Source organism: Rhodococcus erythropolis NBRC 15567 (assembly GCF_001552595.1).
Taxonomy (GTDB): domain Bacteria; phylum Actinomycetota; class Actinomycetes; order Mycobacteriales; family Mycobacteriaceae; genus Rhodococcus_F; species Rhodococcus_F erythropolis.
The window spans coordinates 1-57,671 of record NZ_BCRM01000016.1 but is presented as its reverse complement, the minus strand read 5'-3'; the positions used below and the strand labels follow the sequence as shown (position 1 = coordinate 57,671).

The following is a 57,671-nucleotide window of genomic DNA, read 5'->3' as shown; positions in this document are numbered from 1 at the left end:
CACTTCGAAACCGAAGCGGTTGTAGTACGGGATGTTCGATTCCTTGCTGCTCTCGAGGTAAGCGTCGACGTGTTCACGATCGCAACGCTCCAACCGGGAGTTCAGTAGTGCTTTGCCGTATCCCCCACCGCGCGCCGCGCTGCCGGTCCCGACCGTCGCGAGATACCAGTGCGGCGAATTCGGATGTGCTCCTTCGAGAACGGAGCTGACCTCGGCCGCGTGTCGTAGCCCCCTGCCGAAGACACGCACCATTGCGGGCAGGCTCACGAGCCCGGAAATCCACGACTGCTTCCACCGCCCCGGCGGATCCCACAGAGTTGCCCCGCCGATCACGCCGTTGTCATCGGTGGCCACCTCGACACCGCCACCGGCGAAGTGGTGGTAACGAGCTTCTGCGGCAAACAGTTTCGTCAGGCGCTCAGCCCTGGAGTCCTCGTCCGGCAACATCCAGGCCATCAAAGGATCATCTTCGAACGCCTCGGCCAACACCGCCGACAGCGCCGGAATATCGGATCGGACAGCCGGCCGCACGTGTACACCCATGAGGCGAGAGTACCGCCGACTGTCCGAATCCCTGGACTTTGAACAGCGCTGTCCTTGAACCGATCAGACGAGCAAGCCCGCAATCCGCGGCGGAATCTGTTCGAGCGCATACGGCAAGCTCAGTACGGTGCTCCACGTCATGGCTTCGGCAGCAGCGTCTTCCAGAATGATCGCGCGGCCGTCCTTCACGACGTCGAGTTCCTGGTAGATCGGGGTCTTGTCCAATTCCGCCCGAAGCTTGTCGCCGTAGCCACCACCGGCGTACCAGACGAGTACGTCGACGTCCGCAAGCGAGAGTTGCTCGGTGCTGATCTCGGCGAAGTTACCCGTGATCTGATCGGTGACAGGCGGATTCACGAATCCGAGTTCAGTGAAGAACCTCACCTTGGGGTCTTCCGGTCCGTAGACCCCGAATTGCCCCGGCCCCTTCAACGCGCCGACCAGAACGGTCTTGCCGGCAAACGCCGGATTGGCCGTCTTCACGTCGGCGAACTTCTTGTCGACGCCGGCGATCAGCTCGGTGGCCTTTCCTTGCTGCCCCAGCGCTTCGCCGATGATGGTCGTCTGGTTCTGCCAGGGGATTCCGTAATCCGCGAACTCCTTCGGCTGCGCCACCGTCGGCGCAATGGCACTGAGTTTGTCGTACTGCGCCTGAGTGAGCCCGGAGTAGGTGCCGACAATCAGGTCGGGTGTCGTGGCAGCGACCTTCTCCATCTGAATGGTGGTGCCCGCGGTTCCGATGATCTCGGGAGTCGCCCCGTTCAACAACGGCTGCGCCCATGGCCACACACCGTAGGGGTAATCGCCGTACCAGTCGAAGGTTCCGACCAAAGTCCCACCGAGGGCGAGGATCGCATCTTGATCGTTGTATCCGACACTGACGATCCGCTGCGGATCCTTGGGCAGCTCGGTAGCCCCAAATTTGTGGGTGATCGATCCCGCAGAGTCACCGCTGGGGGGCGTGTCCTCGTCGTTCGAACTGGAGCAGGCTGCGGCGAATGCCAGCAACGCTCCCGACGTGCCGATCAGAAATCCGCGCCGGGTCAGCCGACCTGCGTCCGTTCGATCCATGCTCTTACCCCTTAAGTCCGCTCGTTCGGTAGGTAAGGCTAGCCGATGAATGTCGCATTCCGGTGAGTTCGACCGTCCCATTCGATGGCAGTACCGCGCCGTTCGGGCCAGTATGGAGACATGACGCGCCAGGGCCCCTCGAAAGACATCGACGAATCGGATCTCGAAGTCACGCACCCCAAGGACTACGCCGCCGGAGTGCCGGCCGTTCTGGTGTCGCTGCAACGAGGAATCGAGCAGATGGGAGCCTTGCGGACCGCCCGAACGCTCACCAGGCTCAACCAGCGTCACGGCTTCGACTGCCCGGGGTGTGCGTGGCCGGAGACTCCCGGACATCGCAAGCCCGCCGAGTTCTGCGAGAACGGAGCGAAGGCCGTTGCCGAGGAAGCAACGCTTCGCACGGTCACGCCTGAATTCTTCGCGGAGCACTCGATCGCCGACCTCGAAGGCAAGACCGATTACTGGCTCGGCCAACAGGGCCGACTGACGCACCCGATGGTCCTGACCCCGGGAGCAACCCATTACCAGCCGATCGACTGGGATGGCGCGTACGCACTGATCGCCGAACATCTGAACGGCCTCGCGTCGCCGGACGAAGCAGTGTTCTACACCTCCGGTCGCACGTCCAACGAAGCAGCGTTTCTCTACCAGTTGATGATTCGTAGCTACGGCACCAACAACATGCCCGACTGTTCCAACATGTGTCACGAGTCGTCCGGAAGCGCACTGACCGAATCCATCGGCATCGGCAAAGGCTCGGTGACGGTTCCCGACCTCGAGAACGCCGATCTCATCCTCATCGCCGGACAGAATCCCGGCACCAACCACCCACGAATGCTCTCGACACTCGAGAAGGCAAAGGGCAACGGCGCCAAGATCATTGCCATCAATCCCCTCCCCGAGGCGGGATTGCGGCGGTTCAAGGATCCGCAGAAAGTCTCCGGCGTGATCGGGCACGGAGTCGACATCGCGGACGAGTTCCTGCAGATCCGGCTGGGCGGCGACATGGCGCTGTTCCAAGGCTTGGGGAAGCTGCTGCTCGAGCAGGAAGATCGCGCTCCCGGCACGGTGGTCGATCGCGCATTCGTCGACCGCTACTGCGCCAGTTGGGACGAATACGAGAAGCACATCCGCGCGGTCGATCTCGACACGGTACTCGAGGCGACGGGCCTGTCGATGGCGCAGCTCGAGGAAACGGCTGCCGCGCTTGCCCGATCCGAGCGAACCGTCACCTGCTGGGCCATGGGCATCACTCAGCACACACACGGAGTCGCCACCATCGAAGAAGCGGTCAACCTGCTGCTCATGCGTGGAATGATGGGCAAACCCGGTGCCGGGGTCTGTCCGGTGCGAGGACACTCCAATGTCCAGGGTGACCGCACGATGGGCATCTGGGAGAAGATGCCGGAAGAGTTCCTGTCCGCGCTCGACACCGAGTTCTCGATCTCGAGCCCTCGCAAGCACGGGTGGGACACCGTGGACGCGATCCGCGCGATGAATGCCGGCAAGGCAAGCTTCTTCATGGCGATGGGCGGCAACTTCATCCAGGCCAGCCCGGACACCGCAGCCACCGAAACCGCGCTGCGCCAATGCGAACTCACCGTTCAGGTTTCCACCAAACTGAACCGAAGCCACGTCGTTCACGGGCAGACCGCAATCATCCTCCCCACCCTCGGACGCACCGACCTCGACGTCCAGGCCGGCGGAAAGCAGCTTGTCTCCGTGGAAGATTCGATGTCCATGGTGCACCTGTCGCGCGGACGCCTCACGCCGGTCAGCCCCTACCTACGTAGCGAAGTCGCCATCATCTGCCAACTCGCCCGCGAACTACTCGGCAGCGATCACTCCGTCCGCTGGTCGGCCTTCGAGGGCAACTACGACCTGATTCGCGACTCCATCTCACGAGTGGTGCCCGGATGCGAAAACTACAACACCCGGGTTCGCCAGCCGGATGGATTCCAGCTCCCACACCCACCGCGTGACTCGCGTGAGTTCCGCACGCACACCGGCAAAGCCAACTTCGGCGTGAACGAACTGCACTGGATACCCACTCCGAGCGGGCGCCTGATTCTGCAGACCATGCGCAGCCACGACCAGTACAACACCACGATCTACGGCCTCGACGACAGATACCGCGGTATCAAGGGCGGACGCAAGGTCATCCTCGTCAATGCCGAAGACATCACTGCACTCGGATTCCGCGACGGCGATCTCGTCGACATCGTGTCCGAGTGGACAACACCAGACGGAACACTCGAAGAGCGTCGGGTCACGGAATTCCGCATCGTCTCCTACGACACCCCCCGCGGCAATGCGGCGGCGTACTACCCCGAGACAAATCCGCTCGTTCCCCTCGAACACGTTGCAGCCAAGTCGAACACGCCGGTCTCGAAGGCCGTCACTGTTCGACTCGAAGCATCAGGCGCCTGAGATGGGACGGGTCACCGCACGAACACCGGTCGTTCGAATCTCGGGTGATCGGGTCGTCACGCGCCCCGACACGCTGGCCGTCGAAGAACCACTCGAAATGAGGGTTGGCGGTCAGGTGCTGGCCGTGACGATGCGAACACCAGGCAACGACGTCGACCTCGTCCACGGATTCCTTCTCAGCGAAGGCGTCATCGGTACCCGCGACGACGTGAGCGTCGTCCGGTACTGCGACGGCGTCGACGAAACCGGCGCGAACACCTACAACGTCCTCGACATCGCGCTCGCTCCCGGAGTGCCGTTGCCCGATCACACCACCGATCGCAACACCGTCGTCAGTTCCGCGTGCGGCGTGTGCGGCAAGACGTCACTCGATGCCGTCCGAACCACCACGCGGCATCCCCTGGTCGGTGACACGACTTCCGTCACCGCCACCGTCCTGTCGGCCATGCCGGTCACGCTTCGGGAGAGCCAACGGATCTTCGAGCGCACCGGAGGCCTGCACGCAGCCGGATTGTTCACCGCCACCGGCGAACTCCTGGCGCTGCGCGAGGACGTCGGCCGGCACAACGCAGTCGACAAGGTGATCGGTTGGGCAATCACCGACGGCCGAGTGCCGCTCTACGACACGATCCTGATCGTCAGTGGGCGGGCGTCGTTCGAACTCGTCCAGAAGGCCGTCATGGCGGGCATTCCGATTCTGGGCGCAGTCTCCGCGCCGTCGTCATTGGCCGTGGAGTTGGCACAGGAATCGGGGTTGACCCTCGCCGGTTTCATCCGCGGCGATTCGATGAATATCTACTCGCACCCGCACCGAGTCGAGGTCACGTCTGATTCGCGCGCAACTGAGCCGACAGTCGCACAGCGGAGTTGACCTCCCCGTAGCCCTCGTATCCACCCACTCGCTGCACGACCTCGAAGAACAGGTCTCCCCCGACCGTCGGGGTGAACAGGTGGAAGAACTCACCGCGGGCGTCAGCGTCGTAAAGGATTCCGGCGCTGCGCATCCGGTCGAGCAGTTCTGAATTCAGGCCGAAACGTGCGTCCAGATCGTCGTAGTAGTTCGGGGAAATGGGTAGCGGAGCGAAGCCCCAGTCCTGCATGGACGCAGCGGCACCGAAGATGTTCTCACACGCGAAAGCGACGTGGCTGACGCCGCCGCGACGGACCGTCGGCAGCCCGCTTCGACTGCCCTCCACCATGTTCAGTGAGATCCGCAGGGTATGTCCGTCACCGTCCTGAACGAGCGTAAGTGCCTGGCTCCGCATGAGTCCGACCGAATCGGTGACGTCCTGCCCCTCGTGCGGTTGCATCTCGAACACGGACCGCAGGAGCAGCATGATGCCGTCCCAACTCTCGGCCGGAACTGCCAGTGCCACGTGGTCGATCCCGGTGAACACTGCGCCCTGTTCACGATTGCGCTCGGCGGGCAGCGGGTAGATCTCGAATGCCGATTCCCACGCTGCAGCGCTGCCGGGGCCACGAAGGTCGATCGATGTCGCATCGGTGACCTTCAAGCGTACGACGTCCGGTACCTCGGAGTTCTCGTCGCTCGAACCGGGCAACTGCACGCGCGTCGCCGGTACTTCGAGAGCCAGAGCGCGCTCTCCCCACACTTCGGGTTCGGTTGCCCTGATGCCGATCTGAGTGAGAACCGGCAGATCCGCGGGCAGCCCGGGCGCCGTCCACACCGTGCCCGCTGTCGCGTCGACGGCAACGGTGAGCGGTCCGTGCCGCCACAACTGCAAGTCGTGATCGTGGTGCCGTCCGACCAGATGAAAACCGACGCGAGAGAGCATCGAGTGCACCTGGTCCTGTTTAGCCGGACCCGCAGCGATTCGCAGAGACACGATCCCTTCGAGCGGGGTGCGCTCCGGGGCGGTGAACAGCGTGGGTCCACCGGCGGCAGGGTTCGCGGCGGCGACCTGTTCTTCCAGATGGAGGAGCGACCGATGAGCGTCGATTGCCGTCCGCTGGGTGTCCGCGCGGCGGAATACGTCGTTGAAGATCTCGAGCGACCACGGTCCGTCGTAACCGGTGGCGTAGACATGCTGAGCGAACGCACTGAGATCGAAGCTGCCCTGCCCCGGAAAGTTTCGGTGATGCCGGCTCCACTGGAGGATGTCCATCGCCAAGAACGGAGCGTCCGCCAACTGGAGGAAGAAGATCTTCTCGCCGGGAATCTCGCGAATTCCGGCGGGATCGTCACCGCGCGAGAGGATGTGAAAGCTGTCCAGACAGGTACCGAGCGAAGGATGGTCGACGCCCTCGACGATCTGCCACGCATGGCCGTACGTATTGACGTGGGCACCCCATGCGAGCGCCTCGTAGGCAACCTTCTTGCCGTGCTCGGACGCCAGTTCGGCGAGAGCTCCGAATTGCTCTGTCAACTGACCGTCATCGTGACTTGCGGTCGGCAGGGGCGAGGAGCACACCAGGAGCGTCTCGCACCCCAGTTGATCCATGAGCTCGAATTTGCGTTCCACTCGAACAAGATTCCGAGCAAATTGGGCCTCGTCCACCGTGTCGAAGTCACGGAATGGCTGATACAGATCGAGGGTCAAGCCCAGATCCGCAGCCCGCGTTCGCAATTCCTTCGGGGACCACGGCGAAGCAACAAAATCCGGCTCGAACACCTCGAAGCCGTCGAAGCCGGCAGCAGCGATGGCGTCGAGCTTCTCCTCGAGAGTCCCACTGAGCGATACCGTCGCGATCGACGTCCGGACCGGGGCACTCACAGCGCTGCCGCAGTCTGTTCGCCGTGCACGAGTTCCGTCATGTGCGCGAGCATCCGCTTACTGTCGGGCTCGATGCCCGTGAAGATCCGGAACGCGTCGACGGCCTGAAAGACAGTCATTCCGCCTCCGCTGAGCGTCGGGGCTCCGATCAACCTCGCTTGACGCAACAGCTCGGTCTCGAGCGGGCGGTAGACGATTTCCGCTACCCACAGATCTGGACGGAGCAGATCTGGCGAGAATGCCATTCCGGGATGAGCCGCCATTCCCATCGGAGTCGCGTGGATCAATCCGTTTGCGTTGCCGAGCACTTCGGCGAGGTCGCTCGTGTGCCGCGCCTCGACAACCTGCGCCGGAAACTGCTGCGCGAAGGTTTGTGCAAGTTCCTCCGCGCGAGGCAGGCTCGAATCGACCAACGTCAGTGTCCCGACACCGCGGGTGAGCGCTGCATAGGCAACCGCCGCACCGGCTCCGCCGGCACCGAGCTGCACGACGCGATCGAGCTGTGCTCCGGGAAGTCCGTCGTCGAAGTTGCGGCCGAAGCCCGACCAATCAGTGTTGTGTCCGATCGCCTTGCCGGAGTCGAAGAGGACCGTGTTCACCGCTCCGAGCCGGCTCGCATCCGGCGAGAGCTCGTCGAGGTGTTCGATCACCAACTGCTTGCACGGGTGAGTGATGTTGAGGCCGCGGAAGCCGAAACGTCTTGCATAGGTGAGAAGTTCACCGATGTCCGACGGCGCCATTCCCATCACGTCGAGATCGAGGATGCGGTAGACGTAAGGCAGGCCCTGTCTGCGCCCTTCTTCCTCGTGCATGATCGGAGTCAAGGAGGCTCCGATTCCGGTGCCGATCAGACCGCAGAGGATCGAATCACTCATCAGTTCTTCCCTTCTCGGATGCAGACGAATTCGACTGCGGCGCTGTATCCGTCGATTCCCAATCCACAGATGACGGCGTCGGCGATGCCGGAGACATACGAGTGGTGACGGAATTCTTCGCGACTGTGGATGTTGCTGATGTGCACCTCCACGACGGGGGCATCGAGTGTGACCAGAGCGTCGCGCAACGCAACGGAGGTGTGCGAGTACCCACCCGGATTGATGACGATGCCCGCGACATTTCCCCTGGCCTCGTGGACCCAATCGATCAGTTGGCCCTCGTGGTTCGACTGCTTTGCCTCGACCACCACTCCGAACTTCTCGGCCGCCGCTTCACAGCGGGAAACGACGTCGTCCAGGGTGTCTCTCCCGTAGAACTCCGGTTGGCGCTGGCCCAACAAATTCAAGTTGGGTCCGTTGAGGACCAGAACCGGTAGAGATGGAGTCATCAGGGGCACCTCGGGGTTGACGCTCGAAACTAATGTACGAACTAGTGAGTTAGTTCACTGGACGTTACTCCCCCGACGTGAACTCGACAAGCAAAGTCGACAAACTGCTGGCAGATAGAGTGAGCACATGGTTTCCGAGCAGTCAGTGAACTCTGTGGTGTCGAAGCCGGAGAAACGACGCCGAAACAGCGATCTGACCAGGGTGAACATCATCGCCGTCGCGACCGAGGAGTTTGCCGACAAAGGCTTCGCCGGCGCCCGGGTCGACGAGATCGCAACCAAGACGCATACCACCAAGCGCATGATCTACTACTACTTCACCGACAAGGAAGGGCTGTACAAGTCGGTACTCGAGCATGCGTACAGCGTCATTCGTGCGCAGGAACGTGAACTCGACCTCGAGGGATTGAACCCCACGGCAGCAGTCCGCGCTTTGGCCGAACTCACCTTCGACCACCACGAACAGCACCCGAATTTCATTCGGCTCGTGGCCAACGAGAACATGCTCCGCGGCGAGCACATCGAGAAATCCGAGTTACTCAGCGGCCTCGGCGCCCCTGCCGCCGACCTGGTCTCGCAGATCCTGCACGACGGGCAGCAGTCTGGGGCATTCCGCTCCGACGTCGATGCTCTCGATATTCACATGTTGATCAGCAGTTACTGCGTCTTTCGTATCGCCAATCGGTACACCTTCAAAGCGCTCTTCGACCGCGATCTGACCGACTCGACGCATCGTGAGCATCTTCGAACAATGCTCGGCGACATGGTTGTTGCGTTCCTGACCTCGAAGGCGCCGTCCTGACCTACCCCGAAGTCCGAAAAATCCCCCTACGGTGGTGAGTGGAACTCACAGCTGCCACCGGGAGGAATGACGTGACCGAGAATTACGTAGACGGGCTTTCACTCGAGGAGAAGGCGTCGTTGACGTCCGGCTCGGATTTCTGGCACAGCCAGTCCGTTGCCGGAATCGAATCGATACTCCTGACCGACGGTCCGCACGGAGTCCGGAAACAACCCGAGGGCGGCGACGCACTCGGACTCGGCCACAGCATTCCAGCGACATGTTTCCCACCGGCGGTCGGGGTGGGCTCGTCGTGGAACCTCGACCTCATCCGCCAGGTCGGTGAGGCTCTGGGCGACGAAGCCAAAGCCGAACAGGTCTCGGTCCTCCTCGGCCCAGGCATCAACATCAAACGGTCACCCTTGTGTGGCAGGAATTTCGAATACGTCTCCGAGGACCCATTCCTCTCCGGCCGCGTCGCGGCAGCGCTGATCACCGGCATCCAGTCTCGCGGCGTCGGAACCTCGCTCAAGCACTTCGCTGCCAACAACCAAGAACACGACCGGATGAGAGTCAGTGCCGACGTCGACGAACGGACGCTGCGCGAGATCTATCTGGCCGGCTTCGAATACGCCGTCAAGACCGCGGCCCCGACGACGGTCATGTGCTCGTACAACAAGATCAACGGTGTGTACTCGAGCCAGAACCATTGGCTGCTCACCGAGGTACTCCGCGAACAGTGGGGCTTCGACGGCCTCGTCGTTTCGGACTGGGGAGCGGTCAACGACCGCGTGGCGGCACTCGCCGCGGGCCTCGACCTGGAAATGCCGCCGACCGGAACCGATACCCAGATCGTCGACGCCGTGCGCGGCGGCGACCTGGACGAATCAGTGCTCACCACTGCCGCCGAGCGCCTGTCTACGCTGGTGAAACGCACCGCCGCCGCGCGCACCGAGGGCCACACGTACGACGTCGAGCGTCACCACGAACTGGCACGGACCGCTGCAGCGGAGTCCGCTGTCTTGCTGGCCAACGACGGAGAACTACTGCCGCTGACCCCCGGCGGGCAAACTGTCGCGGTGATCGGCGAATTCGCGTGCAGCCCGCGGTACCAGGGGGCCGGCAGTTCACAGGTGGTTCCCACCAAGCTCGACAATGCCTTGGACGCGATCCTCGACCTAGAAGGCGCCGACCGCGTCACTTTCGCACCGGGCTTCACCTTCGACGGCACTCCGAACGACGACATGGTCACCGAGGCTGTCGACGCCGCACGCCGCGCTGACGTCGCGGTGCTGTTCCTCGGACTACCGTCCGCCACAGAATCCGAAGGATTCGACCGAACCGACATCGAACTGCCGGCTGACCAGATCGCCCTGCTGGAAGCGGTCCACGGCGCGAACCCGAACACGGTCGTCGTGCTCGCCAACGGCGGTGTGGTTTCGACCGAGCCTTGGAAGGATCATGCCGCCGCAATCCTCGAGGGTTGGCTACTCGGCCAGGCGGGCGGCTCGGCGATTGCCGATCTTCTGTTCGGCATCACGAATCCGTCCGGCCGCCTCACGGAGACCATTCCGCTTCGCCTCCAAGACAATCCGTCGTATCTGCATTTCCCGGGATCACAGCAGCACGTCCGCTACGGCGAAGGCCTGTACGTGGGATACCGCTACTACGACTCCGCGCTGCGCGAAGTGGCGTACCCGTTCGGGTTCGGGCTGAGCTACACCACCTTCGACATCACCGATACCTCCGTCGAGGCCGGTGAGAACTCCGCCGAAGTGACCGTCACCGTGCGCAACAGCGGCGACCGATCGGGCAGCACCGTCGTTCAGGTCTACGTCCACGACGCCTCGGCAAGCATCGATCGACCCGCGCAGGAATTGAAGGGCTTTGCCAAGGTCCACCTCGACCCCGACGAATCCGCGACTGTGACCATCACGCTCGACACCAGGGCATTCGCCTATTGGTCCGTCGCGGCGCAGGACTGGGCGATCGAACCTGGCGACTACGAGATCCGCGTCGGCTTCTCGTCTCGGGACATCGCAACCACCGACACGATCACCCTGGCCGGGAACGTCGGCGTCGGCACGCTCGACGCCATGTCGACCATCGGCGAATGGCTCGCCCATCCCGTCGGCAGCGCAGTTCTCGGCGCCGCCATGGCTGCCGCAGCGGGCGACGGCGCACAGGCGGTCAGCCCCGAGATGATGGCACTCGCAGGCTCGATGCCGCTCGGGAAACTCGCCACCTTCGGCCTCGGCATCACCGAGGAACAGGTGGCGCAGTTGGTGGCGGCCGCCGCGCAGCCAGGCTCCTGACCGCCTGAACTGCGGTTTCGACGTGCGAAGAGTCCGCCGGTAGATTTTTATGAACTATTTGGTTAATAATCTTGTGTAGTCGCTGTGGCGTCGGTTACATTCCTTGTATCGCTCTCCGCACAGACGTTCTCGATACGAACACCCTCGACGAACATCATCGGCGGATGTAGAGCCTCCACGACGCTTCCACCCAGGAGATGAGCATGTCAGCTAGCACGGTTACACCGTCCGGCCCCGAGGCGGGATCCTTGGCCAGGCCGGACACGACCAAGGTCAAGCGCGCCGCAACGTCGTCGTTTCTCGGCAGCATGCTCGAGTACTACGACTTCTACATCTACGCATCCGCCGCTGCACTCATCTTCCCCACCGTGTTCTTCCCGGACAGCGGACATGCGGCACTGCTTTCGCTGGCCACCTTCGGTGTCGCGTACGTCGCGCGTCCCCTCGGCGCTGTAGTCCTCGGCCATTTCGGTGACCGCGTCGGCCGCAAGAAGATCATGCTGCTCACGCTCATCATGATGGGCGCAGCAACATTCCTCATCGGATGTATTCCCAGCGCGGATTCGATCGGAGTTCTTGCACCGATACTGCTGGTCCTGATGAGAATCGCTCAGGGCATCTCCGCCGCTGGTGAACAGAGTGGCGCCAGCTCACTGACTCTCGAACATGCTCCCGAAGGTCGACGGGCATTCTTCTGCAGCTGGACCCTCAACGGCACCCAGGCCGGCTTCATCCTCGCCAGCCTCGTCTTCCTGCCCATCGCCGCACTCCCCGACGACATCCTCTACACGTGGGGCTGGCGAATCCCGTTCTGGGGCAGCCTGATCGTTCTCGTGGCTGCATACATCATGCGTCTCAAGCTCGAAGAGCCGGAAGAGTTCACCGAGCAGCAGGAGTCGAAGGCCGTCGCCAAATTGCCTGTTGCCGATCTCCTTCGCACCCACAGCGCAAATCTGATTCGCGTGATCTGCTGCGCTTTCATCGCCGTCGTCTCGACCATCTTCTCCGTCTTCGGACTCGCCTTCGCGACCACCGAGGAAGTGGGGATCCCGAAGTCGACCATGCTCTGGGTGGCTATCGCAGCCAACGCCGTGGCCTTGCTCAGCCAGCCCGCCTGGGCGATTCTCTCCGACCGGATCGGTCGCAGGCCGCTGTTCATCGGTGGCGCCCTCGGTAGCGCGGTGTTCATCTACGTGTACTTCGGCGCAATCGCCAGCGGCAACGTCCCGCTGATCTTCCTGGCCGCAATCGGATTGATGTCCGTCTTCTACGCTGCCCCCAATGCCATCTGGCCGTCGTTCTACTCCGAAATGTTCAACACCAAGGTCCGCTACTCCGGCATCGCGATCGGCACCCAGGTCGGCTTCGCCCTCGCAGGCTTTGCGCCCGCCATCGGCAACGCCCTCATGGGCGGGGACAAGACACACTGGATGCCCGTTGCCATTCTGACATCGGTGGCCTGCGTCATCTGCGCGATCTCCGCGTTCACCGCCAAGGAGACGTTCCGCACTCCCCTCAAGGAACTCGGCAACCCGATCTAGCCGAACACCCCCAGACACCCTGCACGAACCACTGTGTTGCACGAACGACTGTGGCCCGGTATCTCTCGCGAGAGATACCGGGCCACAGTCGTTTTGAAGTTTCTACGCCGTCTTGTCGCGACGCTCGCCACGCTCCGGCTTACGCGGAACGATGGTCGGAAGTACGTTGTCGTTGACGGTCTCCGCGGTGACGACCACCTTTTCGACGTCGTCACGGCTGGGGATGTCGTACATCACCGGAAGAAGAACCTCTTCCATGATGGCGCGCAGGCCACGAGCGCCGGTTCCACGCAAGATCGCCTGATCGGCAATAGCGTCGAGCGCTTCTTCGGTGAACTCGAGTTCGACGCCGTCCATGTCGAAGAGACGACGGTACTGCTTGACGAGAGCGTTCTTGGGCTCCGACAAGATCTGAACGAGCGATTCCTTGTCGAGGTTGGTCACCGACGCGATCATCGGCAAACGGCCGATGAACTCGGGAATCAGACCGAACTTGATCAAATCCTCCGGCATGACCTCGGCGAAACGATCGACCGTATCCAGTTCGGCCTTCGACCGAACCTCGGCGCCGAAACCGATACCGCGCTTGCCGACACGATCGGAGACGATCCGCTCGAGACCAGCGAAAGCGCCCGCGACGATGAACAGCACGTTCGTGGTGTCGATCTGAATGAATTCCTGGTGCGGATGCTTGCGACCACCCTGCGGCGGGACGCTCGCCTGCGTACCTTCGAGGATCTTCAGCAACGCCTGCTGAACACCTTCGCCGGAGACGTCACGCGTGATCGACGGGTTCTCGCTCTTGCGAGCGATCTTGTCGACCTCGTCGATGTAGATGATTCCGGTCTCGGCGCGCTTGACGTCATAGTCGGCAGCCTGAATCAGCTTGAGCAGAATGTTCTCGACGTCCTCACCGACGTAGCCGGCCTCGGTCAACGCCGTCGCATCGGCGATGGCGAACGGGACGTTGAGCATCTTCGCGAGAGTCTGAGCGAGGTACGTCTTGCCACAGCCGGTGGGGCCGAGCATCAAGATGTTGGATTTTGCGAGCTCAACCGTCTCACCCCGCGCATCACGGCCCTTGTCTCCGGCCTGAATGCGCTTGTAGTGGTTGTAGACGGCCACGGCCAGCGTCCGCTTGGCGGAATCCTGACCGATGACGTAGTTCTCGAGGAATTCTCGGATCTCCGCAGGCTTGGGAAGCTCGTCGAGCTTGACCTCGCTCGATTCGGCCAATTCCTCTTCGATGATCTCGTTGCAGAGGTCGATGCACTCGTCGCAGATGTACACCCCGGGTCCTGCAATGAGCTTTTTGACCTGCTTCTGACTCTTGCCGCAGAAAGAGCACTTGAGCAGATCCCCGCCGTCGCCGATGCGTGCCATCTCGTGAGGTCCCTACTTTCCATCATGTACGTGCACTCGCCGCCACTCGATCGGTCGAGACGCTCCGCAGTACTCGGTATCAGATCAGAAGTTGTCAGATCAGAAGTTGTCGGATCAGACAAACTGATCAACAAACTGATCGAACAAATCTGGTCGAACAATCGCAGAACGCCGGTCGAGAACCAGCCCGTGAAGTGACGGTACCCGCAGATCCCGAACGGGGTCGACCTGTTCTCGGCGTTTCGCCTGCGGATAAAAAAGAAAAGAGTCGAGATTTCAGCCTGGCGAGCGCTCCACCAGGCACTTCTCGACGTGTCCGCCTCGTGTCGGGAATCGGAATACAGATCCTCGACACGAGGCGGAAATCGACTACTTCTGTGCGCTGAGCTTCCGGTAAGCCAGCACGTCGTCGATGATGCCGTACTCCTTGGCCTGCTCGGCCGTGAGGATCTTGTCGCGATCGGTGTCGACGCGGATGGTCTCCGGATCCTTGCCAGTGTGCAGCGACAGCGTGCTCTCCATGAGTCGACGCATACGCTCGATTTCCGCAGCCTGGATCTCCAGATCGGAAACCTGACCCTGGATGCCGCCCGTGGCCGGCTGGTGAATCAGAATGCGCGAGTTGGGGAGCGCGAAGCGCTTGCCCGGCGTACCACCGGCGAGAAGGACAGCAGCTGCCGAAGCAGCCTGACCGAGGCAGACGGTGGAGATGTCGGCACGGACGTACTGCATCGTGTCGTAGATCGCCATCAGCGCGGTGAACGAACCACCGGGCGAGTTGATGTACATGGTGATGTCGCGGTCCGGATCCTGCGATTCGAGAACCAGCAACTGTGCCATGAGGTCGTTGGCGGAGACGTCGTCGACCTGCGAGCCGAGGAAGATGATGCGCTCCTCGAACAGCTTGTTGTACGGGTCGGACGTCTTGACGCCGTAGCTGGTCTGCTCCGTGAACTGGGGCAGGATGTAACGCGATTGGGGGCCCGACGGCGCCTGGCCGCCCAGCGAGTTAGCTCCGAAAAGATTGGTCATCAGTTCTCCAAAGTATGAATTGGGCAGCGAAAGGATGGACGAACCGGCTCAGTTGCCGGTGCCGCCGGCCTGATTCGCACGGGAGACGACGTGGTCGACGAAGCCGTACTCGAGAGCTTCCCTCGCCGTGAACCAACGGTCACGGTCGGAGTCCGCGGTGATCTGCTCGACCGTCTGGCCGGTGTGCTGAGCGATCAGCTCGGCCATTTCGCGCTTGGTGTGCTTGAACTGCTCGGCCATGATCGCGATGTCACTGGCGGAACCACCGATACCGGCGGACGGCTGGTGCATCATGATGCGGGCGTGAGGCAGTGCGTAACGCTTGCCCTTGGTGCCTGCCGAGAGCAGGAACTGACCCATCGACGCCGCAAGGCCCATACCGAAGGTGGCGATGTCGCACTCGGCGAACTGCATCGTGTCGAAGATCGCCATACCTGCGGTGACAGATCCACCGGGCGAGTTGATGTAGAGCGAGATGTCTCGCGTCGGGTCCTCGGCCGAGAGCAGCAGGATCTGCGCGCACAGCTTGTTGGCGATGTCGTCGTCGACCTGGGTACCGAGAAAAATGATGCGCTCTCGCAGCAAGCGCTCGTACACCGAGTCGCTGAGGTTCAACCCAGCGGTCGCTGAAGTCATGGCGGGACTCTGCAAAGTCTCCAGGTGATTGGAAGTCACGGTACCTGCCTTCTATGTGGATCTACTTGTGCGGTGGATCGTCTATGCGAAACACTTCTACTGACACAGACAGTAACGAAGTAGGGCGGCACCGGAGTCCCGGTGCCGCCCTACTTCGCTCAAAGCGGAAAACTCAGTGCAGTCGATCGTGGTGAAAACACCCGTCCGCCTGCGTTTTTACTTGTCTTCGCTCTCGGCGGAATCAGACGCATCCGCTTCGGTTTCGTCCTCGCTGCTGCCGAACAGTTCAGCGGTGTCGACAACGGCGCCGGAGGTGTCCTTGACACCGGCCGACTCGACGACGGACGCGAGAGCCTTGCCACGACGGACGTCTGCGAAGACGGCGCCGAGCTGGTTGGCCTGCTGGATCTGCTGGATGAACTGCTCAGGAGCCATGCCGTAACGCTGCGCCTGGAACAGGATGCGCTCGGTGAGCTCGTCCTGACCGACGGTGACGTTGCCCGCATCGGCGATCGAGTCGAGCAAGAGCTGCGTCTTGACGGAGCGCTCAGCGGCTTCCTGGGCATCCTTGTCGAACTCTTCGCGGCTGCTGCCCTGCTCTTCGAGGAGCTTGTTCAGTGCCTCTTCGTCGTGATCGAGACCGTGAACGGCGTCGTGCAGTGCAGCATCGACCTCAGCCTTGACGACGGCTTCCGGCAACGGAACCTCGACGGTCTCGAGCAGCTGCTCGAGAACCTTGTCGCGGATCTGACCGGCCTGCTCGACCTTGCGGACGCGTGCGACGCGCTCGCGGAGGTCAGCCTTCAGTTCTTCCAGGGTGTCGAACTCGCTGGCGAGCTGAGCGAACTCGTCGTCCTCAGCCGGAAGCTCGCGCTCCTTGACCGTCTGCACGGTCACGGTGACAACAGCTTCCTTGCCCGCGTACTCGCCGGCGACCAGCGTCGACGTGAAGTCCTTGGACTCCCCCGCCTTGAGGCCGATGATGGCGTCGTCGAGGCCCTCGATGAGCTGGCCCGATCCGACCTCGTGCGACAGTCCGCTAGCGGTTGCCTCGGCAACGTTCTCGCCGTCGACGGTGGCCGACAGGTCGATGGAGACGAAGTCGCCGTCCTCGACTGCGCGGTCGACGCCGGTGAGGGTGCCGAAACGCTGACGCAGCGAAAGCAACTGCTCTTCGATGGCTTCGTCGGTGATCTCGATCGGATCGACCTCGACGTTGATGGAGCTGAAGTCAGGGAGCTCGATCTCGGGGCGCACGTCGACCTCGGCGGTGAACTCGAGGAGCTCGCCGTCTTCGATCTTGGTGACCTCGATCTCGGGCTGGCCGATGGCCTTCACGCCGACGCTGGTGACAGCCTCGGAGTAACGCGACGGCAGAGCGTCGTTGACGACCTGCTCGAGCACAGCGCCGCGACCGACACGTGCTTCGAGGAGGCGAGCCGGAGCCTTGCCGGGACGGAAGCCGGGGAGACGAATCTGCTGCGCGAGGGCCTTGTAGGCCTTGTCGAAATCAGACTTGAGTTCCGCGAAGGGCACCTCAACGTTGATACGGACTCGCGTCGGGCTGAGCTGCTCGACGGTGCTCTTCACGAAACTTCGCTCCTTCGTCTGGTCTTGCTCACAACTTGTGTTGAATCGGTACTGCTGTGTGTTCGGTACTGCAGGTGTTCGGTACTGCTGTCTGGCGCGGCACTTCACTCCCGGACTTACTGGAGGTGAAGTGCCATGTACGTACTTGTCGGGATGACAGGATTTGAACCTGCGACCCTCCGCTCCCAAAGCGGATGCGCTACCAAGCTGCGCTACATCCCGTTTCCGATCACATGAAACACACGATACGGCCATCCGAGGCCACAAAGACAGCGGGCCACAAAGGCAGCCACCATCGGTGACCGCGCACAACCCTATCGCGCTCACTACTCTCTCACGAACCCGACCGTCGTTTGTACACGGCCCGCCTGTCCGACCCCGTCAGTATGTCATCCGACCGCCGCCACATACAGCCTTGGCTGAACGAAACGTGATGACAGCCGGAATCAGAAGCCGGGCCGCAAGGCAAGACACCCCGACTCGCCGGGCATTTCGGCAATTCCCCAGGTGAACGACGGTATCGAACTTCTCCAACCCCCCGATTATGAAATCCGGTGGGGCATTGGGTACAGTTTCGTATCGCAGACGACGAACACGGCGATCCCGAGTTGTCGTATGCACGGGGATGTAGCTCAATGGTAGAGCCTCAGTCTTCCAAACTGATCACGCGGGTTCGATTCCCGTCATCCCCTCCATAAGGAGGGAAACTCCACAAAAATCCGCATCGGCCTGGCCGGTGCGGATTTTTTGTGTTCAGACTTTGTGCACTCAGGCCACTCCCCTGTGGTCCGTATCCTGGAGTTGTCCGGATCGATTCTGCTCGGGAGGCCACTCGTGACCACGATTCTTCTCATACTCGTCGTTCTGGCCGTAGTCGTATTTCTGGTCATGAAAAGCCAGCAACGCGGTTCCGGCCACAGCGCAACACAACTCGACGACGCGAAAGCCGATGCCAGGCAGGCGATCGAACGCCTCGGCGGTCAGGTCTACAACCTGACCGGCAGTGACGACGCGTCGCGCCAAGCCCTCGCCGACGCGGCCGAACGGTACAACGCCGCAGGCTCGCAGATCGATCAGGCAGCAACGCCGGTTCAGGCACGTCTCGCGAAACAGACTGCGCTGGAAGGGCTTTACTACATCCGCGCGGCGCGGGTGGCAATGGGCATGGATCCGGGACCGGAAGTTCCTTCCATCGACGGACAGAAGGCTGCGGGTTCGGTCACCGAAGACCGTGAGGTCGAATTCGAGGGCCGCAAGGTCGCGGCATCACCCAATCCGTCGTCGCACACACCCAACTACTACCCCGGTGGCCGAGTCGCCGGACGCCCGGTCCCGGCCGGCTGGTACTCCGAACCCTGGTGGAAGCCTGCCCTCGTCGCCGGCGCCTGGGGTCTGGGTTCGATGATGCTGTTCTCGACCATGTTTTCCGGCATGGCCGGGGTTCCTTACGGCGCAGAAGCTTTCGCGCAGGGTGGCGATACGGGAGCCGGCGACTCGGGAGACCAGGGTGACTCGGGAGATCAGGGCGACTCGGGAGATCAGGGTATGGACGCCGGTGACTCCGGCGCGGAACAAGGAAGTGTCGACAACACCGATTTCACCGCAGACGGTGGAGGCAACGACTACGGGGACTTCGGAGGCGGCGATTTCGGCGGCGGAGACTTCGGCGGCTTCGACTTCTAAGCCGGCTGGCACACCGGGCACCAGAACAGGTTTCGCGCCTCCATGACGGAATGCAGGATCGGTGTGCCGCACACGCGGCACGGCGATCCTGCTCTTCGGTAAACGTAAGTCCGCGGACGATCCTTCGCGTACGCCGGATCACCGTTGTCGTGCTCGGCGCGAACGACGTGCATCTTCCCGCGCCTGACACCAACCTTCATCAATTCGACAAGATCTGCCCACATGGCAGTCCATTCGTCGTGAGAGATGAGATTCCCCGGTCGTTCAGGGCTGATTCCGTGACGAAAGAGAAGTTCGGCGCGATAGACGTTGCCGACACCCGCCAGGACCGCTTGATCCATGAGCAGCGCGCCGATCGCCTTCTTGGACTTGGAGATTCGCACCCATGCCTGGTGTGGATCCGCGCCGCGGCGCAGTGGGTCCGGCCCGAGTCTGGCCTCGATCGCGGCGACCTGAGGCGGCAGTAGGACTTCGCAGGCGGTGGGACCACGAAGGTCGGTGCCGAAATCGGCACCGACCATTCGCATCCGGACCTGGCCTACCGGTTCTTCCATCGGCAGGGCGGAGTCGGTGAACTTTCCGTACAGCCCGAGGTGTACGTGAACTGTCAATCCGTTGTCGTAGGTGTGCCAGAGGTGCTTCCCCCAGGCATCCGAGGACGTGAGTACATGTCCGTCCACCAGACGCGCGTCCTCGGCGAATCTGCCTTGCGGGCTGAGGACGCGGACCGGTGAACCGACGAACTTGCGGGCATGCAACCGTGCCAGTCGATGCAGGGTATGACCTTCAGGCACGGAACAACTTTCGGATCAGGCCTGCGGCAGAGCCGGTGCGACGCCGGTCTTCTCGTACTCGGACAAGATGTCGATACGACGCTGATGACGCTCTTCACCCGACCATGCGGTGGCGAGGAAAGCGTCGACGATGGCGAGCGATTCCTCGAGGGAATGCATACGTCCACCGATGCCGATCAGCTGAGCGTTGTTGTGCTCGCGGGCCAGCTTCGCCGTTTCGACGCTCCAAGCGAGAGCGCACCGTGCGCCGGGAACCTTGTTCGCGGCGATCTGCTCACCGTTGCCACTGCCACCCAGGACGATTCCCAGGCTGCCCTCGTCGGCAACGACACGCTTTGCGGCTTCGATGCAGAATGCCGGGTAGTCGTCCACGGCGTCGTACTCGTGAGCACCACAGTCGATAGCCTCGTGGCCGTTCGCTTTCAGGTGTTCGATGATCTCGTTCTTACGTTCGAATCCGGCATGGTCGGCACCCAGGTATACGCGCATGGCGACAATTCTCTCAGGCCCGACCAGCCGGGCGCACCCGGGTCGACGTCACACTTTCAGGAACACGCATCGCCGCGCGAGCGCACCTATCGTGGTGCCCATGTACCCCGTCAACGGCCAGGCCGCTGCACCCGCCGTTCGTGTGTCACCAGGCAGTGACGCGGTTCGCCACCCGTGGGAAATCCCGCTACTCGTGCTCGCCGTTCTGACGACAGTCGTCACCTATGTGGTGGCGATCGTTCTGATCGCTGCGGGTGATCTGTCGACGTGGATCCTCGTGGTGCTCGCGGCTCCGATCCTGCTGTTCCTCGCGCGAGGTCAGCTGTACGGATCGCAGCAGGTCAACGGAATCAAGATGACGCCTTCGCAATTTCCGGAAGGGTATCTGCTGGTTGCCGAGGCCGCGGCACGGTTCGGCATGAAAACTCCGCCGGATGCCTACGTCGTACTGGGGAACGGACGGATCAACGCATTTGCGTCAGGGCACGGATTTCGGCGTTTCGTCGTCGTCTACAGCGACCTGTTCGAGGTCGGTGGGCAGGCCCGCGAGCCCGATGCGCTCGCATTCATCATCGGTCACGAGGTCGGCCACATCGCTGCTGGGCATGCGTCGTACTGGCGCCAGTGGGGACAGTTCGCGTCGAACTACATTCCGGTGATCGGGTCTTCGCTGTCGCGTTCCATGGAGTACACGGCAGACAACTTCGGTTTTCACATGCGCCCACAGGGCGCACCGGGCGCAATGGGTGTCCTCGGCGCCGGAAAGTATCTCGTGGGTCTGGTCGGGTTCGACGAACTCGCCGATCGCGCGACACTCGAATCCGGTTTCTTCCCGTGGTTCGTCAACATCTTGTCGTCGCATCCGGTGCTGACCTGGCGTGCGGCCGCGCTTCGCAACCGCACGCACTCAGGACATCTGTTCTTCCGGCCCGGTCAGCTCTACCGAAATCCGGCGCTCACTACCGCTCAGTCGAACTGAGGATCCTCGTTGCGGGTCCGCTTGAGCTCGAAGAAGTGCGGGTAGCCGGCCAGCGCGACGGCGCCGTCCCACACCTTGCCTGCATCCTCGCCGCGCGGGATACGTGACAGCACGGGACCGAAGAACGCCACGCCGTTGACATGGATCGTCGGGGTTCCGACGTCGGGTCCGACGGCGTCCATGCCCTTGTGGTGGCTCTCACGCAGTGCCTCGTCGTACTTGTCGGTGTCGGCAGCCTCGGCCAGTTCGGGCGGCAGTCCGACCTCGGCGAGCGACGACTTGATGACGTCGGCGAAGTCCTTGTTGCCCTCGTTGTGAATCTTCGTACCCATGGCCGTGTACAGCGGCAGCAGGATCTCGTCACCCTTCAGCTGCGCTGCAGCGATAGCGACGCGGACCGGGCCCCAGGCCTTGGTCATCATCTCGCGGTACTCGTCGGGGAGGTCGCGGCCCTCGTTGAGAACCGCAAGGCTCATCACGTGGAACTTGGCCTCGATGTCGCGTACCTGCTGGGCCTCGAGAATCCAGCGCGAGGTGATCCAGCACCACGGGCAGAGCGGGTCGAACCAGAAGTCAGCAGTGTCCGTGGTCTTACTCGAGGTTGCGCTCACGAAGAAACTCCCTATCAGTTCTTGTCGGTCAGGTTCTGTCAGTTCGGGGACATACTCCCGTTCTGCCAACAATCATGAACCCGTAATCCTTCCCGCGCTTTCCCCCGAACCACCTTCCGATCGCAGTAGTGTCGAAAAGAAACGAGTACGAAGGAGTGGTTCAGTAATGAGCACCAACCGGAGATTCGTGATCGTCGGCGGCGGGCTCGCGGGCGCAAAGATCGCAGAAGCCCTGCGTGACAGAGATTTCGACGGTGAGATCACCGTATTGAGCGAAGAAGACCACCTTCCGTACGAGCGGCCGCCGCTGTCGAAAGAGTTCTTCGCAGGCAAGAAGACACTCCCCGAATTCACCGTCCACGACGGCGAGTGGTTCCGCGACCATCACATCGATCTTCGTCCGGGAACGACGGCAACGGCCATCGACCCCGCTGCGCACACCGTGTCACTTCCGGACGGTTCCACGATCAGCTACGACAAGCTCGCCTTGGCCACCGGCTCACGTTCGCGGCGCCTCGACATCCCGGGGTCCGACGCCGAGGGCGTTCACTACGTGCGAACAGTCGATCAAGCCGCTGCGCTACTGCGCACCCTGGCCGCCGACAAGAAGCTCGTCGTGATCGGTGCCGGCTGGATCGGTCTCGAAATTGCCGCGTCGGCTCGCGGTTTCGACGTCGATGTCACCGTGCTCGAGCATGCCGGCCTTCCGCTCGAATCGACCCTGGGCCCGGAAATGGGTGAGGTCTTCGCCGCTCTGCACCGCCAGAACGGCGTCGACTTGCGCACTGGCACGGACGTCAGCGCAATCTCTGTCGACGGCGATCACGCCGCCGGCGTCACTTTGAGCGACGGCACCGTGATTCCGGCCGACGCCGTGTTGATTGCTGTCGGCGCGTTGCCGAACACCGAGTTGGCGTCGGAGGCGGGTATCGACGTCGACAACGGAGTTCTCGTCGACGCCGGTCTGCAGAGCAGCGACCCCGACGTCGTTGCAGTAGGCGACATCGCGGCCGCACAGCATCCGATTCTGAATGCACGAATTCGGGTGGAGCACTGGGCAAACGCACTCAACCAACCCGAGACCGCCGCAGACACCATGTTGGGTCGGCCCGCCGAGTACGTGCGCATGCCGTATTTCTTCACCGATCAGTACGACCTCGGGATGGAATACGTGGGTCACGCGCCGCACGGCGGCTACTCCCGTGTCGTCACTCGCGGCGATGTCGACAAGCGCGAGTTCCTGGCCTTCTGGCTCGATTCCGCGAACAAGGTGCTCGCCGGCATGAACGTGAACATCTGGGATGCCGGTGACGCCATCAAGGAATTGGTCGCCTCTTCGCGTCCTGTCGATCCGGAGCGGCTGGCCGATCCGGAGATTCCGTTGGCAGAAGTGTCCGCTTGAGTAGAGCCGTTCTCTTCGTGATGGGATGGACGTAATAGATCCGCACCATCTACGAGGAGATCTTTGTGGTCGCACCGAACCTGACACGCGAAACCGCAGCGCAACGGTCAGCAATCCTGACCGTCGAGAACTATCTGATCGAACTCGATCTCACCGACGGCAACGACGCACCCGGCGAGGAGACGTTCTCTTCGAAGACCACCGTCACGTTCACGGCTACGGCCGGAGCAAGCAGCTTCATCGACATCGTCGCGGCCCGAGTCCATTCCGCGGTCCTCAACGGCACCGCACTCGACGTCTCCGACTACGACGAGTCGACGGGCATCAGCCTTCCCGACCTCGCTGCCGACAACGAGTTGGTCATCGAGGCCGATTGCATCTACTCCCACACCGGCGAGGGGCTGCACCGATTCGTCGACCCGACCGATGACGCCGTCTACCTCTACTCACAGTTCGAGACGGCTGACGCCAAGCGCATGTTCGCGTGCTTCGATCAGCCCGATCTGAAGGCGACGTTCGACGTCCGCGTCACCGCTCCCACGTCGTGGAAGGTCATCTCCAACTCCGCGGTCGTCGAGACCCTCGCCGCCGATCCCGGCAAGCACGTTTTCCGGACCACCCCGAAGATGAGCACGTACCTGGTGGCGCTCATCGCCGGTCCCTACGCGCAGTGGACCGACAACTACTCCGACGAGCACGGCGACATCCCGCTCGGAATCTTCTGCCGCGCTTCGCTGGCCGAGTTCATGGACGAGGAGCGGCTTTTCACCGAGACCAAGCAGGGATTCGACTTCTACCACCGCAACTTCGGTGTTCCCTATGCCTTCGGCAAGTACGACCAGCTCTTCGTCCCCGAATTCAATGCGGGCGCGATGGAGAATGCCGGCGCCGTGACCTTCCTCGAGGACTACGTCTTCCGCTCCAAGGTGACCCGCTACTCGTACGAGCGTCGTGCCGAGACGGTGCTGCACGAAATGGCGCACATGTGGTTCGGCGACCTCGTCACGATGGCGTGGTGGGACGACCTGTGGCTCAACGAGTCGTTCGCGACCTTCGCTTCGGTCCTGTGCCAGACCGAGGCCACGGAGTACACGAACGCCTGGACGACGTTCGCCAACGTCGAGAAGTCGTGGGCATACCGCCAGGATCAGTTGCCGTCGACGCACCCGATTGCCGCGGACATTCCGGACCTGGCTGCCGTCGAGGTCAACTTCGACGGCATCACCTACGCGAAGGGCGCCAGCGTCCTCAAGCAGTTGGTCGCATACGTCGGACTCGAGCCGTTCCTCGCCGGACTGCGTGAGTACTTCCGTGAGCATGCATTCGGAAACGCAACATTCGACGATCTGCTGGGCTCACTCGAAAAGTCCTCGGGCCGTGACCTTTCCGACTGGGGTCGACAGTGGCTCAAGACCACCGGTTTGAACATCCTGCGCCCCGACTTCGATGTCGACGCAGACGGAAAGTTCACCCGCTTCGCCGTCCTGCAGGACGGTGCGGCACCAGGCGCCGGCGAGCGGCGAATCCACCGGATCGCCATCGGCATCTACGACGACGTCGACGGCAAGTTGGTGCGAAGCCATCGCGTCGAACTCGACCTCGATGCTGTGGAAAGCACGGATGTCCCCGAACTTGTCGGCGTCGCCCGCGGTGCACTCGTGTTGGTCAACGACGACGATCTCACCTACGGCTCCGTGCGACTCGATCCCGAATCTTTGGCGACGGCGATCGAGCGGGTCGGCGACATCACCGACTCACTCCCCCGCACCCTGGTCTGGTCGGCGGCGTGGGAAATGACCCGTCAGGCCGAACTGAAGGCACGCGACTTCGTCGCGCTGGTCGAGCGCGGCATCAGTTCGGAGACCGAAGTCGGTGTGGTGCAACGTCTCTTGCTCCAAGCCCAAACCGCCATCGGCTCCTACGCAGATCCGGCCTGGGCCGAGGCCGAAGGTGCGGCGAGCTTCGCCAATCGGTTGCTCGAACTCGCACGTGAGGCAGAGGCCGGGTCCGACCACCAGCTGGCATTCGTCAACGCACTCACCGGTGCAGCACTCTCCCCGTGGCACACCGAGGTACTGCGCGAATTGCTCGACGCCGATCCCTCCACCGTTGGGCTCGACGGCCTGATCGTCGACACGGACCTGCGCTGGCGCATCGTCGGGGCACTGGCAGCTGCCGGTGAGATCGACGCCGAAGGAACCGCAACTCCGTTCATCGACGCCGAAGCCCATCGTGACCCGACCGCTGCGGGCGCTCGTCAAGCCGCGGCGGCCGCGGCCGGACGTCCGCAGGCTGCTGTCAAGGAAGAGGTCTGGGCGAAGGTCGTCGGCGACGACTCGGTGCCCAACATCACCGCACGATCGATCATCGGCGGGTTCGCTCGCGAAGGCCAGGACGAATTGCTCGAACCCTTCGTCTCCCGTTACTTCGCCGACATCGCGGCGGTGTGGGAACGACGCTCGAGCGAAGTGGCACAGACCGTCGTCATCGGGCTGTACCCGGCGTGGTCGATCTCCGCAGAATCCGTCGCGGCGGCAGACCGATTCCTCGAGGGCGACATCCCTCCCGCGTTACGTCGTCTGGTCGTCGAAGGCCAGGCCGGTGTGGTTCGTTCACTGGCAGCACGAAAGTTCGACGCGAGCTGACATGCGAAAGGCCGGTGCCCGCGTCGATTCTCACGAATCGACGCGGGCACCGGCCTGCGTCTGACAAACAGTTACGGCGCTGAAATTGCGGCTGCCATAACGCGGATGGCACTGATCAGTCCGTCGATCAGGTTGCCTTCACTGAAGGATGCAACAGCTGCCGTTGCTCCGAGCTGGGTAACGCGATCAGTGACCCGATCGGCGATTGCCCGCCCGCTGCGTACCTCGACGGTGCGCTGGTTGGGCGAGACGGCGATCAGCACGGAACGCTCGGCTTCGGGCGTGGTCGGGAACAGTGCGTCGGCACCCGCTGCCGGATCAGAACCGAGATCACCGATGTAGGCGTTGAATCGCACCTTGGTGGCCCGCGTCGCTTCGGTCATCGCGACGTCGAGCGCGACCAGGTCCATGGTCTCGAACGGAAGATCGTCGGTGAACGGCTCGCCTATGCGGTGCACACCGGAAACGCGTCCGCTGGACGTGACGACGCTGCCGACGGGCAGGTCCTCGGGCGCTACTGCGAGCGCGGTCGAATGATCACCACTTGCCACTTGCGGACCCTCCGATCAGATCAGCCGAACCGGCTTCGATTGCGTGTGCACTGCCGTGATGGCCACCGCGAACGGTGACTTCGTCGACAGCACTCCACAGCACGGGAGCGTGATCCCACGACTCACCGAGATGGAACGCCGGCGGAACCGGTCCCGGCGTCTTCTTCCCGAGGAAGGACGCAGCCGCGAAGAACGCGGTGATCAAGGCCGGAATCCCAACGTATATCAGTACTACCTCGAGAATGCTCACACCAGATAACGTAGCCCAGAACGCCAGGAAGGAAAGCGTCAGGGCCACAAATTCTCGGGCAATTTCGTTTCGGCGACGACAGAACGCCGCTCAGGCTGCGCCCACGCCGACACATAGCTCAGGCTGCGCCCACGCCGAGATACGGCATCCACGCCGGATGCAATTCCTTGGTCGCCGCGAGCAGACGCCAATGCGGTCCGGACGGCGGAACCAATTCCGCACGGAGAGTCCATCCGAGTTCGCTGAGCATCTTGTCGGCCTTGCGGTGATTGCAGGGGGCACAGCACGCGACGCAGTTCTCCCACGAATGCCCGCCACCTCGGCTGCGAGGAACGACGTGGTCGATGGTTTCGGCTTTGGCTCCGCAGTACGCACATCGGAAGTGGTCACGATGCATCAGTGCGGCACGGGTCATGGGGATGCGGGCGCGATACGGAACGCGCACGTAGGTGCGCAATCGAATGACCGAGGGAACCTGCACCGACCAGTCCGCAGAATGGACTACCGGGCCTTGTTCGTCCTCGTGGACGGTATCGGCCTTGCCGCAGGCCATCAGTACGACCGCGCGCCTGGCAGGAAGGGCGGTCAGCGGTTCGTACGTGACGTTGAGCAGTAGCACCCGACGTTTTACCCACTCGGGCACAACGCGATCGGGAGGGAACATCTCGAGGTGAGAATGCTCTTCGGAAAAGAGTGGGTCAGCAGTGTGCGCGAACCCGTCAGGAACAACTTCCAGAACAGCCCCTAACGCGTGGTCGTTCCGCGCGCTAGTGGGCTGGAGTTGTCGGTGATTGCGTGCAGCATGTCGGTTCTTCATACGACCTCCGGGAGACTGCCCCCAAGTTGACCACGGATGATCGCGTTACGCACTCCCATTTCGAACAAAATTGCCAGGACGGCCGGTGAATTTCCGGTGAATGGGTACGCATTCCGACCCGATGCAACCGTCGTCGACCCGGAAACCGACCACTACGGCCGTCAGGCACAATGGAACTTGCCATGAATGACGTACAGCACGACGTGCAGCAGACCTTCTACGACGCCGTCGGCGGAGCCGAGACGTTTCACAAGCTCACCGCGCGATTCTACGAAGAAGTCGCGAAGGACGAGGTTGTGCGCCCGCTCTACCCCGAGGCCGATCTCGGCCCGGCAGAGCGGCGGATGCGGATGTTCCTCGAGCAGTACTGGGGCGGGCCGCACACGTACTCGGAGGAGCGTGGGCATCCGCGTCTGCGGATGCGCCACAATCCTTTCGTGATCGGCCCGATCGAGCGTGATGCGTGGCTTAGGTGCATGCACGTCGCCATCGCGTCCATCGACGAGAAGACCCTGAGCCCGGTGCACCGCAAGCAGTTGATCGACTACATGGAGATGGCTGCTGCGTCCATGGTGAACTCCGCCATCTGACCGTTTACTTCGCCTTCGGCCTGAACACACGCGCGATCCGGCGGGCCGCTCGTACCCCGAACGACACCGTGGGATGTAGCGGAGAACTCAAGATTGCGTGCTTGCGCACGTACTCTTCGACCTCCCACTCCGACCAGCTGCCCGCCCGGAAGAGTGCGGCATCGCCGACGCCCAGGGTTCGTTTCGCGATTCCGTCGCCCTGAACGGTGACCGACCCTTCGATGATGTGCACGATTTCGTCCGCATGGAAGTACCAGCGGAAGCGCCCCTTCGTGCAATCCCAGACGTGCGTGGTCGTGGTCCCGTCTTTACTCGCCGACCATTGCGCCGACCGTGCAACCGGTGTGCCGAAGATTATCCAGTCCCGGTTGATCGGATCATCGTCGAGCAGTACGTGATCCAAACTGACCGCTTCGATTGCCGACAAAGTCAAGGCCAAGCCCCCTTGGTTGTATTCTCGATACTTCTCCCCCGGCAGTAACACCAAAGTTGCCACATGGAGTCACCGCGTGAATGCAAAGTACACCAAGGCTAGGTAAAGAGTCACGCTTTTGCCGTGTCCAAGTCGTGAGAGTGCCAGACGTTTGGCACTATGAACTGCTGTGAGCACCCCCGCGGATTCGTCCTCTGTAAGCCGGCCCGAAGCCCCGTGGTGGAACGAGGCGGTCTTCTATCAGATCTATCCGCGTTCCTTTGCCGATTCGGGCAGTGACGGTATCGGCGACCTCGGCGGAGTCGAGGAGAAACTCGGCTACCTCGAGCTGCTCGGCATCGACGCGATCTGGTTGAGCCCGGTGATGAAGTCACCGATGGCAGACCACGGCTACGACGTCTCGGATCCTCGCGACATCGATCCCCTGTTCGGTGATCTGGCGACGATGGATTCGCTGATCACGTCAGCCCACGAGCGCGGAATCAAGGTCACCATGGACTTGGTCCCGAACCACACGAGTGATCAGCACGAGTGGTTCAAGGCAGCCCTGGCGTCGGCGCCAGGTTCTGCGGAGCGATCCCGCTACATCTTCCGAGACGGCAAAGGTGAAAACGGCAACGAACCGCCGAACAACTGGCCGAGCATCTTCGGCGGCCCGGCATGGACCCGCGTCAGCGAAGCCGACGGAACACCCGGCCAGTGGTACCTGCACATCTTCGCCAAGGAACAGCCGGACCTGAACTGGGACAACCCCGAGGTCTTCGACGACCTCGCCAAGACTCTGCGCTTCTGGCTCGAGCGCGGAATCGACGGATTCCGCATCGACGTGGCCCACGGAATGGCCAAGCCGGACGGTTTGCCGGACCACGACTGGGAGCTCAACGAGCTCATGCGCAATTCCGACGACGACCCGCGGTTCAACAATCCGGCAGTTCACGAAATCCACCGCGGCATCCGCAAGGTCATGGACGAGTTCCCGGAGGCGATGACCGTCGGCGAGATCTGGGTGAAGGACAACCAGAAGTTCGGCGAATACATCCGGCCAGACGAACTGCATCTCGGATTCAACTTCCGGCTTGCAGAAACCGAATTCTCCGCCGAGTCCGTCCGAGAGGCCGTGGAGAACTCCCTCGCGGCCGTCGCCGAGGTCGGGGGTGTGCCCACGTGGACACTGTCGAATCACGACGTCGAACGTGAAGTCACGCGCTACGGCGGGGGCGAGATCGGAACGCAACGCGCACGGGCGATGATCCTCGTCGAGTTGGCGCTTCCGGGCGCGAGCTTCATCTACAACGGAGCCGAACTCGGCCTGCCGAACGTCGACCTGCCCGACGATGCACTACAGGACCCGGTCTGGGAACGATCCGGGCATGCCGAGAGAGGACGCGATGGCTGTCGAGTGCCCCTTCCCTGGGAAGGAACCGAGCCGCCTTTCGGATTCACCACCGGTGCGAGCACCTGGCTGCCGATGCCGGCCGAGTGGTCGACGCTCACCGTGGAGGCTCAGATCGAGGACGTCGACTCAATGCTCTCGCTGTATCGCGCCGCCCTCGAACTTCGTAGCGCCAGGCCGGAGTTTTCCGGCACCGACATCGATTGGTACGGCAGTCCCCCCGGCTGCCTCGCTTTCCGTCGACGCGGCGGTCTGATCTGTGCTCTCAACACCACGGAGGTGCCGATCGCACTGCCGAGCGGGCAGCTGCTGTTGAGCAGCGCACCACTCGTCGACGGTCAGTTGCCCGTCAACGCTGCGGCGTGGCTGATCTGACCGAACACTCTCGCACGTCGTCAGGCGGCGGCCCCATCGCGGTGGTGGTGGCCGTCGCCTGAACTCCTACCGCGCAACCATCAGCGGTATCGAACCACCGCGGTGACGGTAGATCGAACCAAACCGTGCATCGAGGCGCACCCACGATCGACTCGCCCGCACCCGAACCAGTTCCGACGCGTCGATCTGTTCGAGATCGATGTCCGCAGTCATCGCTTCGGATCCGGCGTGCGGAACGAATCCCATTGCGGTCAAGGCAAAAATAACTCGCATCGAGATCCCGACCGTGCCTGACGGACCACTGACCTCGAGCACGTCCTGATCGAGCAACGACGCCGGCGGCCCGTGACTACTTCCATGCTCGAGCGCCAAGGCGTTGCCCCGCTGCGCCAGTTCGATCAGCACCCGGGCGGGTACGTCGTCCAGGTGCTCGAAGCCGTCCATCGGCGGCAACGCCCCACGCCATGCCGAATCCATGGCGAACCCCGGATCGATCAGCTCACTTGTTGCCTGCTCCACCGCCGAGAGCAACTGATCGCCGGCAGCCGACGTGTCGTCAGGGTTGATGGTGCCCGCCACGGTTCGCGTCGCCAGAGCGTCGAAACCCGTTGACGCCCAGACGCTCAGGTGCGCATCGCCGCGTCGGCGCATTCGGATGACCGCGGACTCGTCCAAACGCAAGGCGTGACCGATGAAGCCGGCCAAGTTCTTTCGCTCGGCCTCCTCGGGCACGGTCAGGACACGTTCATGCACGTTGCCAGCTCTCCAAGTACTCCCGCTCGGGCCCGCTGAGGCGGCGCAGACGTTGAGTGTCGATATCGAAGGCCGCGATCTGAGTCGATGCCACGATGGACGGCGGGACGCTGAGATCGGCGCCGCGGGGGCGAACCTCGTACGCGATGGTGAAGTCCACCGCGCGAACCTTTTCCACCCACATGAAGACATCGAGCGGTGAATCGTCGTGCCGCAGTTGCCCGCGGTACCGCACATGGAGATCGGCAATCACAGCCCCGTCACGCAGGGTGACCGTTGGACGCGAGTCTTCGAACAACCAAGGAATCCGCGCCTCTTCGAGCAACGTCACCATCCGTGCGTGGTTGATGTGCTGGAAGGCATCCATGTCGGACCACCGAACCACAACTTCGGCGTGGAATCCTTCGCTCAACGTCCTACCTCCGATCGGGTGCCCATGCTGCGCACCATGCTACGAACCTGACGCGCCGCCACCGAGAGCGTCGCGAGGTCAAGCGTCCCAGACTCGAAGATCTCGACGAGAGCTGCCCTCGCCCGACTCAGCCGCGAGGCGTTGGTCGATTCCCATTCGTCGATCTTCTCCTGCGGCGACTCCCCCGGCTCGCCGCCGGCCAGAACCTCCATCGTCAGCTGCCGCAGCGAACTGTAGAGGTCGTCTCGCAACGCGAGCCGAGCAAGCGAGTGCCAGCGATCGCCGCGCTCGAGTCCCGAGACCGCGCTCAGCAGCCAGTCGATTCCCAGATGCGCGTCCAAGGCGTAGTACAGCTCCGCGACTTCGGTGATGTCGTGATCTGCGATGTCGGCGATATCCGCGATGTCGAGCAGGCAGTAGACGTCGAGCAGTCGGAACACGTCCAGCGCCAACGCTTCCGGAGCCCCGCGATCGATCACGGATTGAGCGCGCACGAGCAGATCGTCGAGCTGGTGGCCGGCGAGCAGCCCCGGAACCAGCGGCGCCGTCGCCCGATACGCTGCCGAGTAGCGCGCAACTTCGGCGCCGACCGCGATCGGCTGGGGCCGATTGGCCAGGAACCACCGCGACGCGCGGTCGAGCAAGCGGCATGACTCCACGATCAGCTCGTTTTCGATCTCTGCACTGACGCCGGCCGACCGGATTCGCGACCACACCTCGTCGAGCGCAAAGACCTCTCGCACAGCGGCGTACGCGCGGATCGAGTCCGTACTGCTCGCTCCGGTCTCCTCGGCCAGGCGGTAGGCGTACGTGATTCCGCCGTTGTCGATCACTTCGTTCACGAGCATCGTCGCGACGATCTGCCGCCGCAACGGGTGTGCCTTGATCTCTGTTTCGAACCGATCGCGAACAGCGGTCGGGAAGTACTGCGGGATCTGCTGGGCGAAGAAATCGTTGTCCGGCAACTCGGTTGCGAGCAGATCGTCCTTGAGTGAAAGCTTCACGTGCGCCGTCAGCGTCGCCAATTCCGGCGACGTCAGACCCACACCGGCCTCGAGGCGACGCTCGATCTCCTTGTCGGTCGGCAACGCCTCGAGCTTGCGGTCAAGTCCACGTGCCTTGGTCAGATCCGTCAACTGACGGCGGTGAACACCGAGCATCTGCGGCGCGGTCACGCGGGAGATTCCGAGCAGCGCGTTCTGGGCGATGTTGTCCGCCAACACCAGCGCCGCCACGTCGTCGGTCATCGACGCCAGCAACGGATTCCGTTCCTGAGTCGGCAGTAACTGCGAACGCACGAGCGAATCGAGAAGGATCTTGATGTTCACTTCGTGATCGGAGCAGTCGACGCCGGCCGAGTTGTCGATGGCGTCGGTGTTGATGTGACCGCCGTTGGCGCTGAACTCGATTCGTCCCAGAGCAGTCACGCCGAGGTTGCCGCCCTCACCGATCACCTTGACCCGCAGGTCTTGACCGTCGACTCGCACCGCGTCGTTGCTCTTGTCTCCGACCTGCGCGTTAGTCTCGGTCGAAGCCTTGACGTATGTACCGATTCCGCCGTTCCACAGCAGATCCACCGGTGCCGACAGAATCGCCTGCATCAATTCCGGCGGCGAGAGCTTCGTGACCCCCTCGGCCAGACCCAGTGCGATCCTGACGCTTTCGGCGATCGGAACCGACTTGACCGTGCGGTCCCAGACGCCGCCACCTTCACTGATCAGGCTCTTGTCGTAGTCGGCCCACGACGACCGTGGCAACTCGAAAAGTCGTTGACGTTCGACGAACGAGCTCGCTGCATCCGGGTTCGGATCGAGGAAGATGTGTCGATGGTCGAACGCGCCCACCAGACGGATGTGCCGACTGAGGAGCATTCCGTTGCCGAACACGTCTCCGCTCATGTCGCCGACGCCTACCGTCGTGAAATCCTGCGTCTGCGTGTCGACCCCGAGTTCGCGGAAGTGCCGCTTGACGCTTTCCCAGGCGCCGCGAGCGGTGATTCCCATGCCCTTGTGGTCGTATCCCACGGAGCCACCGGAGGCAAACGCGTCGCCGAGCCAGAAGTCGTACTTGGCGGCAACCGAATTCGCGAGATCCGAGAACGTCGCCGTGCCCTTGTCCGCGGCGACCACCAGGTAGCGATCCTGATCGTCCTTGCGCACCACTCGATCCGGCGTCACAACTTCGCCGGTGGCCGCGTGCACGTTGTCGGTGATGTCGAGCAATCCGGAGATGAACGTGGTGTAGCAGGCTTTGCCGGTTTCCAGCGTCGCCGTTCGATCAGCGGCCGGATCACCCGTCGGCAGAGGCGGATTCTTCACGACGAAGCCGCCCTTGGCGCCGACCGGCACGATCACCGCGTTCTTGACGGCCTGAGCCTTCACCAAGCCGAGCACCTCGGTGCGGAAATCCTCGCGCCGGTCGGACCAGCGGAGTCCGCCGCGCGCTACTGCGCCGAATCGCAGGTGGACGCCTTCGACCTCGGGTGAGTACACGTAGATCTCGAAAGCCGGCCGCGGCTTGGGCAACTCGCTGATCCGCGAGGGATCGAGCTTGACCGACAGGTAGTCGCGAGAGCGGCCTTCGGCGTCGACGACGTAGAAATTGGTACGCAAGGTCGCCTTCACCAAGGAGAACATTCCACGCAGAATGCGATCGGCATCCAAGCTGAGTACCTCGTCGATGGAAGCACGCAACTGCTCGTCCAATTCGGCGACGCGGATGTCGTCCTGCTTCTCGGGGTCGAACATCGCCTCGAACAACTGCACCAATGCAAACGCGGTCTGCGGGTGCGTAAGCGCGATTCCTTCGATGTGGAACTGACTGTACGGAAATGTGGCCTGGCGCAGATACTTTGCGTAAGCACGCAGCACCACGGCTTGCCGCCAGGACATTCCGGCCCGCAGCACCAACTCGTTGAATCGGTCAGCTTCTGCCCGGCCGAACCAGACTGCACCGAATGCAGCCGTGAATCGCTTCTGGACCTCGGTCAGCGGGGCGGTACTGGTCTCGAGTGGCACCTGCGCATCGAGGTCGATCTCGACCGACGCCCGAAGATCCGCCGGTACCGACAATCCGAAATCGTAGATCCAGCACTGAACGCCGTCGAGTCGCTGCACGACGTGCGGTCGCTCGTCGAGAACTTCGACGCCGAGTGACTGCAGCACCGGTAGCACCTGGCTCAACGAGATACCGTCGCCGCCGACGAAGAGCGTGAAGCGCCAGGCACCGGGCGCGGAGTCCACGGCGCGATAGAGCAGTACGTCGATCGCGCCTGGCGCCAAGGCCTCGAGTCTGGCGATGTCGGCTAGCGCGCGTGACGGCTCGAAGTCCTCCTTGTATCCATCGGGAAGTACCCGCGAATACCGTTGCACCAGTTCCGGATCCACACCCGGAATGTCGCGAACAAGGTCGTTGATGCGGTCGTCCCAGCTGCGACTGACTTCGGTCAGCAGGGCCTGAACTCGCTCGCGGTTGGCCTCGGAGACATCCAGATGAACCGGCTCACTGTCCGGATCGCGCCGGATCGTCACGTGCAACAGCGCAAGATCGTTCTCGGTAACCCGGGCGGTGTAATCAACTGTGCCTGGGCCGAATTCGCGCCACAACAGGTTTTGCATCGCCAGTCGCACCCGCGTCGTATACCGGTCGCGAGGCAGATACACCAAGCAGGATACGAACCGTCCGAACGTGTCCTCGCGGACAAAGAGTCGCACCTGTCGACGCAGCCCGATGCTGTGCACGGCGTGGACGGTCTCGAACAAGGTCTCGGCATCGCTCGAGAACAACTCGGTGCGCGGGAAGGACTGGATGACCTCGAGCATCGCCTGCCCGGAGTACGAATGCAGGTCGACACCGGCACGCGCGATGACTTCGCGGACGCGTCGCTCGATCAGAGGAATCGCGAGGACGTTCTCGTGGAGTGCGACCACGGTGAACACACCCAGGAATCTGTGCTCCCCCACGATGTTTCCCTCGTCGTCGAGGATCGAGACACCCACGAAGTACGGGTAGACAGCGCGGTGCACCGTGGCGGGGAACGATCCCTGTGTCAGGACCAGAAGCGGTCGATCCGGGAGATCTGCAACTGGAGGCAAACTCATCGGGCCTTCGGTGACCGCGTCGGAGCGCAGCACGCCGAGCCCGCTGCCGGCGACCGTGCGTGAGCCGTCCTTCGTGCCCTCGAATCGCCGGTATCCGAGTACGGCGTAGTTTCCGTCCGCCATCCACCGGAGCAGCCGAGCGGTATCGGAGAATTCTTCGGGGGTGATCCTCCCGGAGGCAGTTTCTGCAGCACTCTCCAACTCGTCGGCAACGCGCAGTTGCAGTGCCTTCATGTCCGGGGTATCACCAACCACCTGGCGGACGTCCGCGAGCACTTTGCCGAGGTGGGCTTCGATCGCGTCGAGATCGGAATCCTCGACTTCGGAGTCCAACTGGACGTGCATCCAGGATTCTTGGATACCGCTGTCGCCCAAGGAAATCAGATTGCCCGCGTTGTCGCGTTCAACCGTCAGGATCGGATGGGCGAATTGACTGATTCCCACGCCTTGTCGGTTGAGCATCGCGGTAACGGACTCGACGAGCAACGACATGTCGTCGGTGACGATCTGGACGGCAGCGCCGAGACCCTCGGATCCTGACGGGCGGTACACACGCCATACGGCCGTGCCTGGCGTCCGCTGCCTCCCGAGCGCGAGATGCGCGAGCAGGACTCGATCCGATCGACCGTTGATGACGTCGTCGCTGTCACCCTCGTCGATGTGCGTGAAAAAGGCCTCGCGAAGACGCGTCAACAACGTCGCTTCGTCGAGGCCTGTGCCCTGCTGCCGTACACGGTCTGTCATTCCTGGCTCACATCCTTGTGGGTTCTGATCGCCGCGACCAATCTCTGACTCGAGACTAGCCGCGGCAACCAGTACCTAGGGTGAACTGAGAAACGAAATCTACGATGTCGTCATCTGAACAAGCGATGCTTCGAGCACCGCACGTTCGCTGTCCGCCAGCGGTCTGGACTTTTCGGACACGGTGTCGAATCCGACCATCAACGCGTCGCCGAAGGCGCATTCGACACCCGCGTTGTCACGGATGACGTGCCGAACCGTGAACGAGGAAGTCCCGACGTGAGTCGTGAAGATCTCCACGTTCAAGGGACCGGACCGATCGGTGACCGGCTTGAGGAACTCGATGGTCATCTTTCGAACCACGAGGTATCCCGGCCGGCCGCCGAGCGGCGCCAGTTTCGCTTCCAGGAACTGGATGCGAGCTTCCTGCATGTACTCGACGTAACGCGTGTTGTTGACGTGACCCAACCGGTCGGAATCGCCCCACCGGACCTGGATCTGCGCTGTGTATACGTCGGACACCGGATCAGTCCCTGGTGAGCTTGCGGTGAGTCACGCGGTGCGGGCGTGCGGCGTCGGGGCCGAGTCGCTCGACCTTGTTCGCCTCGTAGCCCTCGAAGTTGCCCTCGTACCAGTACCAAGCTGCCTCGTTGTCGCCGAAGCCACCTTCCCACGCGAGGATGTGGGTACAGGTCCGGTCCAGGAACCAGCGATCGTGCGAGATCACGACGGCGCAGCCGGGGAACTCTTCGAGAGCGTTCTCCAGCGAGCCGAGGGTTTCGACGTCGAGGTCGTTGGTGGGCTCATCGAGCAGGATCAGGTTGCCGCCCTGCTTGAGCGTCATCGCCAGGTTCAGGCGGTTGCGCTCACCACCTGAGAGGACGCCGGCCGGCTTCTGCTGATCGTGGCCCTTGAAACCGAACGAGCTGATGTACGCGCGCGAGGGGAACTCGGTCTGGCCGACGACGATGAAATCGAGCCCGTCGGACACGGTCTCCCAGACCGTCTTCTTGGGGTCGATTCCGGAACGGTTCTGGTCGACGTAGCTCAGCTTGACCGTCTGACCGATCTTGACCTCACCGGCGTCAGGCTCCTCGAGACCGACGATGGTCTTGAACAGCGTCGTCTTACCGACGCCGTTGGGGCCGATGACGCCGACAATTCCGTTGCGCGGCAACGTGAACGAAAGATCCTTGATCAGCACGCGGCCGTCGAAGCCCTTGTCGAGGTTCGACACCTCCACGACCACGTCACCCAGGCGCGGCGGTGCCGGGATCTGGATCTCGTCGAAGTCGAGTTTGCGGGTCTTCTCGGCTTCGTTCGCCATTTCCTCGTAGCGATCGAGACGAGCCTTGTTCTTGGCCTGGCGGGCCTTGGCGCCGGAACGAACCCATGCGAGCTCGTCCTTGAGGCGCTTCTGCAGCTTCTGATCCTTCTTGCCGGCAACTTCGAGGCGTGCAGCCTTCTGCTCCAGGTAGGTGGAGTAGTTGCCCTCGTACGGGTACAGGCGTCCGCGGTCGACTTCACAGATCCACTGCGCGACGTGATCGAGGAAGTAACGATCGTGGGTCACGGCGAGGATTGCGCCGGGGTAAGCAGCGAGGTGCTGCTCGAGCCACAGGACAGATTCGGCGTCGAGGTGGTTGGTGGGCTCATCGAGGAGCAGGAGGTCGGGCTTGCTCAGCAGCAGCTTGCAGAGCGCAACGCGTCGCTTCTCACCACCGGAGAGGTGGGTGACCATCTCTTCCGGCGGGGGGCAGCGCAGGGCGTCCATAGCCTGCTCGAGCTGCGAGTCGATCTCCCACGCGTCTGCGTGATCGAGCTTCTCCTGCAGCTCGCCCATCTCTTCCATGAGCTCGTCGGAGTAATCCGTGGCCATCAGCTCGGCGATCTCGTTGTACCGCTTGAGCTGGACCATCGTCTCTCCGAGACCGTCCTCGACGTTCTCGCGAACCGTCTTGGTCTCGTCGAGCTCCGGCTCCTGCATGAGGATGCCGACGGTCGCGCCCGGAGCCAGGAATGCCTCGCCGTTGCCCGGCTGGTCCAGTCCGGCCATGATCTTGAGGATGCTGGATTTACCAGCGCCGTTCGGTCCGACGACACCGATCTTCGCGCCGGGGTAAAAGCTCATCGTGACGTCATCGAGGATGACCTTGTCACCGTGCGCCTTGCGCACCTTCTTCATCGTGTAAATGAACTCAGCCATGACCGCCAGCCTATCGGTGTTTGTCCTATAACCCACATTGCGCGTTGGCACTCACTCCGATCCGGGTTCTGCGGACAGTCCGAGGTCATCGACCAGATTCACCGACATGCTCATCGACCCCCACGAAAACCGCGATGGGGACACCTCCGGGTGTCCCCAGGACGGCTCAGATCATTGCCCGGTGGATGCCCTTCGGCTCGCCACCGAGCTGCGAGAGCGTCGACGAATGAAAAATGGAACCAGGCACATGGATCGCGTGCGCGAGACCGGCATGCGCATCACGCCAGAACCGCTGCATCGGCGTGTTCAACTGCAACGCGCCACCACCGGAACGAGCAAAGATCTCGTCCACCGCCCGCACCGCACGCCACGCAGCAGCAGTCTGCGTACGCCGACCGATCGCACGAAGCTCGAACGAAACTTCCTGCCCCTTCTCGGTCATGTCCCAGAAACGATCCACCGTCTCCAAGATCGCAGCCCGAGAAGCAGCGATCTCGGCCGCCGCCTCACCGATCGCGAACAGCACGTACGGATCTTCCTTGATCGGAACACCACTGACCGTCACGCGCTCACGCTGCGCCGCCATGTTGCACGCCAACGCACCCTCAGCAATACCGATCAACGACGAAGTGATCCCCAACGGGAAAATGCACGAGAACGGGAACTTGTACAACGTCTCCGTACGGCCCGCTTCCTTCCACGCCGTCCCGTCGAAAACCTTTCCCGCATCAAGAGTCCGATACGTCGGCAGGAACGCATCCTTGACGATCAGATCCTTCGACCCGGTTCCGCGCAGGCCCACGACATTCCAGCTGTCCTGGTCGATGTCGTAATCGGAGCGCGGCAACAATACGTGCAGAATCTTCGGCGGCATCAACGGCTTACCGGACTCGTCACCGACCATCGCACCGATCATGATCCAGTCACAATGATCAGTACCGGACGAGAACGACCAACGACCGTTGAGGATGTACCCACCCTCGACCGGCCTCGCCACACCCATCGGCGCATACGGCGACGCCATCCACGTATCAGGATCGGTTCCCCACACCTCTTCCTGAGCCTTGCGGTCGAAGAACGCAAGCTCCCACGGATGAACCCCGACGATGCCGCTGACCCAGCCCGTGGCACCGTCCATCGCGCCGATAGCCATTGCCGTCTCGGCGAATTCACGCGGATGCGCCTCGAGGCCTCCGAATTCCTTCGGCTGCAACATCCGGATGACGCCGGAGTCGCGCAGGCGCTTCGCGCTGCCGTCCGTCAAGCGCATCAGCTTGTCGCCCTCGACTCCGTCTGCGCGGATCTCGTCGGCGAACTGTGAGATGTTGTCCAGAACCTGACCCATGATCTTCCGCCTCCACTGATAGTCGATCAACGACCATTAAAGTAGAACACGTTCTAGAAACTTGCGGAAGTGAAATGGCCGACATTTCTTACACTCACACGGTCTGCAGTTCCGACGGGAGTTCGACGGCGTCGCTACCCGAGGCCGCAAGCAACTGTGCGTATCGCCCACCTTGTTGCACCAGTTCGTCGTGGGTGCCCTTTTCCACAACCACGCCCTGGTCGAGGACCGCGATGAGATCCGCATCTCGAACCGTGGAGAGTCGGTGCGCTACAACAAGAGTGGTGCGTCCGACCATCAGCTCGTCGAGCGCGTCCTGCAGCGCACGTTCAGTGCGATTGTCCAAGGCGCTCGTCGCCTCGTCGAGGACCAGGATCGGCGGATTCCGCAGAACTGTGCGCGCGATCGCGATGCGCTGTTTCTCACCGCCGGAGAATCGGTAGCCGCGCTCGCCGACCATGGTGTCGTACCCGTCGTCGAGACCGGAAATGAACTCGTGGATCTGCGCGATGCGCGCTGCCTGCTCGATCTCGGCGTCCGTGGCGTCGGGTTTCGCGAACCGAAGGTTCTCACGAATCGTCGTGTGGAAGAGATACGTCTCCTGCGACACCACACCTACCAGGTCGGAGACCGTCGCCAGATCGAGGTCCCGCAGATCGACGTCGTCGATTCTCACCGATCCCGCAGTCGGGTCGTACAGACGTGCGGCCAAGTATCCGAGAGTGGTCTTGCCCGAACCCGTGGAGCCGACCAGCGCCAAGGTTCCGCCGGCCGGGACCGTGAGGTCGATGTTGTCGAGGGTCTTGCTGTCGGTTCCTGGATACGAGAAGTCGACGTGGTCGAACCGAAGTTCGCCGGACATCTTGGTGCGGTCGAAGCTCTTCGACTCTTCCGGATCCGCGATGTCGATCGGCAGATCCAGGTACTCGAACACGCGACTGAACAGTGCCATCGAGCTCTGCACCTCGACGCCCGTGTTGAGCAGCATCATGGTGGGGCGGAACAATTGGGTCTGCAGTGTGGTGAATGCGACGAGGGTGCCGACGGTGATGGTGTTGCCGTGATCGAGAGTGAAACCGGCGAACCAGTAGACCAGTGCGGGCATGGCTGCGAAGGTGATCGACATGGTCGCCATGCGCCACTTGCCGGCCATCATGGCCCGGAGTTCCACGTCCGCGACTTCCGCTGAACGCTCGGTGAATCGATCCGTCAGAGCCGACTTCGCGCCGGTCGTCTTGCCGAGGAGAATGCCACTGACGGAGAGAGATTCCTCCACCTGCACCGACAGATCACTGAGTAGCTTCTGCCGCTTACCCGAGATCTTGCGGCGCTCGTCACCGATCTTGCGTGCGATACGGATGAACACCGGCAAGATCGCCAGCGAGAAGATGGCAAGCCGCCAATCCAGAAGGAACAGAGCAACAATGGTGGCTGCCACGGTCGTTGCATTCTGCGCGATGGACGTTGCCGTGTTGGTGACCACCGACTGCATACCGCCGATATCGTTGGCAATGCGCGACTGAACTTCTCCGGTTCGGGTTCGAGCGAAGAATCCGAGCGACTGACTCTGCAGATGCGAGTAGACCCGCACGCGCAGTTGGTGCATCAGTTTCTGGCCGATGCTGTTGGACATCCAAGTCTGCGCCACGCCGAGACAGCTCGTGATCACGGCAATGGCGATCATGCCGATGGCCAGAACGCTGACGAGTCCGAGGTTCTTGTCCGGGATCGCCTTGTCGAGCATTTCGCGTAGGAGCAGCGGACTGCCCAACGCCACGATCGCGCTGAGTGTGATGACCGCGGTGACGATGGCGATCTGAGTTCGATACGGCGCGAACAGTCCGAGTACGCGCTTTGCCGGTACGGAGTCCGCCGGAGTGATCTCGACAGCGGATCGTTCGATGTTTCGCATGTGATCTGGTTTCACGTTCTACCTCCTGGAGGCTTTCTCACCCTAGTTTCATATTGATGAGGTTACCTCACTATGAGGCTGACACCAACAACGCTAGACTGACGCCATGCATTCCCGAGAGCGCGAACTCACCGACGTAGTGATGTCCGTGGCACGGCTCATCCGCCGACGCCAAGTGGCAGCGCTGGAACCATTCGGTCTCTCGCCGTCGCAAAGCCGAGCGCTGCGAGTACTGACCCGAGTGGGCGAGCCGGTTCGACTCGGGTTTCTTGCCGAGCGATTGCGCATCGTTCCGCGGTCGGCGACCGACGTCGTGGATTCCCTCGAAGAGGCCGGATGGGTGCGCCGCACTCCCGATCCGAACGATCGGCGAGCCGTGTTACTCGAGCTCACCGACGCCGGCGCTACCCTCGCTGCCGACGTCGCGAAAGCTCAACGCCGCGAATCCTCGGATGTGTTCGACGACCTCGACGAATCGGAGCGAGCAACTCTCACCGAACTTCTCGAGCGAGTGGACGCGGGGCACGACTCTCGGCCCCGCGACTGCCCGAAACCCTCGGTGTGAGTCCTCACGCAGCGACGGTGTCGACTGCGTCCTCGGCATTCTCCGCCGACGTCGGCTTGCTCTGACGCTCGATCTTCGAGATGCAACGAGCAAGGTCCGCGCCTACCGCAGTCGCCCGTAGCTCGAGATCGGAACGAGGCACACCCTCTTTGGTCGTGTACTCGTTGGTGCGCAACTCCCCCGCCACCATGACCGGATCACCCTTCATGATGGATGCGCCGACGCCGGTGACCAACCGCCGCCAGCAGCTGACCGTGAGATAGAGGGTCGCTCCGTCCGTCCACTCTCCGGTCACCGCGTCTTTGCGTCGCGTGTTGCTCGCCATCCGAAAGCTCAGCACCTCTTCGCCATTGGTTGTCTGCCGCTTCACCGGATTGGTGATGACGGTTCCGACAACCGTTGCATGCGTTTCGTACATGTCCGATCCCCCTTCGAACTCCAGAACCCGCCAACTGCCGCGGGGCCGATCATTGCGTCGGCAGTTTCGATTGTGGAACGGCAAACGCCTGGCTCGGGATTTCGATTTCCACCTGTGCATCGGCGGGACAGCTGTGGAGAAACAGCACTGCCCGAGCCAAACGGCCCGGGCAGTGTCGGAACTAAGTGCTAGTGGAGGATTCGTCGGATTTCTTCTCGCTGGGTGTCTCGCCCGCAGAGTCCTCGCTTGCAGTCTCCGCGTCAGCAGCCTCACGCGGTTTCCACCCCTCGCGGTCCCGCCTGGCCAATTCTGCGAACATAGCGTTGTGAGCAGCGAGGTCGGCGTCGTGGTCACGCTCGGCCGCACGGTCCGTTCGGCGCGCGGTCCTTCCGTCACTGCGCGACCACTGAACCAGCAGCGCGAGCATGACCACCATGAGTGGGATCTCGCCGGTCGCCCACGCGATGCTGCCGCCCAGCTGCTGATCGCCGATCAGGTCGTTGTTCCAACCGAGTCCGAGCGAGCGGAAGTACGCGCCGCCCATGACGGCGGTGGTGCTCATCAATGCCACGCCGAAAAACGCGTGGAACGGAAGTGAGCCGAAGACCATCGCCAGCTTGGTCACCGGCTGCAATTGGCGTGGTGACGGGTCTATTCCGATCGCCACCCAGTAGAAGAGATAGCCGCTGAGGATGAAGTGCAGGTTCATCAGCAGGTGAGCGCTGTGCGAGTCGACGGTCGCGCCGTAGATTCCGCCGAGATACAGCGCGTAGAAACCGCCGACGAAGAGAACTGCCGCCACGATCGGGTGGGTGATGAATCGTGAGAACGGGCTGTGCAGCGCGGTCAGAATCCACTCGCGAATGCCTGGCACGCCGTCCTTGCCCGCCGGATCGAGCGCCCGCAGAGCCAAAGTGATCGGCGCACCCAGAACCAGCAGGACTGGGCCCAACATCGACAGCGCCATATGTGCGCCCATGTGAACGCTGAAGACTGCCGGCGCGTACTTGCCGACACCGGACGACGTGGCGATCAGGAGCACCGCGCAACCGCTCATCCAGGCGATGGTTCGGCCGACGGGCCAGGAGTCTCCACGCTTGGCCAGCTTGCGCAGGCCGATGCCGTACAGAATCGCCGCAGCAATTGCGGCGGTGCCGAACATGAGGTCGAATCGCCAGTCCGTCACGAACGCCATGAACGACGGCGGGTCCGGAAGGTTGTAACCGAGTTCGACCTCGGGAATCGAGGGAATCGACAGCGGCGGAGGCGGCGGGGTACGACCGAGGCCGATCGCGAGACCGATGGTCGCCGCCATCACGATCGTTTCGGCGCCGGCAAATCGAATCAGGGCAGAGCGACTCTTCGGGTTCTCCGCCAGCGCCGGTAGCGCCCGACTCCGCTGAGCCCAACCGAAGAACCCGAGGATGATCAGTGCAACTGTTTTGGCGACGATCAATCGTCCGTAGGTCGTGGTGAACACGTCGTCGAGAGGCAGACGGACAATCGCATTGATGACGCCGCTGAATCCCATGACGACGAAGCAGATGGATGCGACCGTCGAAAAGCGTCGAGCCGCTACGTCGGTGTAATCGCCGCCGCGCCGCGCGTGGGCCAGTAGCGCGAACAAACCGCCGGCCCAGAGCGAAGCCGCCACAAGGTGCAGGATCAGGCTGTTGGTAGCGATGTCATGCGAGCCGCCCGAAGACGAGTGACCGGTGAGAGCGAGCGGCATCAGTCCGAGAAGACCGACCAGCAGCAGGAGCGGTGTCCACCACCAGCGCAGTGTCAGTCGGGCCAGGATCGCCAGAACAACCGCGATGATCGCCGTCCAGCGCCAGGCGCCGGCGATCTCGACCTGATCGAGTCCCGACCAGAGGTTTGCCGGTTTGATCGCTTCGGCGAACGGCTGACCCGACGTGTCGGAGAGCGTCAGGGGCACCATCATGAACGAACAGATTGCCCACACGATCGCGGCGTGCGATGCGGTTCGGACTGCTCGATAGCCGTCGACGTCGAGGACGCCCGACTTCTGCGGCGGCACGAAGAACGCGGCCAGCAGCAGTGACCCGATCGCGATGACCGCGGCGATCTCCCCCAGTGCGCGCATCGCGGGGAGGCCGTATGTGGTGATCGGACCTGGATCCGGGATGCCCAGAAGAGTCAGTGCCTGCGACGCGGAGAATCCCACCACGATGGCTGCGGTGAGCCCTGCGATGAGTCCACTGACCACGAATATCGCGGTCGAAGAAGCGGGTGCACCGCTGTGCTGTGTGGACTCCGGTGGGGAATCTGTCGGCGCGAGGTCGGGTGTAGCCATACCTCAAGGGTAGGACCTTCGCGAACCGACTACGACAACGCGTCGGAGTTGGGCGGCGCGCGTCACATCCCGAACCCTCGAGTATGATGTTCCACGCGCCTCCGTAGCTCAGGGGATAGAGCAAGAGCCTTCTAATCTCTTGGTCGCAGGTTCGAATCCTGCCGGGGGCACCAAAGTAGCCAATTTCAAACCTACGACACGAGTCGTAGGTTTTTCGTTTTCGCTTTCGTCCGTTGCAGACGGGGCAGATTCGGGTGCCGCGTCGACGACATCCACTTCACTATCTGCTGCTGCCACTTGGGCGTGACGTCGCGCTGCTATCGCCGCTTCGGCTCCGAGTAGCGTCCGGAACGGCTCAGCCAACTCGACACGAACCGTATCCTCGTCGACCAATATTTTGACGAAAAACGCCTGATTGAAGAGCCGACGCACCTGCGAACCTCCCGGCAGGCTACCGGCATGCCGGTAGCCCACCGAGCAGTTGACGGCGTAGTCAATAGCACGCCGCAAAGACGCGTCAAACGCATCGAATTGCATGGCCGACGCGTCGAGGCGTTGCTCGATTCCAGCAAGGCTACGTGCAATCCGATCCTGCTCTTGCTTCAGCAGATCGACGGGCACGGCTCCCGCGTAGTGAGCCTGAAGTAGCCGCATTCGCTCGCTTTCCAAGCGCTCCTTCTGAGTGCTCAGCGCGCGACGTTCGGTGTCTGCCGCTTGTCGAAATGACTGCAGATCATCATGCACCATGGCTTCGATTTGATCCGCAAGCCGACGGTCGAGCTGCACGGTGCGGTAGTGATCCTCAACTAATTCCTCGACAACCCGGATGAGGACAGCTTTCTGTTGGCAGTTGTTGGTCTTCTGGTGCCGCCCGAGACAGACAAAGTAGGGATAGATCTTGCCCGACGGGTTCTTCGCATTGGTAATTATCAGGCGGCTTGAGCACTTGCCGCAGAAAACTGAGGACTTTAGGTAGTGCGGAAACTCGCGTTGCTTCTCCCCCGTTGCATGGGAGGTGAGTACGTCCTGCACGCGCGACCACGTCACCTCATCGATAAGCGGTCGGTGTCGGCCGGGGTACGAAACGCCGCGATAGACGACTTCACCCTTGTAGTACGGCGTGGTGAGAATTCTGTACAGGCTGTTGTATTTGATTGGCCTGCCGGGTAATTTCGGAGGCGGGCGAGTGGTGAGGCCTCGGTGCTCCAATTCGGCTGCCATGGTCTTGAGAGTCCAGGCACCCGTGGCATATGCGCTGAATGCCCACGTGATGTGATCAGCCCGCGCCGGATCAACTTCCACAGTACGAACTTCGACGCCTTCCGAATTGACTTTCCTGACGTTGAGATAACCCAAAGGAGCTCTGCCTGGCGTCCCACCTGTTTTCGCCTTCTGTTCCATGCCTTTGTGGACTTCGGAGGCAAGATTTCGACTGTAGAATTCTGCGATCGAACTCATGATTCCGTGCAACAGCATTCCCGATGGCGTCTCATCGATGTTCTCGGTCGCGGAAACCAGTTCAGCCCCAGCCTGTTTGATCGCCCAATGTATCTGCGTGTCGTCGAGGCGATTGCGCGCCAAACGGTCAACCTTATGAACGATGACGTAGTCGACTCGATGATCTTTGAGATATCGCAGAAGCCGCTGTAATTCTGGGCGTGAGTCGGCATGTTTCGCTGACTCGCCTCGTTCGACGAACTCCTCAACGATCATGGCCTCTTTTGCAGCGGCCTTGCGCCTATTCGCTTCACGCTGTGCCGGAATCGAGTACCCCTCCGGATCACCGTCACGTTCAGCTTGTTCCTTCGTTGAGACGCGGATGTACGAAACGGCGACCTTGCCGTAGTCGCCTGCGACATTGTCGGACATTTGAGCACTCGCCTCATTCACTGTACAAACTCCTCTACTGTTAGCGGTGCGAATGCGGTTCGTTCGTGGTTTTGCCCTGGATATTCCATTCGCACATGTCGTACGACGTCGTCGATGAGTCCTATTTGTCGCAACCGCACCCCGATTGCTTGCTCGCTGACTTGAAACAAGTGCGCCAGTGCGTCGGTGTGCTGGATGCCTTCTCCCCAGGCTCTTTTAAGGAGCCGTCTCGGGACGAGAAGGCAGCCCGCGAAGTAGTCGGCCGCGCGCTCAGCATGGGTTGCGGCGGAGACCTTTTCGGTACCGCGATAAAGATCGGTAGTGCGTCCGTGGTCGATGATGTGCTTGTACTCGTGGGCCAGAGTGAATCGCCGTCTGCGCCACGAGTCTGAGCGGCAGAGCTGGATGACCCAGATGTGTCGAACTGAGTCCCAGTAACTTGCTCCAGCAACGAGAGTGCTGGTGTAAGCGATCGCGATCTTCGGCAATTCGGTGATGATTTCTGTCGGCGTTGCACCGCGCGTGATGCCGTGTTGTTCGAGCAGTTTGTTGGCTTGGAGTTCGGCGATGCGCATTGTTTCTTCGACGGTGATGTCGGCCCGTCGTGGGATGACGGCGCGCAGACTGGCGAGGACGCTCGTATGTTGTGGTTGCTGTGCTGGTCTCATGGTGTTCCCTCCTCTCCCGTCTGCCGGGTTGTTGTTTTGTGTTGGGGCTGCTGTTTATTCGTCTTCACCAGCCCGAGGGCCACTTTCTGGACTGAAGCTGATGCCGTGTTTGCGTCCGACTTCGTCGAAGTGCGCTTCGATCTCGCGCATAGCTTCTGGCGACAGGTGGTACTTGGTGCGCAGGTATGGGCGCAGGCTGGGTAGCTCCTGTTCGGGCATCCAACCAGCGCTGGCGAAGAGGTCGCCGACAGGGATGCCGAGCACGTCGCCAATCGCCTGGAGTGTCTCTGGTTTCGGGCTGGTGATCTGGCCGGTTTCAATCCGCCAGTAGGTTGCGGCGCTGATGCCGAGACGGCGACCAACTTCATTGGCCGACCATCCGAGCGATTCACGTTTTTCGCGCAGCGTTTTGGTGAGCTGATAGAGCTGTTCTGGTGTCATTTACGTTGTCTCCGTTCGTAATTCGATTGTAACTCTGGCCGTTGCGTGAACGCAATGAATTCGGCCTTTTCTACAACATGAAATACGTTCCGGAGCAGTTGAATTGGGTATACCACTTTCGGTGGCGTAGCGGGCTTTGTGGGCGGGCGGAATGGGGTGTTGCGCCGGGCGGCCCGGCGGAGAGTGGCTGGGTTGCCACTCGATCCGCCGGTCGCCCGGTTTTGGGGTGCGCCGAGCTGACGGTCAGTCGGCTGCGGGTGGATCCTCGCCCTTTTCCTCGCTCTTCGGCGCTCGCCGTGACCGTGGGGCGCGGGCGCTGTCGCCTGCGTCCGGCGGGGTGTCGCCGAACATGGTGGCGATAGCAGCTGCCCGCACTGCCGCGTCGCGTTCGATCTCCTCCCGTGCTCGGTCGGCTTTTGCCATGAGCGCGGGATCGGTTTTCGCTTGCGCGAGGTGGGCAGTGATGGCGAGCAGACCTTCGTCGTTGATGGTCTGCCCACGCAACTGAGCGACGAAGCTCAGTTGCGCGTGGACGTCCGGCCTGAGCCGGATGGCGAGGGTTTTGAGACCGCTCTCGGGTGTGGACATAGCGCCTCCTCGGTGCTGGTGTGGCCGGTCAACGCGGATGCGCTGACGATGACGGCCACATGACACCGACGAGGCACGCTGCGCTACGTCACCCGACTGTGCGGCAGTGGCTTCAGTGTGTGAGTGTTAACGTCCAAGGGCACCGGATAGCCGGGAATCGTGACGGCAGAGTCGATCTGGTTACCCCACGCGTCCCAGCCCGGCTGCGCTCGACGCGCGAACAACTCCAGATACGGGCCGGGGCTCACGCGTTCGATGACGGCGTACTGTTCTTCGGGTTTGTGCGAGTGGTCCTGCAAGGGTGCGAACATCCAGGTCGGTTGACTGCGGTAGTTGACCGGTGCCCGCCCGCGCGTGCCGAACAGTAGGTGTTCGGTGGCGTTGCGCAGATAGTTGCCCAGTTGGATGCGCGGTTTGACCCATGTCAGTGGCGAGCGCGGCGTGAAGCCCCAGGCTTCCATGACGTCGAAACCGTCGCGCAGGGTCGCGTTGGTGACCCACAACCACAGGTGGGCATTGTCGTCGGCCAAAGCGGCGATGGGCATGTTCTTTATCCGGTCGAGGCCCATGAGGTTGTAGTGGCGGCTGGCGCCACGGCCGCCTTTTTGCTGGATGTCCCATGGCGGGTCGGCAAGGATGGTCCGGTACTTCGTCGGCTTGCCGGGATCGTTGAGTTCACCTGGCAGGGTGTGATGTTCGGTGGGATTGGTGATCATCGGGTACCTCCGTTCTGTACGAGTGAGATCAGTTGGTCAGGTGTGATGACGTGGAACAGTGCGCTCTCGAGGCGCTGGTCCTTGTCGATAGCCTGACGCAGTGCGGTGCAGCGGCGTTCGGCCGCTTTTGAGGTGCTGGCAGTCATGATCCAGACCACCAGCGGGAAGACACCGTGCTCGGCTTGTTCGGTGCCGGAGCGGTAGTAGGCGTCGTAGTCGTGGGATTTTCGTAGCAACGTCGGTTGGTGTTCAGTGCCGAGGTCGACCTCGATGAACCAGCTGGTGGTGAAGGCGCTGCCGCGATCGGTGGCGGTCTCGGCGAACAAGTCCGGCTTGAGCGTTAACCGCGCGCCGCCGAGCCCGAGATGTCGCCGCCACGACGCCGGTTCGATCTCACAGCGCACCAGTTCGCACTGGCCCGCCCTGCTCGCTTCCAGGAGCTCGATATGGGTCTGGGCGATGGCCAGGGTGTGCCGGAGGAAGGTCGGACTCGGGATGCTGAACCGGCGACGCGAGGTGCGGCCGCTCTCGCGCCTCAGGATCCGGTCACCGACGACATCGACGTGGTAGACCAATCCGCTACTGCCCGCCCGGACGCCGCCGACACGCCGCTCCAACGTGGCGAGGAGTCGCCGAGAGCGCAGCCGCCCCAAGGTACGCCGAGCCAGTACTGGTCCGGAGGTATCGGCGTGGCCGGCAAAGTGCAGCCGGGTGATCTGCGCAGTGGTCAGGAAGCGGTGTGCGGCGACGGATCTCAGTACTGCCCAGTCTCGCTCGCTGAGGCGGTCGGCAATCGAACTGAGGTCGCGGGTCCGTGTCCGCGCGGGCTGGTCGCGCGCTGGTGTGCTGCCAGGAATGGCAGCATCAGTCCCGTCCCGTACAGGGGTGGATTCAACTGTGACCGGCGCAGATAACGGGGTGGATGTCGACGCGAACGAACCAGCCACTGCAACACCATCATTCGACTGGTTCTCCTGATGCGTGTCGGTCATGAGCGCCTCGCTTTCCGTCCATGTCCAGCGGTCGGTGTCCCTTGTGCGGGCTGGTGGACGTGATCGAGAAGATCGGCAAACCCGGCCTCGATGTCGCCCAGAGGTTGCCCGAATCGAGCACGGCTGAGCTGTCGTATCTCCTCGGGATCGCTGGTGATCGGAGGCGCTGGGAGAGTGACCCCCGAGGCCCACGGCTGGACGGAGTTGTCGCGAACCAGTTGGGCGTAGATGTGGTGGGCAGGCAGCGCACCGAAATCTTCCGCCGTCAGCGCTGATTGCCCCGCCGCCATGTCACGGGCATCGCCGGACGCCAGTTGGAACGCGATGCGGGAACGAGCGTTGTTGCGGAAGGCGTCGAGCATTGGTTTCGGCAGCTGCATCTGGAACTGGTGAGCCAGATGCATTCCGCAGCGCAAACTTCGCGCGGTTGCCAAAACATCGCCGAGATCAGTGGGCAATTTGAGGTATTCCTGTGCTTCGTCGATGAAGACCATGACCGGCTCCCGCTCGGCTTCCGGTATCGACACCCGCTCCCTGATGGCATCCCAAAGATTCGCGACCACCAAGGCCCCGAGCAGTTGCGCCACCTCCGGCCCGAGAATCCCTTTCTGCAGGGGCACCAAGAGGACTTTTCGTTCGGTGAGCACCTGCCGAATGTCGAAACGCGGAGCCTGCTGGGCGAGAACGGCTCGTAGTTGTTTGGCGAGCAGTGGCCTCAATTTGTTGGCGAGCGGAGCTACTACGGTGGCCGCTGCTTCAGGTGAGAGCGACTCGAACCACTGCCAAAACGGACCACTGGAAAACGGATCGTCGCGCATCGCGTGCTGCGTCAGCGAGCGCCGGAACCCTGGATTGCTGAGCAGCAGCGGCACCATGACCAGTGAGGCATCGTCGCGGCGAGCCAGCACCGTGAGGCAGTTACGCAGAATATCGGCCGAGCGCGGCCCCAGACTGTCCCCGTAAAGGGCACTCAGTGTCCCGAACATCGAATCAGCGATCAGCTCGGGACTCCGTGCGGCAGACGATTTGTCGGTCGAGCGCGCCATCGGGTTCAGCCCGACGGGTGCGCCGTCGAGCGGATCGAGCACGACGACGTCATCGCGGCGACTGTCCGGGATGCGCGCGAGGACGTCGTTGACCAGATCCTTCGGCTCGATCACGACCACCGGACGTCCGGCTTCGAGATCCTGCACGATGAGATTGAGCAGCAACGTGCTCTTACCGACCCCATTCGGCCCGACGATCCAGCTGTGCCGAAGTGCGTCGGAGACGTTGTAGCCGATCGTGGCCTCGCCACTCCCCGGGGCAGTGGCGGTGGCTACGACGCGCTCACCGGACTGCACGGCCGCGCTGGGGCGCAGCGGCTTTGGATGGCGTGGCGGCTGGCCAGGGAACGGTTCGTCGCTGTCGGAGATCGGCCATCCGGTCAGGACGGCGACTTCGGACACTCCCAGTGGGATGGATGGACGATGAATTTTGGCAGCTGATTGGCATGTTTCTCAGCAGTCGTCGCGCAGAGGAATTGTTCGGCGCCCCAGAGCGAATCGGGAGGGCACACCTCAACGCGGCGAGAAGGCCTCGATACGTTCCACCCAGCGATCCCACAGTGATCTAGCGGCTGGCAACTGAGGAGCGGGCGGGTCTGGCGATGGTCGAGCGCATACCCGAGCTGAAGGATTTTGCGGCGACGGGATCGAATTATCGTGCGCGGGAGCCTCTCCACGCATGCTCGGACATACTCCACGATCACGCATCATCTCACCAGTACTGATGCGTTGACCTCGTTGAGACCAGCCACTATCCGACTCGGAGCGCGTCCATTGGTTCGATGCGAGCCGCGCGCAACGCGGGGTAGACGCCGGACACGATGCCGACGACCGTCCCCAGCAGAGGCGATGGCAGAAGCAGGGCCGGGTCCATCACTGGGGTCCATTGGTTGACGGCAGCGATGACGACGACCGCAATGATCCCGATCGATGCGCCCACACACCCCCCGATCGTGCCCAGGAGGCCGGCCTCGGTGAGGAACTGTGCGGCGATGTGTCGGGGCCGAGCACCCACCGCACGCCGCAGGCCGATCTCGGGGACTCTTTCCAGGACGGCGACCAGGGTTGTGTTCGCGATTCCGATTGCACCAACGACCAGACAGATTCCGGCGAGGACGAAAAACAGACCGGAAAGGTCCGCAGCAACGGCCTCACGTAGATCGCGAGGGTTCGGCGGTGGGGTCACCTTGAACGCGTCGGGCTTGTCCGGCCGAAGCGCGATCGCGATTTGTGTGGCGACTATCGGCGCTGCACCGGGGTCGGCATCGACCAGCATTTTCGCTCCGCGGTCGGGTTCGGCTTGCCCCCACAACTGTTCGGCGGTCGTGCGTGGGAGGAGGACGGCGTTTAACAGTCCGGGCTCACGCTCGACATCGGACACGACGCCGATCACGGTGAAGGCCATGGAACTGATCATGATGGCGGGGCGTTGAGCGAGGCTGCCGATCCCGAGCGCGGACGCTGCTCCCTTGCCGAGTACTGCGACGCGTTGACCGGCTGTTTCGTGGAAGTCGTCGTAGAGCCTGCCTTCCTGAACTTCGGGTCGGATCGCGCCCAGAAGGCCGGGGGAAGCGGCGAACACGGAGATGGCGGAGCGGGCGGCGGAGTCGGCCCCTGGACCTGCCGCCACGGTCTCGAGCACATCGTTGGCGAGCGGCCACCAGACTCCGGCGCTGCGGACCCCGTCGAGCCGAGCGGCCTTGTCGTCCGCGTCGGAGGGGAACGACGAGGCCGGGAAGTCATAGCTTGTATTGCCGACATCCTGGACGTAGACCTCGGTTGCCGCCAGTTCGGTGAATCGTTGACTGATCTGATTGCCTGCCGTTGCGGTCAGGCCGAGCACGCCTACGAAGACGCCGACACCGAGGACTGTTCCGAGCATGGTGAGCGCCGAACGTCCAGGCCGCTGCACCACGCCGGCGGCAGCTTCGCCGAATAGGTCCCGAAAATGCAGGTGCGAAGTCAATCGATCTCCTCGGTTCGACCGTCCCGTACCCGGATGCGCCGGTGTGCACGGGCGGCGACAGCCTCGTCGTGTGTGATGACGACCACCGTCTGACCTTGCGCGTGCAACTCTTCGATCATCTCAAGTACCCGCGTCGCCGTCTCCGAGTCGAGGTTGCCTGTCGGTTCGTCGCACAGTAATAGTGCTGGATCGCCGACACACGCTCGCGCGATGGCGACTCGTTGGCGTTGTCCGCCCGACAACTGGGTTGGGTAGGCATTCACCTTGTCTCTCAATCCAACCCGTTCTAGTGCAGCCACCGCCCGCTCACGGCGGACTGAGGGTGAGATTCCTTTGCGATACATCAAGGCCAGACTGACGTTCTCCCACGCAGTTCTGTGCGGCATGAGGTGGAATGCTTGGAATACGAACCCAATGCTGTGGCTGCGCAACTCGGTTCGCTCGGCGTCGCGCATCGACAACACGTCGGAACCCGCGAGCAGATAATCGCCCGAGGTATGTCGGTCCAGTAGTCCGAGCACGTTCAGCATGGTCGACTTGCCGGAGCCGGACGGTCCGACGAGCGCGACATATTCTCCAGTCGCTACTGTCAGGTTGACCGAGATCAGCGCCTCTACCGGGGGCGGGCCCGGATAGACGAATCCGAGGTCCGTAATCGCGATGAGCGCGTTCACTTCCCGCCCGATCTGGTGCCGACGAGGACCTGGTCGCCTTCGCTGAGCGTCTCCGTCGGGGACCCTGCGGCGCTCGCGGCGACCTCCACATACCCATCACCGGTCATTCCGACGTTGACCCGTACGGTCACCTCGGTGCCGTCGGCACCCCTCTTGCGGATACTGTTCTGCCCGTCGGCACCCAAATAGACCGCCGAGACCGGAACGGCCAACACTGCAGATTCAGACGACGCGGCTGTGATGGTGACGCGCACGTCGCCAGAGAATCCTGAATCCAAGGACTCCGACGGCATGATGCGAACAGGGTATTCGGTGCCGCGAGCGCCGTTTGCGGCAGGGATTGGCGGGCCGACAGACTCTACCGTTCCGGTCGCGGAGCGCCCGCTCGTTTCCGAATCGATCCGAACCTTCATCCCCGCACGGATCATTTGTGATTGGGCCGCGGCGAGTTTCGCTTCGATCATCGGCTGTCCTGTAGCCAGTGTGATGAGCGCAGAGCTGCCAACGACAGCGCCTGCACCTTCTCCGCCGGATGTATCAGCGGGCACTTGCGAATTCTCCGGCACTGCGGACGCTCGCGATGCCGACCCGATCTCTTGGCCGACCGCCAACCCGATCGTCACCACGGTGGCAGGCAACGTCGGGACGAACGCGAACTCGGTGAGCGGTAGCACCGGTCCAGTGCTCGCTGCCACATGCGCTGCATGTTCGCGAGCGGCTACGGCATCTTCCACGGCACGCGAGAGAACTCGCCTCGCGTCGGACAGTGCCCTCTCATAGGATGGAGCCTGCTGTGTGTCCTCCGCACCGGCTGACCCGGACTCAAGAGCGGCCAGCTTGTCTCGGGCGTCTGCCTCGGCCCGCACGGCATCTTCAGCAGCACGTTCCGCCTCGCGCGGCTGCCCCGCAGCGCCGGCAAGCGGAACGTCGTAGTCGAGCGCCGCATACAGAGCGAGGAGACCCTGTTTGGTCTCTTCACCGAAGAACCCGGTGGCCTCACCGTCGAGATATCCGGCGGCTCCCAGCGCCTGCTGTAATTGGTAGACGTCGTTGCCCCGCATACCTGGACTGATGTCCCGGTAACCAGGGATCGCGCCCTGTAGAGCGATCAGCGGGCGCCCGGACACCTCGACGATCGCCTCTCCGGAGGAGACCTGCGCTCCTTGTGGTCTCCACACCTGAGTGAGGATGGACTTCCCCGCCGTCCCGGGGTTGACCTCGATGTCCACGGCACCGGTCGAAACCGCTGATCCGCGCACCACAACAGATTGACCGATGATCTTGCGCTCGACGGGGACATACAGCGCCGTCTCACCAGGGCCGTCCGCTTCGACCAATGCCTGTTCCGGGGACTGAATGAGAGTGCTCGCCGCCCAACCTATTCCGGAACTCACCAGTGAAGCGAGGACAAGGAGAAGCAGAAATCGTCGCCGGGTTCCAACTACCGTGGGCTCTGAAATCTCGGCGTCGACATCGCTCACGTCAGATCACCCCTGCTGGTAATCAGCCACCCGCCAGCACGGACTGGGCGTTCTTGATCTTGATGTCAATGGCGTCCTTGACCTTGGCCAGAACCTCCGCGTTCGCCTCCAACTCGCGCTGCTGATACGCGGTCTCCACTGTGGCCATCGTGCTCACCAAATCGGTCTGCTGCTTGCACGCCACATCTGCGGTAGCCGTGGCGATTTCTTCTTCACTTGCCACATCTCCAGACCACCTCGGATCGTCATTCGCATTCTGAGGGCTGGCGTAGTGGAACCCCTTGCCCTCCATGCACGTGCGCCACTCTGCAAACGACTTCATCACCCGCGAGTCGTTCACCATCCGCTGGTAGCTTCCCGAGGCCAGATGTTCCGCGATCGCCGAAACGCTCGCGCCTGAACCATCCACGAAAACCGGGGCGCCCTCCATCGTTGGCAGCTCAGGAACGCCGTCCGCCAGCCTCCTGCGCGCTTCGCCGACGCAACCCCCTGCGGGGATCTCGCGGCCTTCCTGCATGCTTGGACCTCGACCGGTGAGCAATGCGGCCTCCACCGGTGACCACTCGATGGTCGAGTCGGATTTCGCCTTTGCCGCATCTGCCCATCGCGAGTGGTACCCCAAGGTTGAGGCGTCCGAACTGCTCACCAACCAGTATCTTCGCTCATTGGGGGGCGGGCCCGACTCCGGCGAATCGGTACCTATGTACTCACCTGTAAACCCGAATTCGGCCATACACCGTTGGACCAGGACATTCTCTGCCTGGAGCACTGCCACCACTGGAGCATTGACATAGGCATCTAACGGGAGCGCGAAATTACGCATATCACCAGGCTCGACGCGCGGACCCAAGGCGGGCTCACCTGTATCCACACCCGAATCCGAACCGCACGCTCCCATGCCCACGACAATGGACACGGCTGCGAGAACCTGCAGGCCGGTCGAGCGGTACCAACTTCGATTCATAGTGAGTTTCTTTCCACAGACATCATGCCCGATACAAAATGAGACGAAACCTCAACGGTTCAGTAGTGGGAGGAGAACTTGTCGTTGTAAAAATTTCCGACGTAGCTGAACTCCGACGATGCCGGAACGTGAAGATAATCTCCACCATAGTTTATGTTATCGTGAAAGTTGTTCCAGCCACCATTGTAGTTCTTGATAGACGATACTGCATCCCAGAGTCTGTAGCTATTGTTGAAATATCTTCCGTTGTAAGAGCTCACCGAACTCGAAGACGAAGTAACCCAAGAGCCTCCCTGGTAATTGGCGTGGTCGTAAAGACTGAGGTACGCATTCGCTGGTGCGACGGAAACCACCGCCAATCCGGCAGCAAAGACAACCGCAGTACCGAAGCGGAGCAAAGAACGAACAGGTGAGGTGGTCAAGCCGCGACCGGATCTGGATGTGGGATTGGATTTCGTACTCATGACTTCCCTTTCTATGGACTTACCCGGTGAATTTTCGAGTAAATTGCAGTCTTCAAAATATCGGACCAGATTCTTTCTTAGAATCTTTCGCTCTCGACGATTTGATTTGCCAACGCAATCAGTTTCGTGTGCATTCGGCAGGATTTCCTTCGCATAGCCGCCGGAGTCGAAGACGATTCCCTGGTTCAGATTTGTTGTCGTCGAACGCAACATGACCGGACTGGGCCACCCAGGACCTCCCGGCTCGCGGGATTTCGAAGGTGTCGCCGAATAAGAACCCGAAACGGCCGTCCCGCAAACGCACAGGAAACCCCAGATCCGTACCGCCGGCACCCCACGAAGCAGTCTGGGACCAGCCGGCCAGGTTCTTCACGAACGCGGCAGATGCAACAGAAACATCGAAAATCTCAGGCACGCAGAACCTTCCAACACCGAAGAGATCGCATCAACCCACACCGAAAGCCTGGGAATCTCCTGCGAGACGACTGTAAACCTCGAATGTTGCTTACAGTAAAGAATGTCCCGCGATTTGCCTATGCAAATTTCATCACGGTTTAATAACGGAACCAGTTGGTTTGTTTAGCCGCAGGTCAAGTGGGATACGGTCGGCTCAAGTTCATACTTTTGGCGGGCCCCCTAA

General features: G+C 62.2%; 48 protein-coding genes, 3 tRNA genes and 2 pseudogenes (1 of these 53 running past the window's edge). 15 read left to right on the top strand and 38 right to left on the bottom strand.

Annotated elements, in window-relative coordinates:
• Together RE4_RS19400 and RE4_RS19395 are read right to left on the bottom strand one after the other, a co-directional pair.
• On the bottom strand, positions 1 to 543 hold the 5' portion of the coding sequence (locus RE4_RS19400) for a GNAT family N-acetyltransferase (protein WP_003944518.1). Its footprint begins 72 nt before the window's first position; 543 of the gene's 615 nt are visible here — the first part of the coding sequence; the start codon lies at positions 541 to 543; the stop codon falls past the left edge of the window.
• Positions 544 to 606: 63 nt separating this feature from the next.
• Positions 607 to 1,614, bottom strand: a complete 1,008-nt coding sequence (locus RE4_RS19395; protein WP_003944558.1) for an iron-siderophore ABC transporter substrate-binding protein — start codon at positions 1,612 to 1,614, stop codon at positions 607 to 609.
• Positions 1,615 to 1,734: 120 nt separating this feature from the next.
• Between RE4_RS19395 and RE4_RS19390 the strand changes: the two genes are divergently transcribed.
• Both RE4_RS19390 and fdhD read left to right on the top strand, forming a co-directional pair.
• The gene (locus RE4_RS19390; protein WP_172932157.1) at positions 1,735 to 4,044 is read left to right on the top strand and encodes an FdhF/YdeP family oxidoreductase; all 2,310 of its coding nucleotides are present in this window, start codon (positions 1,735 to 1,737) and stop codon (positions 4,042 to 4,044) included.
• 1 nt (position 4,045) lies between these two features.
• Positions 4,046 to 4,915 carry a formate dehydrogenase accessory sulfurtransferase FdhD gene (gene fdhD / locus RE4_RS19385; RefSeq protein WP_060939160.1) on the top strand — a complete coding sequence of 290 codons (870 nt, stop codon included), beginning with the start codon at positions 4,046 to 4,048 and terminating at the stop codon, positions 4,913 to 4,915.
• Here the strand turns inward: fdhD and RE4_RS19380 are convergent.
• From RE4_RS19380 to aroQ, 3 genes are read right to left on the bottom strand one after another with little or no spacing between them, the layout of a single operon-like run.
• Entirely contained in the window at positions 4,866 to 6,779 is a 1,914-nt protein-coding gene (locus RE4_RS19380; protein WP_046378772.1) for a sugar phosphate isomerase/epimerase and 4-hydroxyphenylpyruvate domain-containing protein, read from the bottom strand. The two genes, fdhD and RE4_RS19380, sit on opposite strands and share 50 nt — an antisense overlap.
• Positions 6,776 to 7,654 carry a shikimate dehydrogenase gene (locus RE4_RS19375; protein WP_021333420.1) on the bottom strand — a complete coding sequence of 293 codons (879 nt, stop codon included), beginning with the start codon at positions 7,652 to 7,654 and terminating at the stop codon, positions 6,776 to 6,778. The genes RE4_RS19380 and RE4_RS19375 overlap by 4 nt, the downstream gene beginning before the upstream one ends.
• The gene (gene aroQ / locus RE4_RS19370) at positions 7,654 to 8,103 is read right to left on the bottom strand and encodes a type II 3-dehydroquinate dehydratase (protein WP_029538345.1); all 450 of its coding nucleotides are present in this window, start codon (positions 8,101 to 8,103) and stop codon (positions 7,654 to 7,656) included. Before aroQ ends, RE4_RS19375 begins: the two co-directional genes overlap by 1 nt.
• Before the next feature lie 127 nt (positions 8,104 to 8,230).
• Between aroQ and RE4_RS19365 the strand changes: the two genes are divergently transcribed.
• The 3 genes from RE4_RS19365 (at position 8,231) to RE4_RS19355 (ending at position 12,740) form a co-directional block, all read left to right on the top strand.
• Complete coding sequence (locus RE4_RS19365; protein ID WP_019749082.1) at positions 8,231 to 8,905, top strand: TetR/AcrR family transcriptional regulator; 675 nt, start codon at positions 8,231 to 8,233, stop codon at positions 8,903 to 8,905.
• A 71-nt stretch (positions 8,906 to 8,976) separates the two neighbouring features.
• Positions 8,977 to 11,199 carry a glycoside hydrolase family 3 C-terminal domain-containing protein gene (locus RE4_RS19360; protein ID WP_060939201.1) on the top strand — a complete coding sequence of 741 codons (2,223 nt, stop codon included), beginning with the start codon at positions 8,977 to 8,979 and terminating at the stop codon, positions 11,197 to 11,199.
• A gap of 203 nt (positions 11,200 to 11,402) precedes the next feature.
• Positions 11,403 to 12,740, top strand: coding sequence for an MFS transporter (locus RE4_RS19355; RefSeq protein WP_020970000.1), 1,338 nt, complete (start codon positions 11,403 to 11,405; stop codon positions 12,738 to 12,740).
• Between the two features lie 102 nt (positions 12,741 to 12,842).
• Here RE4_RS19355 and clpX read toward each other — a convergent pair whose 3' ends face one another.
• The 5 genes from clpX to RE4_RS19330 form a co-directional block, all read right to left on the bottom strand.
• The gene (gene clpX / locus RE4_RS19350) at positions 12,843 to 14,123 is read right to left on the bottom strand and encodes an ATP-dependent Clp protease ATP-binding subunit ClpX (protein ID WP_003944582.1); all 1,281 of its coding nucleotides are present in this window, start codon (positions 14,121 to 14,123) and stop codon (positions 12,843 to 12,845) included.
• Between the two features lie 369 nt (positions 14,124 to 14,492).
• A complete protein-coding gene (locus RE4_RS19345) occupies positions 14,493 to 15,155 on the bottom strand; it encodes an ATP-dependent Clp protease proteolytic subunit (RefSeq protein WP_003944539.1) in 663 nt (220 codons plus the stop codon).
• A gap of 48 nt (positions 15,156 to 15,203) precedes the next feature.
• Positions 15,204 to 15,791 (bottom strand): ATP-dependent Clp protease proteolytic subunit, encoded by a 588-nt coding sequence (locus RE4_RS19340; protein WP_060939159.1) that lies wholly within the window; start codon positions 15,789 to 15,791, stop codon positions 15,204 to 15,206.
• Between the two features lie 216 nt (positions 15,792 to 16,007).
• Positions 16,008 to 17,381, bottom strand: coding sequence for a trigger factor (gene tig, locus RE4_RS19335; protein WP_060939158.1), 1,374 nt, complete (start codon positions 17,379 to 17,381; stop codon positions 16,008 to 16,010).
• 148 nt (positions 17,382 to 17,529) lie between these two features.
• Positions 17,530 to 17,603 (bottom strand) — tRNA-Pro (locus RE4_RS19330).
• Between the two features lie 399 nt (positions 17,604 to 18,002).
• Here RE4_RS19330 and RE4_RS19325 point away from each other — a divergent pair.
• Positions 18,003 to 18,076, top strand: a tRNA-Gly gene (locus RE4_RS19325).
• Positions 18,077 to 18,269: 193 nt separating this feature from the next.
• Positions 18,270 to 19,064 carry a hypothetical protein gene (locus RE4_RS19320; protein ID WP_060939200.1) on the top strand — a complete coding sequence of 265 codons (795 nt, stop codon included), beginning with the start codon at positions 18,270 to 18,272 and terminating at the stop codon, positions 19,062 to 19,064.
• Here RE4_RS19320 and RE4_RS19315 read toward each other — a convergent pair.
• Together RE4_RS19315 and RE4_RS19310 are read right to left on the bottom strand one after the other, a co-directional pair.
• Positions 19,061 to 19,858 carry an Fpg/Nei family DNA glycosylase gene (locus RE4_RS19315; RefSeq protein ID WP_060939157.1) on the bottom strand — a complete coding sequence of 266 codons (798 nt, stop codon included), beginning with the start codon at positions 19,856 to 19,858 and terminating at the stop codon, positions 19,061 to 19,063. The two genes, RE4_RS19320 and RE4_RS19315, sit on opposite strands and share 4 nt — an antisense overlap.
• Before the next feature lie 15 nt (positions 19,859 to 19,873).
• Positions 19,874 to 20,347 carry a ribose-5-phosphate isomerase gene (locus RE4_RS19310; protein WP_003944571.1) on the bottom strand — a complete coding sequence of 158 codons (474 nt, stop codon included), beginning with the start codon at positions 20,345 to 20,347 and terminating at the stop codon, positions 19,874 to 19,876.
• Between the two features lie 100 nt (positions 20,348 to 20,447).
• On the opposite strand from RE4_RS19310, the gene RE4_RS19305 reads away from it, so the two are divergent.
• Positions 20,448 to 21,326, top strand: a complete 879-nt coding sequence (locus tag RE4_RS19305) for a M48 family metallopeptidase (protein ID WP_019749089.1) — start codon at positions 20,448 to 20,450, stop codon at positions 21,324 to 21,326.
• Here RE4_RS19305 and RE4_RS19300 read toward each other — a convergent pair.
• Entirely contained in the window at positions 21,314 to 21,937 is a 624-nt protein-coding gene (locus RE4_RS19300; protein ID WP_003944541.1) for a DsbA family oxidoreductase, read from the bottom strand. The genes RE4_RS19305 and RE4_RS19300 overlap by 13 nt on opposite strands.
• A 166-nt stretch (positions 21,938 to 22,103) precedes the next feature.
• On the opposite strand from RE4_RS19300, the gene RE4_RS19295 reads away from it, so the two are divergent.
• On the top strand, positions 22,104 to 23,339 hold the full coding sequence (locus tag RE4_RS19295; protein ID WP_020908238.1) for an NAD(P)/FAD-dependent oxidoreductase: 1,236 nt from the start codon (positions 22,104 to 22,106) through the stop codon (positions 23,337 to 23,339).
• Between the two features lie 65 nt (positions 23,340 to 23,404).
• Positions 23,405 to 25,984: an aminopeptidase N gene (gene pepN, locus RE4_RS19290; protein WP_060939156.1), complete on the top strand. Its 2,580-nt coding sequence runs from the start codon at positions 23,405 to 23,407 to the stop codon at positions 25,982 to 25,984.
• Positions 25,985 to 26,055: 71 nt separating this feature from the next.
• On the opposite strand, the gene RE4_RS19285 is transcribed toward pepN, so the two are convergent.
• The 3 genes from RE4_RS19285 to RE4_RS19275 form a co-directional block, all read right to left on the bottom strand.
• Complete coding sequence (locus RE4_RS19285; protein WP_019749092.1) at positions 26,056 to 26,535, bottom strand: DUF5130 domain-containing protein; 480 nt, start codon at positions 26,533 to 26,535, stop codon at positions 26,056 to 26,058.
• On the bottom strand, positions 26,522 to 26,785 hold the full coding sequence (gene ctaJ / locus RE4_RS19280) for an aa3-type cytochrome oxidase subunit CtaJ (protein WP_007730943.1): 264 nt from the start codon (positions 26,783 to 26,785) through the stop codon (positions 26,522 to 26,524). Before ctaJ ends, RE4_RS19285 begins: the two co-directional genes overlap by 14 nt.
• Positions 26,786 to 26,903: 118 nt before the next feature.
• Positions 26,904 to 27,602 (bottom strand): HNH endonuclease, encoded by a 699-nt coding sequence (locus tag RE4_RS19275; protein WP_020908239.1) that lies wholly within the window; start codon positions 27,600 to 27,602, stop codon positions 26,904 to 26,906.
• Positions 27,603 to 27,784: 182 nt separating this feature from the next.
• On the opposite strand from RE4_RS19275, the gene RE4_RS19270 reads away from it, so the two are divergent.
• Entirely contained in the window at positions 27,785 to 28,192 is a 408-nt protein-coding gene (locus RE4_RS19270) for a globin (protein ID WP_003944464.1), read from the top strand.
• Positions 28,193 to 28,196: 4 nt separating this feature from the next.
• Here RE4_RS19270 and RE4_RS19265 read toward each other — a convergent pair whose 3' ends face one another.
• Complete coding sequence (locus RE4_RS19265) at positions 28,197 to 28,631, bottom strand: cupin domain-containing protein (RefSeq protein ID WP_021344735.1); 435 nt, start codon at positions 28,629 to 28,631, stop codon at positions 28,197 to 28,199.
• Positions 28,632 to 28,794: 163 nt separating this feature from the next.
• Between RE4_RS19265 and RE4_RS19260 the strand changes: the two genes are divergently transcribed.
• On the top strand, positions 28,795 to 30,393 hold the full coding sequence (locus RE4_RS19260; protein WP_060939155.1) for a glycoside hydrolase family 13 protein: 1,599 nt from the start codon (positions 28,795 to 28,797) through the stop codon (positions 30,391 to 30,393).
• Positions 30,394 to 30,459: 66 nt separating this feature from the next.
• Here RE4_RS19260 and RE4_RS19255 read toward each other — a convergent pair whose 3' ends face one another.
• From RE4_RS19255 to RE4_RS19225, 7 genes are all read right to left on the bottom strand, one after another.
• Positions 30,460 to 31,146: a DUF8010 domain-containing protein gene (locus RE4_RS19255; protein ID WP_020970006.1), complete on the bottom strand. Its 687-nt coding sequence runs from the start codon at positions 31,144 to 31,146 to the stop codon at positions 30,460 to 30,462.
• The gene (locus tag RE4_RS19250; RefSeq protein ID WP_003944573.1) at positions 31,139 to 31,558 is read right to left on the bottom strand and encodes an acyl-CoA thioesterase; all 420 of its coding nucleotides are present in this window, start codon (positions 31,556 to 31,558) and stop codon (positions 31,139 to 31,141) included. Before RE4_RS19250 ends, RE4_RS19255 begins: the two co-directional genes overlap by 8 nt.
• Positions 31,555 to 36,402, bottom strand: coding sequence for an NAD-glutamate dehydrogenase (locus RE4_RS19245; protein WP_060939154.1), 4,848 nt, complete (start codon positions 36,400 to 36,402; stop codon positions 31,555 to 31,557). Before RE4_RS19245 ends, RE4_RS19250 begins: the two co-directional genes overlap by 4 nt.
• A gap of 99 nt (positions 36,403 to 36,501) precedes the next feature.
• Positions 36,502 to 36,921 (bottom strand): acyl-CoA thioesterase, encoded by a 420-nt coding sequence (locus RE4_RS19240; protein ID WP_019749099.1) that lies wholly within the window; start codon positions 36,919 to 36,921, stop codon positions 36,502 to 36,504.
• Positions 36,922 to 36,925: 4 nt separating this feature from the next.
• Positions 36,926 to 38,605: an energy-dependent translational throttle protein EttA gene (ettA, locus tag RE4_RS19235; RefSeq protein WP_007730925.1), complete on the bottom strand. Its 1,680-nt coding sequence runs from the start codon at positions 38,603 to 38,605 to the stop codon at positions 36,926 to 36,928.
• 166 nt (positions 38,606 to 38,771) lie between these two features.
• Complete coding sequence (locus tag RE4_RS19230; protein ID WP_060939153.1) at positions 38,772 to 39,950, bottom strand: acyl-CoA dehydrogenase family protein; 1,179 nt, start codon at positions 39,948 to 39,950, stop codon at positions 38,772 to 38,774.
• 94 nt (positions 39,951 to 40,044) lie between these two features.
• Complete coding sequence (locus RE4_RS19225) at positions 40,045 to 41,862, bottom strand: ABC transporter ATP-binding protein (RefSeq protein WP_060939152.1); 1,818 nt, start codon at positions 41,860 to 41,862, stop codon at positions 40,045 to 40,047.
• A gap of 106 nt (positions 41,863 to 41,968) precedes the next feature.
• Here RE4_RS19225 and RE4_RS19220 point away from each other — a divergent pair, with 106 nt between their 5' ends.
• A complete protein-coding gene (locus RE4_RS19220; protein WP_003945320.1) occupies positions 41,969 to 42,427 on the top strand; it encodes a MarR family winged helix-turn-helix transcriptional regulator in 459 nt (152 codons plus the stop codon).
• Between the two features lie 4 nt (positions 42,428 to 42,431).
• On the opposite strand, the gene ssb is transcribed toward RE4_RS19220, so the two are convergent.
• Positions 42,432 to 42,845: a single-stranded DNA-binding protein gene (ssb, locus tag RE4_RS19215; protein WP_060939151.1), complete on the bottom strand. Its 414-nt coding sequence runs from the start codon at positions 42,843 to 42,845 to the stop codon at positions 42,432 to 42,434.
• 181 nt (positions 42,846 to 43,026) lie between these two features.
• Entirely contained in the window at positions 43,027 to 45,162 is a 2,136-nt protein-coding gene (locus RE4_RS19210; protein WP_020970010.1) for a bifunctional copper resistance protein CopD/cytochrome c oxidase assembly protein, read from the bottom strand.
• A 97-nt stretch (positions 45,163 to 45,259) separates the two neighbouring features.
• On the opposite strand from RE4_RS19210, the gene RE4_RS19205 reads away from it, so the two are divergent.
• Both RE4_RS19205 and RE4_RS31045 read left to right on the top strand, forming a co-directional pair.
• A tRNA-Arg gene (locus tag RE4_RS19205) sits at positions 45,260 to 45,335 on the top strand.
• Positions 45,336 to 45,621: 286 nt separating this feature from the next.
• Positions 45,622 to 45,810 carry a hypothetical protein gene (locus RE4_RS31045; protein ID WP_060939150.1) on the top strand — a complete coding sequence of 63 codons (189 nt, stop codon included), beginning with the start codon at positions 45,622 to 45,624 and terminating at the stop codon, positions 45,808 to 45,810.
• Between the two features lie 153 nt (positions 45,811 to 45,963).
• On the opposite strand, the pseudogene RE4_RS31855 reads toward RE4_RS31045, so the two are convergent.
• The 12 genes and pseudogenes from RE4_RS31855 to RE4_RS31195 form a co-directional block, all read right to left on the bottom strand.
• Positions 45,964 to 47,031: pseudogene (locus RE4_RS31855) on the bottom strand (recombinase family protein); the annotation flags it as partial.
• A 17-nt stretch (positions 47,032 to 47,048) separates the two neighbouring features.
• Entirely contained in the window at positions 47,049 to 47,699 is a 651-nt protein-coding gene (locus RE4_RS19190; protein ID WP_081098398.1) for an ImmA/IrrE family metallo-endopeptidase, read from the bottom strand.
• Positions 47,700 to 47,753: 54 nt separating this feature from the next.
• The gene (locus tag RE4_RS19185; protein ID WP_024488276.1) at positions 47,754 to 48,140 is read right to left on the bottom strand and encodes a helix-turn-helix domain-containing protein; all 387 of its coding nucleotides are present in this window, start codon (positions 48,138 to 48,140) and stop codon (positions 47,754 to 47,756) included.
• Between the two features lie 243 nt (positions 48,141 to 48,383).
• A complete protein-coding gene (locus RE4_RS19180; RefSeq protein ID WP_060939148.1) occupies positions 48,384 to 48,728 on the bottom strand; it encodes a hypothetical protein in 345 nt (114 codons plus the stop codon).
• 83 nt (positions 48,729 to 48,811) lie between these two features.
• Positions 48,812 to 49,444, bottom strand: coding sequence for an MT-A70 family methyltransferase (locus tag RE4_RS19175; protein WP_060939147.1), 633 nt, complete (start codon positions 49,442 to 49,444; stop codon positions 48,812 to 48,814).
• On the bottom strand, positions 49,441 to 50,436 hold the full coding sequence (locus RE4_RS19170; protein WP_081098397.1) for a replication-relaxation family protein: 996 nt from the start codon (positions 50,434 to 50,436) through the stop codon (positions 49,441 to 49,443). The genes RE4_RS19175 and RE4_RS19170 overlap by 4 nt, the downstream gene beginning before the upstream one ends.
• A pseudogene (locus tag RE4_RS19165) lies at positions 50,433 to 51,902 on the bottom strand (type IV secretory system conjugative DNA transfer family protein); the annotation flags it as partial. The gene RE4_RS19170 and the pseudogene RE4_RS19165, both read right to left, overlap by 4 nt.
• A 331-nt stretch (positions 51,903 to 52,233) precedes the next feature.
• Positions 52,234 to 53,448, bottom strand: coding sequence for an ABC transporter permease (locus tag RE4_RS19160; protein ID WP_060939146.1), 1,215 nt, complete (start codon positions 53,446 to 53,448; stop codon positions 52,234 to 52,236).
• Positions 53,445 to 54,122, bottom strand: coding sequence for an ABC transporter ATP-binding protein (locus RE4_RS19155; RefSeq protein ID WP_201799173.1), 678 nt, complete (start codon positions 54,120 to 54,122; stop codon positions 53,445 to 53,447). Before RE4_RS19155 ends, RE4_RS19160 begins: the two co-directional genes overlap by 4 nt.
• Positions 54,119 to 55,603 (bottom strand): peptidoglycan-binding domain-containing protein, encoded by a 1,485-nt coding sequence (locus RE4_RS19150; protein WP_060939144.1) that lies wholly within the window; start codon positions 55,601 to 55,603, stop codon positions 54,119 to 54,121. The genes RE4_RS19155 and RE4_RS19150 overlap by 4 nt, the downstream gene beginning before the upstream one ends.
• 22 nt (positions 55,604 to 55,625) lie before the next feature.
• Positions 55,626 to 56,249 carry a hypothetical protein gene (locus RE4_RS19145; RefSeq protein WP_127159997.1) on the bottom strand — a complete coding sequence of 208 codons (624 nt, stop codon included), beginning with the start codon at positions 56,247 to 56,249 and terminating at the stop codon, positions 55,626 to 55,628.
• A 377-nt stretch (positions 56,250 to 56,626) separates the two neighbouring features.
• Positions 56,627 to 57,244: a hypothetical protein gene (locus RE4_RS31195; RefSeq protein ID WP_158630216.1), complete on the bottom strand. Its 618-nt coding sequence runs from the start codon at positions 57,242 to 57,244 to the stop codon at positions 56,627 to 56,629.
• Positions 57,245 to 57,671: the final 427 nt, after the last annotated feature.

Bases quoted from the DNA above. Each gene is read 5' to 3' on its own strand.
- RE4_RS19375 (WP_021333420.1), bottom strand. From the start codon at position 7,654: ATGAGTGATTCGATCCTCTGCGGTCTGATCGGCACCGGAATCGGAGCC.
- RE4_RS19225 (WP_060939152.1), bottom strand. From the start codon at position 41,862: ATGCGAAACATCGAACGATCCGCTGTCGAGATCACTCCGGCGGACTCC.
- RE4_RS19345 (WP_003944539.1), bottom strand. From the start codon at position 15,155: ATGACCAATCTTTTCGGAGCTAACTCGCTGGGCGGCCAGGCGCCGTCG.
- RE4_RS19320 (WP_060939200.1), top strand. From the start codon at position 18,270: ATGAAAAGCCAGCAACGCGGTTCCGGCCACAGCGCAACACAACTCGAC.
- ssb (WP_060939151.1), bottom strand. From the start codon at position 42,845: ATGTACGAAACGCATGCAACGGTTGTCGGAACCGTCATCACCAATCCG.
- RE4_RS19245 (WP_060939154.1), bottom strand. From the start codon at position 36,402: ATGACAGACCGTGTACGGCAGCAGGGCACAGGCCTCGACGAAGCGACG.
- RE4_RS19230 (WP_060939153.1), bottom strand. From the start codon at position 39,950: ATGGGTCAGGTTCTGGACAACATCTCACAGTTCGCCGACGAGATCCGC.
- RE4_RS19340 (WP_060939159.1), bottom strand. From the start codon at position 15,791: ATGACTTCAGCGACCGCTGGGTTGAACCTCAGCGACTCGGTGTACGAG.
- aroQ (WP_029538345.1), bottom strand. From the start codon at position 8,103: ATGACTCCATCTCTACCGGTTCTGGTCCTCAACGGACCCAACTTGAAT.
- RE4_RS19220 (WP_003945320.1), top strand. From the start codon at position 41,969: ATGCATTCCCGAGAGCGCGAACTCACCGACGTAGTGATGTCCGTGGCA.
- RE4_RS19175 (WP_060939147.1), bottom strand. From the start codon at position 49,444: ATGATCACCAATCCCACCGAACATCACACCCTGCCAGGTGAACTCAAC.
- RE4_RS19355 (WP_020970000.1), top strand. From the start codon at position 11,403: ATGTCAGCTAGCACGGTTACACCGTCCGGCCCCGAGGCGGGATCCTTG.
- RE4_RS19170 (WP_081098397.1), bottom strand. From the start codon at position 50,436: ATGACCGACACGCATCAGGAGAACCAGTCGAATGATGGTGTTGCAGTG.
- RE4_RS19310 (WP_003944571.1), bottom strand. From the start codon at position 20,347: ATGCGCGTATACCTGGGTGCCGACCATGCCGGATTCGAACGTAAGAAC.
- RE4_RS19295 (WP_020908238.1), top strand. From the start codon at position 22,104: ATGAGCACCAACCGGAGATTCGTGATCGTCGGCGGCGGGCTCGCGGGC.
- RE4_RS31045 (WP_060939150.1), top strand. From the start codon at position 45,622: ATGCCGGTAGCCCACCGAGCAGTTGACGGCGTAGTCAATAGCACGCCG.
- RE4_RS19190 (WP_081098398.1), bottom strand. From the start codon at position 47,699: ATGAGACCAGCACAGCAACCACAACATACGAGCGTCCTCGCCAGTCTG.
- RE4_RS19395 (WP_003944558.1), bottom strand. From the start codon at position 1,614: ATGGATCGAACGGACGCAGGTCGGCTGACCCGGCGCGGATTTCTGATC.
- RE4_RS19270 (WP_003944464.1), top strand. From the start codon at position 27,785: ATGAATGACGTACAGCACGACGTGCAGCAGACCTTCTACGACGCCGTC.
- RE4_RS19275 (WP_020908239.1), bottom strand. From the start codon at position 27,602: ATGAAGAACCGACATGCTGCACGCAATCACCGACAACTCCAGCCCACT.
- RE4_RS19305 (WP_019749089.1), top strand. From the start codon at position 20,448: ATGTACCCCGTCAACGGCCAGGCCGCTGCACCCGCCGTTCGTGTGTCA.
- RE4_RS19210 (WP_020970010.1), bottom strand. From the start codon at position 45,162: ATGGCTACACCCGACCTCGCGCCGACAGATTCCCCACCGGAGTCCACA.
- fdhD (WP_060939160.1), top strand. From the start codon at position 4,046: ATGGGACGGGTCACCGCACGAACACCGGTCGTTCGAATCTCGGGTGAT.
- RE4_RS19185 (WP_024488276.1), bottom strand. From the start codon at position 48,140: ATGACACCAGAACAGCTCTATCAGCTCACCAAAACGCTGCGCGAAAAA.
- RE4_RS19390 (WP_172932157.1), top strand. From the start codon at position 1,735: ATGACGCGCCAGGGCCCCTCGAAAGACATCGACGAATCGGATCTCGAA.
- RE4_RS19180 (WP_060939148.1), bottom strand. From the start codon at position 48,728: ATGTCCACACCCGAGAGCGGTCTCAAAACCCTCGCCATCCGGCTCAGG.
- clpX (WP_003944582.1), bottom strand. From the start codon at position 14,123: ATGGCACGCATCGGCGACGGCGGGGATCTGCTCAAGTGCTCTTTCTGC.
- RE4_RS31195 (WP_158630216.1), bottom strand. From the start codon at position 57,244: ATGTTGCGTTCGACGACAACAAATCTGAACCAGGGAATCGTCTTCGAC.
- RE4_RS19365 (WP_019749082.1), top strand. From the start codon at position 8,231: ATGGTTTCCGAGCAGTCAGTGAACTCTGTGGTGTCGAAGCCGGAGAAA.
- ettA (WP_007730925.1), bottom strand. From the start codon at position 38,605: ATGGCTGAGTTCATTTACACGATGAAGAAGGTGCGCAAGGCGCACGGT.